The following is a 57,671-nucleotide window of genomic DNA, read 5'->3' on the forward strand; positions in this document are numbered from 1 at the left end:
TGGTGGAGGGGGACGGATTCGAACCATCGAAGGCAGTGCCGGCAGATTTACAGTCTGCTCCCTTTGGCCACTCGGGAACCCCTCCAGGGTATTTTTATACTTAGATGTTAGTTTCCCAACCTACCTTCCAAGTTGTTCTCATGTTCAAAGGATAAACACAAGAAAGAATATGGTGGAGGGGGACGGATTCGAACCATCGAAGGCAGTGCCGGCAGATTTACAGTCTGCTCCCTTTGGCCACTCGGGAACCCCTCCAGGGTATTTTTATACTTAAGATTTCTTTTCCCAACACATCTCTCAAGTGCGGAGCGCATCATAGCAAACTCGCTCCGGCTGTAAAGCGTTTTTCTTACGTTTTTACGTTGAATGCTGCCTTTTTGGGCAAAGATGGCAGAAAGTCAGCGTTTTGTATGTCCTTTAAACAAAAAGGAAACTTACTATTTACCGGAATTTACACTACTTGACGTTATACAACGTATCTACTGATAAACTGTATGCAGTCAAGTAATATCCATTTATTCTTTAGTAGTTACGATTATGAGCATGAAAGCCACTTTATCCATTTTGACGCTTTCTATATTGATGGCCTCACCCGCAGCTTTCGCAGCAAAGCGTGGACCGTCAGCAGTAACAGTTGTTACTGAACAAGTAGAAACGCATGAAATCAATCAGTCTTTATCGTTAATCGGCAAGCTTGAAGCTGCGGAATCAGTCATTGTTGCTTCAGAGGTTGCTGGCAAGGTGAAACAGATCGCCGTTAAAGCCAATCAAAACGTTCAGCAAGACCAATTGCTTATTCTATTAAATGACGATAAAGCACAAGCGGCTTTAGTAGAAGCAAAAGCTTACTTAAAGGATGAGCAACGTAAGTTAAAAGAATTTCAGCGTTTGGTGAAACGTAATGCGATCACTCAAACAGAAATTGATGCACAAAAAGCCAGTGTAGAGATTGCAGAAGCGCGCCTTGATGCTGCAAAAGCCAACTTAGCGGATCTTCATATTGCAGCTCCTTTTGCCGGTACGGTTGGCTTTATTGATTTCAGTCGAGGAAAAATGGTCAGTGCAGGTTCTGAGTTACTGACTTTGGATGACCTATCGGTAATGGAGTTGGATCTGCAAGTTCCAGAGCGCTACCTTTCTATGCTGTCGGTTGGTATGGAGGTCGGTGCGACCACCAGCGCGTGGAGCGGTATGGGCTTTGTCGGTAAAGTAACAGGCATTGATACTCGTATCAGTGCTGAAACTTTGAACCTTCGTATTCGTATTGAATTCGACAATCCTGAAAACCACCTTAAACCAGGTATGTTGATGAATGCGTCTTTGGCATTCCCTGCTATTGAAGCGCCAATTATCCCTGTTCAAGCACTGGAATACTCAGGTACTAAGCGTTTCGTGTACGTTATTGATGAAGACAACAAAGCGAAGCGTCAAGAAGTACTCTTGGGTGCACGTGTCGACAACGAAGTTGTGATTGAATCTGGTGTTGAGATCGGTGACAAGATCGTCGTGCAAGGTATTGTGAACATGCGCGATGGCGTAGAAGTAAAAGAGATCGTTGCACCTGGCAAAGTGAAAACCGCTGATGCAAGCGGTGAGCAAGGTGTGAAAGGCTCGCAAGGCAAAGCGGCTAAGGAAGCAAATTAATGTTACTTTCTGACGTTTCCGTAAAACGCCCCGTTGCCGCGCTGGTATTGAGCATGCTGCTATGTGTATTCGGCTTTGTGTCGTTTACCAAGCTTGCAGTACGTGAAATGCCAGACATCGAAAGCCCAGTGGTCTCGATCAGTACACGTTACGAAGGTGCTTCAGCAACCATTATCGAGAGTCAAATTACCTCAGTGTTGGAAGACCAACTTTCGGGTATCAGTGGTATAGACGAAATCAGTTCGACGACGCGTAACAGTATGTCGCGTATCACTATTACTTTTGAGTTAGGTTATGACCTCAATACGGGGGTAAGTGACGTTCGTGATGCGGTTGCTCGTGCTCAGCGCTCGTTGCCAGATGAAGCTGACGACCCTGTGGTGTACAAAAACAATGGCTCTAGTGAAGCTTCCCTCTATATTAACCTTAGTTCTTCTGAGATGGACCGTACACAGCTAACGGATTATGCCGAGCGCGTACTCATGGATCGGTTTAGTCTTATCTCGGGCGTAAGTTCTATCGATCTTTCTGGTGGTTTGTACAAAGTCATGTACGTGAAACTAAAACCAGATTTGATGGCGGGGCGCTCGGTGATCGCCTCAGATATTACGTCAGCACTTCGTAGTGAGAACTTGGAAAGTCCAGGTGGTGAAGTACGTAACGATTCCACTGTTATGTCAGTGCGAACCGCTCGTACTTACAACACGCCAGAAGATTTTCAATATCTGGTCGTAAAACGTGCAAGCGACAACACGCCAATTTACTTAAAAGATGTAGCAGATGTCTTCATCGGTGCAGAGAACGAGAACTCGACCTTTAAAAGTGATGGTGTCGTAAACATCAGTTTGGGCGTTGTCCCTCAATCAGATGCGAACCCATTAGAAGTGGCGAAAGCTGTTCGCTCAGAAGTCGATAAGATTCAGAAGTTCTTGCCGGATGGTACTCGTCTTGCGATTGACTATGACGCAACGGTATTTATCGAGCGTTCTATTGCAGAGGTATACAGTACGCTCTTTATTACCGGTGGCCTGGTTATTCTGGTGCTGTACATCTTTATCGGTCAGGCTCGTGCGACGTTGATCCCTGCTGTAACGGTACCAGTCTCGCTTATTTCTTCCTTTATAGCCGCTTATTACTTTGGTTTCTCTATCAACCTGATTACCTTAATGGCGCTTATCCTGTCTATCGGTCTGGTAGTGGATGATGCGATCGTTGTCGTAGAGAACATCTTCCACCATATTGAGCGTGGTGAATCTCCTCTATTGGCAGCGTATAAAGGTACCCGAGAAGTAGGTTTTGCGGTTATCGCAACTACGCTAGTTCTGGTGATGGTGTTCCTACCGATTTCCTTTATGGATGGCATGGTTGGTTTGCTATTTACCGAGTTTTCAGTATTGCTGGCAATGTCGGTGATCTTCTCTTCGTTGATTGCACTAACACTGACACCAGTGCTGGGCAGTCAAATTCTAAAAGCGAACGTAAAACCAAACCGATTCAATCAAGTGGTTGATAAGTTGTTTGCTAAGCTAGAGGCCGGCTATCGTGCTGCTCTTAAAGGAGCGTTAAAGATTCGTTGGGCAGCTCCTTTGGTTATCCTTGCTTGTATGGGCGGCAGTTACTTCTTAATGAATCAAGTACCAGCACAGTTAACCCCACAAGAAGATCGTGGTGTTATCTTTGCTTTTGTTCGTGGCGCGGATGCGACTTCTTACAACCGTATGTCGGCTAACATGGACATTGTAGAAGATCGTTTGATGCCACTTTTAGGCCAAGGTTTCCTGAAATCATTCAGCATCCAAACGCCGGCATTTGGTGGGCAAGCTGGTGACCAAACGGGTTTCGTGATCATGATTCTGGAAGACTGGAATGAGCGTGATGTCACCGCTCAAGATGCCTTGAATCAAGTACGTAAATCACTGGCGGGCATTCCAGATGTGCGTGTGTTCCCATTCATGCCGGGCTTTCGCGGTGGATCGAGTGAACCTGTGCAGTTTGTATTAGGTGGTTCGGACTACGATGAGCTTTTAGTCTGGGCGGAAATGCTGAAGAACAAGGCCGAAGAATCCCCGCTGATGGAAGGTGCAGAGATCGACTATTCGGAGAAAACGCCTGAGCTCCTTGTATCGGTTGATACGCGCCGTGCCGCAGAATTAGGCGTTAGCGTAAAAGACATTTCAGATACTTTGGAGATTATGCTGGGTGGTAAAAGTGAAACTACCTATGTTGACCGTGGTGAGGAGTATGATGTTTACCTACGTGGTGACGAAAACAGCTTCAACAACGCGGCTGATTTAAGCCAGATCTACTTGCGAACTAACAGTGGTGAACTGGTGACTCTAGATACCGTTACTAAGGTAGAAGAAGTCGCGGCATCAATTCGTTTGTCTCATTACAACAAACAGAAGTCGATCACTATTACTGCAAACTTATCGGAAGGCTACACCTTAGGCGAAGCACTCGACTTCTTAGATCAACAGGCGATTGATAACCTACCAGGTGATATCTCAGTAAGTTACTCGGGAGAGTCAAAAGACTTTAAAGAGAACCAAGCCAGTGTTGCTGTTGTGTTTGCCTTGGCATTGCTGGTGGCATACCTAGTACTGGCAGCGCAGTTCGAAAGCTTCGTTAACCCACTGGTGGTAATGTTCACTGTACCTATGGGGGTATTTGGCGGCTTCCTTGGCTTAGTTGTGATGAGCCAAGGGATGAATATCTACAGCCAGATCGGCATGATCATGTTGATCGGTATGGTAACCAAGAATGGTATTTTGATCGTTGAGTTTGCTAACCAGCTGCGTGACCGTGGCATTGAGTTTGAAAAAGCGATTATTGATGCGGCTGCGCGCCGCCTTCGTCCGATCATGATGACGGCATTCACGACGCTTGCTGGTGCAATCCCTTTGATTATGTCTACAGGAGCTGGCTACGAAAGTCGTGTGGCCGTTGGTACGGTTATCTTCTTCGGCATGGGCTTCGCGACGTTAGTTACCCTGTTCGTTATTCCTGCGATGTACCGATTGATTTCTGCGAAGACTCGATCACCTGGTCATGTCGAGGCTGAATTGAACAAAGCACTGAGTCACGATACAAAAGGGCGTATTGCGCATCCGTAGGTTATTCTCGCTAAGATTTTGAAATTAAAAGCCGAACGTTTTTCGTTCGGCTTTTTTGTGTTTTTCGTCTGACTATTTATAGATCTGATGATAATTGTTGGTTATTCTTTCGTCACTTCTTCGAGGGGCACTGGATTCGCTCATCGTGTTTGGCTGAGCGTTTGGTCTTTTTTGGGTGCTGCATGCGCAAGGAATGATGCTGTACTAATGATGGTATGAGGTGTTTCTTGAAAAAGTGTCGTGGTAGTTATTTGATTGAAATGGTTGCGGTAATGGGGATGGTTGTATTGTTTGCGACAACCGTTTTACCTCAGTTTGCCAACGTTCTAAAAGCAAAAAGTGAGAAAACGTTGCAATCTGTTGAGCATCGTGTCCATGTCGATCAAAAGCACGATGAGATAGTTCTTTAGAATAAAGAAAGCCGAGGTCATATGCCTCGGCTTTGGTTTTCTTTGCAGAATTTTAAATCAGAAGTTCTTGCCAATACTGATTTGAAAACCGTCATACTTGTCGTAAAAATCATCCAGTTCCACATCAGCAAAGCCGTATATGTATTCTGCTTTTAGCCAAAAGTTTTGGTCAATATCCCATTGTAAACCACCGCCTACGTTGAACATCACGCCGGAATTATCATCAACGTTATCGAGTGATTCGATATACATCTCAGCTTGAGTTAGTAGTGCGCTAGCACGACCGAATAGTTTAAATGGAGTATCGCCAAGGTAAGGTGAAGTAGCTAAACCTGACACACCAAATTGGTAGTAGTGTAGATTGATTTTTTCACTGGTTGGTTGGAATTTCAGTTCACTTTGTGTGTAACGTACGACACCTTCTACTGAAAAGTACTCATTGATATTCTTACCCCAACCGATAGTGATATGCGGGTTTGCAAGTTCGCTTTCGGTATTGCTGCCAAATTTAGGCGTTTCGTAACCAATATTACCGCTACCTAAGTAGAAGTACATGTCTTGATCTTTTGGTTGAGCTGCATAAGCAGAAGCGCTTAATGCGATTGTAGACAGCAAGAAGATGGCATTTTTCATAATATGACTATAACCTTTGGTGGTACTAGCAGTTGAGTTTAATCAATGAGATAGAGGTTGGGTATATTAACAGCCTGAATAGACGGTTAGTCAACTAGCAGTGATCTCAATTCTAAAAATAAAGGAAAGTAAAGTGGCTGAATTCAAATACAAAAATCTGACCCAAGAAGAGCAAGACAAACTGGACGCAGCGACGTTTCGCCGTCTATTAGCGCATTTGGATGCAAACAAAGACGTGCAAAACATCGATCTAATGATCCTTGCTGGTTTCTGTCGTAACTGTTTCAGCAAATGGTACAAGGCAGAAGCGGAAGACCTTGGTGTGGATATCGACATCGATGATGCTCGTGAGCGTGTTTACGGCATGACTTACGATGAGTGGAAACAAAACCACCAACCTAAAGCAACACCAGAGCAGTTGGCTGCATTTGAGGCACGTCAGAAAAAGTAACGCTTCTTAGTGCAAAGATAATAAAAAAACAGCCCGCTGAATGAGCGGGCTGTTTTAGTATGTGAAGTCTGATTTTATTCAGTGATTGGACCGCAGCATGCTGGCTCAACGCAGCCTTTCGACTGAATAATTTCAAGCTGTGCAAGGTAAGGTTGAATGTCACCGATGTTTTCTTTTACCCACTCAGTGTTGTAGTAAGTGTCTAGGTAACGTTCACCTGAATCACAAAGTAGTGTCACGATAGAACCAGTCTCACCACGTTGCTTCATTTCACACGCTAGCTGAAGTACGCCATATAGGTTAGTACCTGTCGATGCACCCACTTTACGACCGATCAAGCCAGATAGCCAATGCGCCGTTGCAACACTTGCTGCATCAGGGATTTTGCGCATTTCGTCTACAACGCCAGCGATAAAGCTCGGCTCAACACGTGGACGACCGATACCTTCGATCTTGCTGCCGTTTTCGCCCTTGATGTCCGCGTTGCCAGATTGGAAGTAGTCGTAGAACACAGAGTTATCAGGATCAACTACACACAGTTTTGTGTCGTATTTTTGGTAACGAATGAATCGACCAATCGTTGCAGACGTACCACCTGTACCTGGGCTCATCACAACCCAGCTTGGGATTGGATGATCTTCTAATTGCATTTGGCTAAAGATAGAGTTCGCGATGTTGTTGTTACCACGCCAGTCTGTTGCACGCTCAGCGTAAGTAAATTGGTCCATGTAGTGACCGTTTAGCTCTTTCGCTAGACGACGAGACTCATCATAAATTTGGTCTGAACGGTCAACCAAGTGTGCTTTACCACCGTAGAATTCAATTTGTTCAATTTTCTTACGTGCAGTGGTTTTTGGCATCACCGCAATAAATGGTAAGCCTAGAAGACGCGCGAAGTACGCTTCAGAAACTGCTGTACTGCCTGATGACGCTTCAATCACCGTGGTTTCTGGACCGACCCAACCATTACAAATCGCATAAAGGAATAGTGAACGAGCCAAACGGTGCTTCAATGAACCGGTTGGGTGCGTGCTTTCATCTTTTAGATAGATGTCGATACCTTCCAAAGAAGGTAGATCTAATTTGAATAGGTGAGTATCTGCTGAGCGTTGAAAGTCTGCTTCGATTTTGCGTACAGCATTGTTGATCCAGTTGTGGTCAGTACACATAACGTGACTCCTCGAAATTCTGTAGGGTAGTTGTTTTTGTCTATAGGGATAATCTACCTATAACCCTAGAGAAAAACTTTGCTATTATTGTTTTGTTATTCACCTTTGGTAGAAAAGTTTTCTCTAAATCAGGAAATAGCTAGGAATGAGCTTAGACAAAATCGACAAACAGTTACTTTCTTTACTCCAAAACGACGGAACCTTGTCTTTAAATGACTTGGCTGAGCGAGTGAACCTGACCACCACTCCTTGTTGGAAGCGTTTGAAAAAGCTGGAAGACGAAGGTTATATCGAGAAGCGCGTTGCATTGCTTAGTGCAGAGAAGCTGGATTTATCTTTTATTGCATTTGTGCAACTTAAGACTAGCGACCATTCAGAAGGGTGGTATCACCACTTTGTAACCACCGTAAGTGATTTCCCTGAAGTCATGGAGTTCTATCGGATGGCTGGGGAATACGACTATATGATGAAAGTTGTCGTAAAAGACATGAAGCGCTTTGATGAGTTCTACAAGCGATTGGTCAACAGCGTGAAAGGTTTATCCAATGTCACCTCAACCTTTGCAATGGAGCCGATTAAGTACACTACGGAACTGCCGATAAGTATTAGCTTGTAACCTTCTGCAAGTTTTGGGAAATGGCTTTACCTACCACAAGTTGAGACTACTGATATTTACTCTCCGTATCATTGGTAATGAAAGTCCATTTAAACAGATGAAAAATCCACAAAAAATCGACATATCACGACTGTTTTTGTCTTATTTTTGAGAGATCATAAGAAAAGTCTCTGAGTACTTAACTAGTATTTTGTATGTTTGGTTTTTCTAATGCAGCTAGGCAAGCGTTTGCTTTGTGAAAAACTCTGTATTTTGGGCGACGTTATTGATCTTTGTGGGATATTTCATCGGTTTTTCAATTATTTGTGCATCGAATAAAAGGCTGTTGATGAATAAAACATCGTATTATTATCGCCGCACCTTGGGATGTAACTAATTATTACAAAAAATGAAAAATTACTTTTTAACTGCTTGCTTTATTGCTGCTTTATCGGGGTGCGGTGGTGGAGATACTTCACCACCATCAGTACCGCCTGTTGCTAGTGTCACCAAACAGGTTCGCCCAGCATTGGAAAGCGAAGATTCCTCGCTGACTTTCAATGGTCCTGGAACCGTAACTCATGCCATTTTACGTAATGTTCATGGGACGATTACATATCAAATTTTAGATTCGACTCCTCCTAATGTAATCGTGATTGATGAATACGATCAGCTTCAAGTGCTGCGCCCAGGAACAGCTACTGTAAAAGCAGTGGATTCCAGCTCTTATTATGAGCAATCTGAGTCGGTGTTTACGTTGACAGTAGAAAGAGGTGCGAACACCGAGCTTATGGTAAATGATTTACACATAAACCCGACAGAAAGAGGTGATAACTCGCTAACTGTGCGAGGTCAGAAAGGTGACCTTACATTCTCGGTAGCTTCCGGAGATGAGTACCTTATTCGTGTAGATCAAAAAGGTTCAGTTCAGCCAGTCGGTCCAGCAGGTATTGCTACTGTAATTGTTGCTGATAGTGGTAATGATTTTTACCAACCTAAAACCATTCACGCACGCGTGATTGTTCATGAAATCAGCGCAGATCAACTTCAGTATGCTAGATTAGAAACTGAGTATCGTGAAGGGGTTACATTAGAGCCAAAGCGATTAGACACAACAGACCTTGATAGTGTCTCATTTCGAATTGTAGATAGCTATCCTGATGATAATGTAGCAAAAATTTTGAACTCTGAAACTGGTTTGATTCTGGCGCGTAATACCGGGCGTGTGACTATTGAAGCTGTTGCCAACTATTCAGATTCCTACGATCATAAACAACAGACTGCTTACTTTACCGTAGATGTGCTTCAAGGTAAGCGTGAACCACTTCAGGTGAGCAACATTGCAGTAACTTATGCGGAAAATGGTTTTGTATATCCGAATGTCTCTCATGCGCGAGGAGCCCTTTCTTACCGTGTGCTGAGTGGTGAAGATGCAATCACAGTCAGCGAAGATGGTAAGAAACTCAAAATCCTTGGTGTAGGTCAGGCTCAAGTGGAAGTGCGTGAGAGTAGTCTAAGAAACTATCCAAGCAGCAAAACTACATTTGATGTAGAAGTTAAACGAGCATTAAATTCTCGTATCGAAAACGTCGAATTGAAACTCATTTATCATCCAGACCTGAGAATTCCATTGGAGTTTCCGGGGCAGAAAGGCCAGATTAGTTTGGTTGAACAGTTACCTAGTGGCTTACGCTTGGTTAATGATGAAATTGCAGTTGATCAGGCCGGGCATTATTTGCTCACTCTTGAAGATAACGGTGGAAGTGAATATCAGCCAGCTAGGTTTAGTGTTGATATAGATGTTGCTAAGGCTGTGGGCGAGAAGTTGTCTGTTCACAACTATGAAGAAGTTTACAGCAAGGATTTACAACTAACCTTAGAGCGTGACTTTGAGGCTTACAAAACATTTGATCACGTTGAAGTGTTGAGTAACTCGAACCCAGAGGTAGCAAATGAGATTGCTCGAGGACTGATCCATGTATACCGTTCGGGCAGAACAACTCTTGTTTTAAGGAGAGCTGAGAGTACAAACTATACGGCAGGTCCAGAGCAAGAGGTGAAGATCAACATTTTAAATGCGCCTAGCCGAATCCATGTAGATTCAAAAATCGATGCTGTGTGGAGGCCGAACAAACCATATTTGTCTCTACCAAAGATCACAGGAACAGTCGGCGAAGTATCTTATAAGATTGCCGAAGGTGAAGATGAAGATGTCGTATCAGTCGACGTTCATTCGGGAGAAATGCGAATCTTAAACGCTGGCAGCACAATGGTAGTAGTCTCCGATACTGGTAGCGCCCAATATGACCCAGGTCATGGTAGCTTTGCGGTGAATATTACTCAAGCAGACAACCCTGTTGATATCAAATACCCAACGGTAGATTTCCAACACGGTAAGAAAGTGGTACCAGAAGTATCAGCTGTAGATATTGAGACGAGCTATAGGTTGCTTAGCCAGACTAGGCCTGTCGTTACTCTGGAGTCAAAAAACACGGGTGAAGTATCAGTTCTTCATGCGGGTAGCTATAAACTCGAAGCGACTCTTTCTGCGAGAAACTACAAAACCAAAACGCTATCTGTTAATGGCTCTATTACGAAAGCCGATCACCCTGGGTTATCGAGTACATCGCAGCCTGTTAATTTTGAGCCGTTTAAGGCTATTACTCTTGAGCTAGGTCCTGCTATTGGGGTGCGTAGTTATGCGTTTGAGAATACGATCAGCCAAGAACTGGCTACATTGAATGCTCAAACCGGCGTTGTCACTTTGAACGAATATTCACCCGCTCATTCTATCAAATTGAAGGTCTCTGAAGCAGAGTCTGAAGACTATAAGGCTATGAGCGACAAAACTATCTCCATACCAGTTACTCTTGACAAGTCTGATGCTGATCGTGAATACACGTTAACTGGTGGTCAAACGGTAGTCGTTAGTACTTTAAGTGCGCCAGAGTTTGCGAATCTGCAAGATTCCGAATTTGGTCTCATGGGTGTGCGTGGAGTAAGAGAACCTACGGATGGTGAGATAGCTTCCTACGGCAAAGGAAAGGTCGTTTTGCTGCAAATGAAATCAATCGATAACCCTGAAGCATCACCAAAAGGTATGTGGATGCATATTGCTCGTATTGATGACTGCTTGTCATTACTAGACGAAGATAATGTTAAACCGTTTCAAGCGATCAGTTATCTAGATGATGGTTATTGCAAAACCGGTAGAACCCTGCGTCTGACAAGGTTTTTGGTGATTGATGATAGCCAATTGAACGATGGAGAAACCTATAAAATCGATAGCCCATTAGTTTATTACCGTAAGGGCGCTCGTAAGTTTCGAGCGGATGATTTTGGGGGGGGCTTATGAGGATCCTGACGTTGTTTATGGGATCTCCAAGTACGGATGGCATAAATCACTCTATGAGTGGGGTGTTATTCAAATGAATTATAAAGTGAATTAAAAAAGGGGAGTGCAGCGCACTCCCCTTTTTTAATTTACGTATTCGTTATTTAGTAAAGCGCATTACGCCTTCTTGTACTGCTGTTGCAACTAGGTGACCTTGTTGGTTGTATATCTCGCCACGAACTAAACCGCGAGTGTTGCTCGCTGTTGGACTTTCAATTACATACAACAACCAATCGTCCATCTTAAATGGACGGTGGAACCAGATTGAATGGTCAATTGTAGCGACTTGGAAGTTGGGGGTCATCAGTGACACTTCGTGTGGGTGAAGTGCAGTGGTCAAGAAGCCCCAATCCGATGCGTACGCCAACAGATATTGGTGGATCAATTGATTGTCAGGCATCTCACCATTGGCTCGAATCCACAGATACTGTTTCGGCTCTATTTTTTTGGGTTTTAGTGGGTTAACTATGTTAACTGGGCGGGTTTCAATGGGTTTCTCGCCACAGAACGTTTTACGTAGCCGCTCTGGTAAGAACTCGGCAATGTGGCTTGCTAGCTCCGTTTCGGAAGGGAAATTTTCCGGCCCAGGAATGTCGGGCATGGTGTTTTGGTGATCAAACCCAGGTGCGTCACCATGGTAAGACGCAGTCAGGTAGAAAATCGGGCGACCATTTTGAATGGCTTTAACTCGACGAGTACTAAAGCTACGACCATCACGAAGGTTCTCGACGTCATAGATGATCGGCTTTTCTGGATCTCCAGGATAAAGGAAGTAGCTATGGAATGAGTGTACCGTGCGAGCTTCTTCAACGGTATAGCGGGCTGCTGATAAGGCTTGTCCGATAACTTGTCCACCATAGACTTGCGGTAGTCCTAAGTTTTCACTTTGACCGCGGAATAAACCCTCTTCTAACTTTTCGAGCTGTAATAGACTCAGCAACTCTTTTAGTGGTTTACTCATGCTCTCTCCTCAACTTAAGATTTTTGATTGCTTCAATTATGAAACAAAATCAATTGTTTGGTAATTTCTAACTTAGTCAAACTATTGTCAAATAATGCTCGGTATAGCAGACAGTTTAATAGTCTAAGATTATACTTGCTTCGAATTTATACACCTATTGAGGAATATATGAAAAAATCACTACTACTTGTTACTTCTTTACTATTTGGTGCAGCTCTAGTGGGTTGCCAAAGTTCTCAAACGACAGAATCTGTAACGGCTGAGGCATCAATGAAGACAATTACGGGTACAGTGGCTTATCGTGAGCGTATCGCGCTTCCTCCTCATGCAGTAGTAACCGTAGCCCTAGAGGATGTGTCTTTGGCCGATGCACCAGCGAAAGTTCTTGCGAAACAGACATTCGAGACTGAGGGTAAACAAGTACCTTTATCGTTTGAACTAAGCTACAACAGCAACGATATCAAACCAAACCACCGTTACAGCCTACGTGCACGTATTGAAGTGGACGGTAAGCTACGTTTTATCAATGACACAAGCATTCCAGTTATTACTGATGCAGAGCAAACGCACGAAGCAAATATTCGTCTAGTGGGTACACGTTAATCGTTAGTCCAATTGATTGTAAAATGGCAGCCTAAGGCTGCCATTTGTATTTTTTGAGTGAGACTTTTCCGATCTCAGACACTTCAATGCCTTCCGCTTCAAGCTTCTGCTTTTGCCTCTCCAGATCACGACCTTTTAACGAAATCTTTCCTTGGCTATTAACTACTCGAAACCATGGAAGTTTGCTGCCTTCTGGTAGATTCCCTAATGCTTTACCTACGTGTCTTGCATAACCAGAATAGCCTGCCATTTTTGCGATCTCGCCGTAAGTTGAAACTCGTCCAATAGGAATTTGGTGAATTACAGCAAAGATTTGCATTAGAAATTGGTCCATACTGAAAGTGTCCACTGTTGTTTACCAAGGAATGGTAATACACAAGACTTGTACTTCGCTATCAGTTCTTGCTCCTTAACATCATTTGCCGCTCATGTTCCTTCACCGTGTTTTGTTGTTTCTTTTGTGAGCCGCAGCTGATCTCTAAGAGTAAGTTGGAAATACAAAAACAAGCTCAGTCTTAGTTTATATAGACCCGCTCAACGACGTTGAAGGCCCAGTTTGATATGCCGTTGAGTTACCAGGTTGGTTGGGGAAGCCAGGAGGCGCTATGATTTTTTCAACACTTCAATTTCTCGTTACGACTCTTCTTGCCGTGGTGTGCGCTCGTGCCATCAGTTTGAGCGAAGGAGACATTCCCGTTCTTGCTTTGATGATTCCTGCGTTGTGGATACTACCGCAAGGTGGTATCGCAGGATTAATACTTCTAGGAGCAATGACCGTTTATGGCTTGACGCTATCAATGCAGCCAATTGCTTTGTCGATTGGAGTGTTGATTCTATTCCCATTACTCATGGTCGTGTTTTCGCGGCGTAGTTCACTGGGCGTTTTGCTTACCGCAGGTCTCATTGTGCTCACGTTACAAGTTGGCATCATGGTAACGCAGCAAGCTGGCAAATTAGATGGGACTCCTTGGATTACCGTTGTTCAAACGATGGCCGTTATCGTGATGTGGTGGGCGGCCAACCATTGGAAACCCTCAGAGAAACATAGCTGGTGGTCACTGTTGTTATTGTTGCCATTATGGTTGGCGGATTTGCCTTATGCTGTATTAGTTGCGCTAAGTGTCACCGGGATCCTCGCTTCTATGGAAGCGCTGACTAAGATTAAAAACTCAATGCGCTGGGGAAAGTTACTTTGTTGGACGTTACCAACCGTAGGCTTTGCTGCGTTGGTTGTTAACCCGAATATTGATGTTCCTAATCCGGTGTTTGTAGTCTGGATTTGCTTATTGGGAACGGCTTGGATGACAGACTATATCTTGAGAAGCAGCGACGAGCAGGCAGAATTGTAACGTACAGAAATTTAAAGAGAAAGAGTGATACTCTCTACAGTCTCTCCATCAATCGATGAAAAATGAAGCCGAATAGTATATGTTCGGCTTTTCATATTTACAGGGTATGTCAAGTACATGTTGTTGGGTGAATGGCCCAACTAACCGTATACATAATTAGTTGGTCATGGTTAAGATTTTTAAAGGGCTGGTATTTGCTTATTTGTTGCAGTGCAGTCCATTCTTGTTTGCTCAGTCAGTGCATCAGAAAGAATATAAAGTTGCTACAGAAGCGGATGATATTGTTACACGCGCTTTGTTTGATGCGATTTCAGCAGAGTTTGATGTATCGATACAATACGTCAATTTCTCTAGCTTTGATGCCATTCTAGATTCTGTAGCAGAAGGTAAGAGTGACTTTGCCGCCAATATAACCTTCACCGAAAAGCGGGCTAAACGCTTTAGTTATTCCCGCCCAACGAATATCGAATACACCTACCTATTCGGTCACACAGATAAAACCTTGGATGACATTCATAACGTTGGCGTGCCTCAGGATACAATATACTCAGAGCTTATCAGGCACTATTATCCGGATATCGAGCAGGTGTTTTATCAAGGCCACGATGAAGCCGTTGAACTACTGAATAGTGGTAGGGTTGATGGTGTTGTCGATGCCATCAACCAACTCAAACCCATGTTGGTAGATGGGTTTGATGCGCAGTTACTTAATGATCAAATCTCTATTAAGCCTGTTTCCATTGTTAGCCCCAAAGGTCTGCATTTACATGAGCTAGAGGCTTTTTCTGAATATATCCACAGTGAAGAAGTACAAAAATTACTTAGGGAAAGGGTCGCAAAATATCAGTTTGAGCTTCGTCAGAGCGCTTTACGGGAAGGGTTAAGTACTTTACCTATTGATTTGAAGCAGCCAATAATCATTAAGCTTGAGCCTATCTTCCCTTACGTGGTTTACAACGACGATGGAACCATAGAGGGAATGACAGCAGAGGTGGTCTACAAAAGCTGCGATATCTTGAACTTAAATTGTGAGATTGTGAGTCAAAAGGATGAAAGCTGGGAAAGCATGTATAGCCAGTTCATTCAAGGTGACATAGACATGATAGCACCGCTAACGATAAGCCGTGACCGCCGTGCATTTAGTTACTTCACCCAGCCGCATTATTCGCCAAGTTCGGTCATGGTAAGGCGCCTAGGATACAAACCTAATGTCTATTCTCATGTCTCCCAGCTAATCTCTGAACGTATTGGTGTGGTGAAAGAAGACTTTTTTGATCATCTTTTGAGCCAGATGTTGCCGCTAAAAAGTTTGAAAAGATATGAAAACCAACAAGCTCTCATCGATGCACTACTTGAGCGAGAGGTGGACTATATCGCGATGGATACTGCGATGCTCAACCATTTTCTTCGTCTAAGTGAGTTATTGCCCATAGAGCAGGACAATGCGATTGGTGAGTTTTATCAATCACAGCTTTCAGTTGGCTTAGCCAAGTCCACTAAAGGTGAATTGTTGGCGCCATATTTTTCGAGAGCCATATCTATGTTGAATTTGGACAATATTGTCGCTCGATACGATTTACGGCCAGATTGGCGTACGGCATTAGAATATGAGGTAAGGTTGGCAACCCAAACTCAAGCTGTATTCCTATTTGTACTGATATTTGCAATCTGTGTATCGATTTACCTTTATCGTCAATCCAATACCGATAATTTAACAGGGTTACGCAATCGCAGGTCATTGCAATTGCGTTTTCGCCAGGGAGTCTCACCAGAGTTAGCAATCCTCTACCTAGATATTAATCGTTTCAAGCAAATCAACGATACATATGGTCACAGAGCGGGAGATATGGTTTTGCAACAGCTCTCAAATGACATCAAAGCCTTGTGGGATGACAGAAGCTATCGTCTTGGAGGAGATGAGTTCATTCTTATTGGTAACCCGACTCAAGCACAGCTAGAGCTGGCGATAGAAAAGCTGGCAACTATTACTCTACAAGGTGGAACGTTAGATGAAGCTCACCCTATCTCTGTTTCTGTTGGTTGCTCGGTGAATCGTCAAAAGACATTGAGTCTAGAGAGCGCTCTCCATCTTGCCGATGAAGATATGTATCAAAGAAAGCAAGCATCACGACAAGAGACGAGACCGAAGCCTGCCGATGAGATTCGTGTTTAATTGTTGAATTGACCGACTTTTGTTCAAACAGTAGGGGAAAGGGAAAAATCGTTACTTTAGCCCTTGCAATCTGAAAGGCGATACTTAATAATCCTCCCATCATTTGAGACACGCTCTCAAAACAGAATTATGGGGCTCTGGTCCTCTCGCAACAATAGCTCGTGAACTCGGTCAGGTCCGGAAGGAAGCAGCCGCAGCGTGTGACTTGTGTGCCGGGATGTGGCTGGGGTCCCACCCTTTAAAAGCCTCGCTTAAACAGCGAGGCTTTTTCGTTTCCGGTGTCTCTTTTTGTTCATTTCACTTTATTCTATAATCTGGCGCTCTAGTTCATGCCATTTTCACCTGGGATATTTTCATGATTTCAAAAAACCAACTAAAACTGCTTCGTGCTTTGGGTCAAAAGAAGCAGCGTAAAGCGCACGGCTTATTTCTGGTTCAAGGTGAAAAGAACGTACTGGAATTGGCAAACAGTTCGCTTACGGTAAAGCAAATCTTTGCTACGGCTGAGTTTCTAGAGCTGCATCGCCAAGAACTAAACGACTTCGAGTGTATTGAAGCGTCGCTTGATGATCTAACCAAAGCAAGCACGCTGGTGAGCAACAACGCGGCCATTGCTGTAGTTGAAATTCCAAATGTAAAAGTGCCACAGGCTAAAGGCTTGATGATCGCATTGGATGGCGTTTCGGATCCGGGCAACTTAGGCACGATCATTCGCGTAGCAGACTGGTATGGTATCAAGCACATTATCGCGAGTACAGATTGTGCCGATCCTTACAACCCAAAAACCATCAGTGCAACCATGGGCAGCTTTGGTCGTGTGCAAGTGAGCCTAGTGGATTTACCAAGCTACCTAGAAGGTGCAAGCTTGCCTGTTTATGGTGCTTTCCTTGAAGGTGAAAGCGTGCACAAGACGGAATTCTCAGCAGAAGGCATTTTGTTGATGGGCAGCGAATCTCACGGTGTGCGTGAAGCGGCGTCTAAATTTGTGACCGACAAGATTACTATTCCAGCATTTGGCGGTGCAGAGTCTCTGAACGTGGCAATGGCGACAGGTATTATTCTGGATAACATGCGTCGTCAACACAGCTAGAAGAAACATTCGATCAGAAAAACGAGATTCCCGACTGCGCTCCTTCGTCGCTATCGGGAATGACGAGCCTATTTTTAATCGGGGTCAAATTGGAAGCTAGGTGCTGCTGCTAAACGTATCCTAGGTAAATCATCGAAGGATTTTGATGGTGCTTGTGTTTACCCATCGAAAAGATCACCCCGCCTTTGAATGTCATCCTCGAGAGGGAGGGACGACCGAGTCGGGGATCTCTTGCTTGTGGCTTATTTTTCTAGCATGTCCAACTTGTTTGGCACACCATTCCACTTTTCTGCTTCATCCATTGCTGGCTTTACTTCAGTTTGTACTGGCCAGATTTCCGCAAGCTCTGCGTTGAGCTCTTTGTAGATCACTTGATCTTCTGGTAGCTCGTCTTCTTGGAAGATGGCGGCAGCGGCACATTCATCCACGCATAAGCCACAATCGATGCATTCAATCGGGTTGATTACCATAAAGTTCGGACCTTCGTGGAAGGCATCAGCAGGGCATACCGCGACACAGTCAGTGTATTTACATTGGATACAGTTATCGGTTACGACAAACGCCATGATAATCAGCTCTTAAGTTAGTCAAAATTGAAGAATGGGGATAATACTCATCCCAAGGCAAAATTCAACATTCGCTACGTTAATTCCGCCGCTCAACTTGGATTTAGTATGACAGACAATTCAATTTCTCGTAAAATGCGCGCCATTGTGAGCTGACCATTGTAGAACTCCTCAAAAATATGAAGAGAAATGCATGGTTTTGGCTAAGACACCTACCATAACGAGACATCATATGATTCGTATTAATGAAATTAAACTTCCTCTTGATCATGAGGAAGACGCGCTATTGGACGCGATTACTAAAAAGCTTGGCATTGCTGCTGAGAAAGTTATCTCTTTTAATGTCTTTAGACGCGGCTACGATGCTCGTAAGAAAACCAATATTCATCTTATCTACACGCTAGACATCATCGTTGAAGGTGATGAAGAAGCGTTGTTAGCGAAATTTGAAAAAGATCCGCACGTTCGCCAAACGCCAGATATGGAATACAAGTTTGTTGCGAAAGCACCAGAGAACCTAACAGAGCGCCCAGTGGTGATCGGTTTCGGTCCTTGTGGTCTTTTTGCGGGTTTGGTTTTGGCTCAAATGGGCTTTAACCCAATCATCGTTGAGCGTGGTAAAGAGGTACGTGAACGTACCAAAGACACGTTCGGCTTTTGGCGTAAGCGCACACTAAACCCAGAATCAAACGTACAGTTTGGTGAGGGCGGCGCGGGTACTTTCTCTGATGGTAAGCTTTACAGCCAAGTGAAAGATCCAAACTTCTACGGTCGTAAAGTGATCACTGAGTTTGTAGCAGCTGGCGCACCAGAAGAAATTCTATACGTAAGTAAACCGCACATCGGTACCTTTAAACTGGTTACCATGATCGAAAAGATGCGTGCGAAAATCATCGAGCTAGGTGGTGAGATCCGCTTTAGCACTCGTGTTGACGATCTGCATATGGAAGATGGTCAAATCACAGGCGTAACGCTATCAAATGGTGAAGAGATTAAATCTCGTCACGTGGTACTAGCGGTGGGTCATAGTGCTCGTGATACGTTTGAAATGCTGCACGACCGTGGCGTTTACATGGAAGCAAAACCGTTCTCTGTTGGTTTCCGTATCGAGCACAAACAGTCGATGATCGATGAAGCGCGTTTTGGTCCAAACGCAGGTCACCCAATTCTTGGCGCGGCAGACTACAAACTGGTTCACCACTGTAAGAATGGCCGTACGGTTTACAGTTTCTGTATGTGTCCTGGTGGTACGGTTGTTGCGGCAACGTCTGAAGAAGGTCGCGTAGTAACCAACGGTATGAGCCAATACTCTCGTGCAGAGCGTAACGCGAACAGCGCAATCGTTGTGGGCATCTCTCCAGAAGTCGATTACCCGGGTGATCCGCTAGCGGGTATCCGTTTCCAGCGTGAACTAGAATCGGGTGCTTACGCACTAGGCGGCGAGAACTACGACGCACCAGCACAGAAAATTGGTGACTTCCTGAAAGGTCGAGATCCAAGTGCGCTGGGCGATGTAGAGCCATCATTCACTCCAGGCATCAAACTGACTGACCTATCAAAAGCGCTACCTGCGTTTGCTATTGAAGCGATTCGTGAAGCAATCCCAGCGTTCGATCGTAAGATCAAAGGCTTTGCTTCTGAAGACGGTCTACTGACTGGTGTTGAGACGCGTACGTCTTCTCCAGTTTGTATTAAGCGTGGTAAAGACTTCCAGAGCATCAACCTGAAAGGCTTCTTCCCTGCAGGTGAAGGTGCTGGCTATGCTGGTGGTATCCTTTCTGCGGGTATCGATGGCATTAAAGTGGCTGAAGCGGTGGCGCGTGATATCGTTGAAGCGATGGAAAATGCTTAATTTATTCGAGTAATAATACTTCGAAAGCCAGCCTCATTTGAGGTTGGCTTTTTTGTTTGCACTGCATAGCTAATTATTTCTAACTTGAGTTTTTATTAATTCGATTTAGCTCGACCTCTGCGCACGCTATATATTTTCACTGTTCATCACCAGACGGAGTTTTGCACCCGAGGTAAATAAATATGCAACTGTGTATTTATTGTTTTGTCTTATGTATCAGTTCGGATAGAGATCAATAGACTAAATCTATAGATAAAATTGCTAATTTCCATTTAGTAAAATCAAGAAATTAGACGACACTTATCTTAAAGGCAGCAAAAACGTGCCGCTAAGGAGATAAGAATGCACTCACTAAAAGTTAAAGATTACATGACATTGCAAGCGGTGACGTTCACCAAAAACATGTCGCTAACAGCGGCTTTGGATAAGGTGATGCAAAGTGTTACTCTAGGTGGACCAGTTATTGACGAAAACGAGAAAGTCGTAGGATTCCTTTCTGAGCAAGACCTTTTAGACAAACTCGTTAAAGCCAGTTACCACTGTCAGGATACACATACTGTTGAAGAGTGTATGCATGACGATGTACTTTCTGTGTCACCGGAAATGTCGATCATTGAGTTGGCCGATATGATGAAAATAGGCAAGCCCAAAATGTATCCGGTAGTGGATGACAAAGAAAAATTGGTCGGCGTGATTACAAGACGTGATGTACTTCGAGCGATAGGTAAGTCTCTAAACGAGTGCTTCCAGCATCCTGTTTAAAATCCAAATTAGATCCCCAGTTACCTCAAGATGCTCACTTCAGCTCTTGGTGTTACTTGAAGGGTAAAACTAAGACGAAAGGCGCCTCGGCGTCTTTTTGTCGTTGAGGAAGAATATGTCTACCCAAGACGCGAAGTTTGTCCAAGGTTCCACTATGCGTCACATCTTAGTGATGTCAGGGGCGGGATCTGTAGGATTGATGGCCCTGTTTGTTGTCGACTTGCTTGATATGCTATTCATCAGTATGTTGGGGCAGGTTGAGTTGGCGGCTGCCGTTGGTTTCGCAGGAACACTGATTTTCTTCTCAACTTCTGCGTCTATCGGCACGTCGATTGCGATGGGGGCTTTGGTCTCTAAGTCTATTGGTGCAAAGGACTTCGATCGTGCGAGGTTGATGAGCGGTAGTATTATGCTGACCGCCTTTATGATCAGTTTAGTGATCACTATTGGCATGTACATCCATATCCCTGAACTCTTAGCTGCAATCGGTGCAGAGGGAGTGGCTGCGGAACGTGCCGAGGCGTATCTTAACATTCTATTGCCAAGTGCGCCGATACTGGCGTTGGGTATGTCAGCAGGCGCAGGTTTACGTGCTGCGGGGGATGCTAAACGCTCTATGTGGGCGACCTTATCAGGTGGTATTGTTAATGCGATTCTTGACCCATTGTTCATCTTCGTTTTTAAATGGAATGTGGAAGGGGCTGCTGCGGCTTCAGTTATTGCTCGTTTCACCGTATTAGCATTCTCTCTTTATCCGTTAGTCAAAGTGCACAAACTGGTTTCTCTTCCAAACTTCGATATCTTTAAAAACAACCTCAAGCCAATTTTAGCGATTGCTGTGCCTGCGATTATTACCAATACTGCAACGCCTACTGGTAATGCAATTGTGACCACTCATATCGCTCAATTTGGCGAAGACTTCGTCGCAGGGTTTGCGGTGATTGGGCGCTTAACGCCAGTTTGTTTCGCGGTGATTTTTGCGCTTTCTGGTGCGGTTGGTCCTATCATTGGGCAGAACTTTGGTGCGGAGCGTATGGATCGTGTTAAGCGTACTCTGACCGATTCTTTACTGGTGACCACGATTTACACCCTAGGTGTCTGTGCTTTGCTTTATTTGCTGCAAGATTACATCGTAGCAATGTTTAGCCTGACGGGTGATGCTGCGATTATTGTTATCGCATTTTGTACCTATATTGCCATTACGTTTGTCTTCAATGGGACTTTGTTTGTCGCTAACACTTCTTTCAATAATCTCGGTAAACCGCTTTATTCCACGGCATTGAACTTAGGTAAAGCAACAATTGGCACTCTGCCTTTCGTTTACTTTGGATCGCAATGGTACGGAGCACTTGGCGTGTTATATGGACAAGCGGTGGGTACGATAGTGTTTGGGTTGCTGGCGTTAGTTGTGCTGAACAAACACATTAAAGACCTGATGCAAAACTTCGGAGAAGAAGATATAGAAGACGATCCAGCGATCACTTGCGTCAATACTCAACCTTTTTGCTCTCACGATGCGGTATTGATTGATGAAGTGGCAACCGCTTTGGAAGAAGAAAAAGCATAAATTTCGTCAATTAAACATAAATACACTTGACCTTGGAGTTGGCTCCAAGGTTTATTCTTAGCAGTAGATAAAGGTTTATCACCAATAAGGAAAGTGAATTATGTGTACGAAACATCAAGGTTGCCAACCAGGCAAAATCAAATCTGCGGTGGCAGTAGGTGCAAGTGACTCATGCTGCGCACCGGCAAAGCCAACGCTAAACATTACCCAAGCAACCGTTGCTGTCTCAGAAGAATCTTGTTGTAGCGGCGGAAGCTGTAGCTCGGATTCTGTTGACGACGAAGGCCCTGCCGAACCCCTCGAGTCCACCATTCGTCATAGTTGGCTAGTGTCAGGCATGGATTGTCCGGCCTGTGCGCAAAAGCTAGAGAAGGCCATCTCTTCTGTTGAGGGGGTCACAAATGCCAAAGTCTTGTTCGCGACAGAAAAGCTAGTGGTCGATTTTGATAACCGAGCACTTGCGCCTGTTATCGAGCAAGTTTCTCAGCAAACCGGCTTCCCACTGACTTCGACAGATGCGCCAAAACCAAAAGCTGAGAAAAAGGGTTGGCTGGGCGTTATCAAAGACAATGTTCAGATCCTCTCTATTGCAGGTGCGATGGCGTTTGCTGGCATCATTTCCGATTTCAATCCAACGCTAAGTACTTGGTTGTTTACTTTGACCTGTTTGCTTGGCTTGTATCCGGTTGCGATGAAAGCCATTAAGTTGGCCCGAACAGGTACGCCATTTGCGATTGAAACATTAATGAGTGTAGCGGCGTTAGGTGCGCTCTACCTTGGTGAAACCGCGGAAGCGGCGATGGTGCTATTGCTTTTCCTTATTGGTGAAAAGTTAGAAGCATATGCATCATCTCGCGCTCGCAGCGGTGTTCAAGCATTAATGGATCTCGTACCAGAGAATACAACCCTGATTGTTGATGGTGAACGTCAAGAAGTGCCAGCGTCACAGCTACAGCCGGATGATGTGATTGAAGTTGCGCCTGGCGGTCGTATGCCTGCGGACGGCCTGCTGATGACTCATGCGGCAAGCTTTGATGAAAGTGCGTTAACGGGCGAGTCTGTTCCGGTAGAGCATAACGAAGGCGGTAAAATCATGGCGGGCGCTGTGGTTGTCGATAAAGTCGTTCAAGTGAAAGTGACCTCACGCCAAGGTGAGAACGCGATTGACCGTATCCTGCATTTGATTGAAGAAGCGGAATCACGTAAAGCGCCACTTGAACGCTTCCTCGATAAGTTCAGCCGTTGGTACACACCGTTGATGATGCTTGTTTCTCTATTAGTCATCATTACACCACCATTGTTGTTTGCTCAACCTTGGGAAACGTGGGTATACCGTGGTTTAGCATTGCTGTTGATTGCATGTCCATGTGCGTTAGTCATCTCTACGCCAGCGGCGATCACTTCTGGCTTGGCAGCGGCAGCAAAACGAGGCGCACTGATCAAAGGTGGTGCAGCGCTTGAGCTATTGGGTCGTGTTGAATCAGTCGCATTCGATAAAACGGGTACGTTGACACAAGGTAAACCACAAGTGACTGATGTGGTGCCGTTTGATGTGACGGAAGAACAACTGCTTCGCTTAACGGCATCGATTGAGATTGGCTCAAGCCACCCACTGGCCATTTCGTTGGTGAACAAAGCGCAAGAACAAGGCATCAACATTCCTGAAGCTGCAGACAAAACCGCGCAGGTTGGTTCTGGTGTGACAGGGCTTGTTGAAGGAAAATTGGTTCAGGTCATTGCACCTTCGAAAGCCGACTTCCCAATCTCACAACAAGTAGAACAGCAAGTCTTGGCGTTGGAAGGGCAAGGTAAAACTGTGGTTATCGCACGCCACGATCAGGAAGTGATAGGTTTGATTGCCTGGCAAGATACGCTTCGTCAAGACGCTCAACAAGCCGTTGCTGCATTGAAGAAACTGGGTATTTCATCTGTGATGCTAACAGGTGACAACCCTCGCAGCGCCGAAGCAATTGCGAACCAAATTGGTCTTGATTACAAAGCGAGTTTGTTACCAGCAGACAAAGTGCACTACGTAGAAGAGATTTCAGCGCAGCACACCGTTGCGATGGTGGGCGATGGTATTAATGACGCCCCAGCGATGAAAGCTTCCAGCATTGGTATTGCCATGGGTGGTGGTACTGACGTTGCACTCGAAACGGCTGATGCCGCGCTTACTCATAACCGTTTGATTGAGCTAGCAGGCATGATCGAACTATCACGTGCGACGCTCAATAATATCCGTCAGAACGTTGCGTTGGCTCTAGGACTGAAAGGCGTGTTCTTGGTAACGAGCTTGCTAGGTATAACAGGCTTGTGGGTAGCTGTGTTGGCCGACAGTGGAGCAACAGCTCTTGTTACTTTGAACGCTCTGAGATTACTTCGTTTTGAATCAAAGCAAGTAAAATAACCATTCAAGTGAAATGAAAACTGACCTGAGGCAGAAGTGTCTCAGGTTTTTTTATGCCTGTTAAATCGAAACAACTTTGTTGTGTGTTTCGTTTGGCAAATCACTTATTCCTATGCAACGAAATGATCTTTAGTCCCTTAAAGTGTGATCTAAACCGTTTTTATTTGAAAGTGTGGTTTTATTACATTGTTTCATTGTGATTGCGATCACTCTATGTTGGTGAAAGGTTCGCTACAGTGCATCTGTACCCAACAACTTATTAATGAGCTTATTGTTTACAAAATAAGCCACAACAAGGAGCGACTTATGTCTCAAGCTGTATTCCATTTAGGTATTACTGAAGCTGATCTTAATGGTGCAACTCTAGCAATTATTCCTGGTGACCCAGCACGCGTACAAAAAATCGCTGAAGAAATGGAAAACCCTGTATTTCTAGCAAGTCACCGTGAATACACGCTATACCGTGCAGAGCTAGACGGTAAACCTGTTGTGGTTTGTTCTACAGGTATCGGTGGCCCATCTACTTCTATTGCAGTAGAAGAGCTAGCGCAACTTGGTGTTCGTACTTTCCTACGTGTAGGTACTACAGGCGCGATCCAACCGCACGTAAACGTAGGTGATATGATCGTTACTACAGGTTCTGTTCGCCTAGACGGTGCGAGCCTACACTTTGCTCCAATGGAGTTCCCAGCGGTAGCTGATTTTGACATTGCTACAGCAATGAAAGCGGCAGTAGAAGAATCTGGTGCTGCAGTACACATGGGTGTGACAGCTTCAAGTGATACTTTCTACCCAGGTCAAGAACGTTACGACACTTTCTCTGGTCGTGTTGTTAAGCGTTTCCAAGGTTCTATGCAAGAGTGGCAGGACATGGGCGTTCTGAACTTCGAAATGGAGTCAGCAACACTGCTAACTATGTGTGCAAGCTCAGGCCTAAAAGCAGGTTGTGTGGCGGGTGTAATTATCAACCGTACACAAAAAGAGATTCCAGATCATTCAACTCTGAAAGAAACGGAAGCTCGCTCAATTAAGGTTGTAGTTGAAGCGGCTCGTAAGATGCTTTAATAACAACGGTTAGTTGGCATTTAAACAAACGGGAAAAGCCAGAGGTTCGCCTCTGGCTTTTTCTATCTGTCGGTTTTGTGTTGAGTGTTAAAGGCAGTGAATCTGACGCAATAAAAAAGCAGCTCGAGGCTGCTTTTTTTGATTGGTATCGACGATTAGATTTCGTCAGAACCGCCGGCGGCTTCAAACCATGCACTAAGATGTGTCTTCAGATCTTTCAGCTCATCTGGGCCGATAAGTGCCAACCCTAAGTCTTCAGCACGTGTGATGTCATTATGGCGTAGCGGACGGAAGCTAACCAACATAGCACGTGCTTGTAGGCCACCTAGAAGGTCACGCAGTGATTCAAGCTTGTACAAGGTATCGTCACCATCATCACGCATACCTTTAGTCTTACATTCGATAATGTGCAGCTTGTTGTTTACTACGGTCGCAACATCCAGTTCATTACGAACCTCACTTTCACCTAGCTTGCGATAGACTTGAACATTTAATGAACGATCTTGGATAGTCGGCATCGTATCTTGAATCTGCTTAACCGTGCTATGAACTAAGGTCTCTAGCCATTCACCATTTGAAAAGCGGCGGGCGTCTTCATCAGCGAATGTCAAAATGCCATTTTCATACGTAGCTATCTGAGCTTCAACCAAGTCGGTTAGCAGCATGTTCAGTTCACGGTAGCCTTGTTGCTTCTCAGAGAGCTCAACATCCAATTTTTGCTCTTTACGGCAGGTGGTTGCAAGATAGTTTAGAGTCGCAAGGCCAGGGCCAAGTTCAAGGGCATTGGAAGCCCAACGTTCGCCTAGTTCATACAGTTTTTGATCTAACTGAGGAGGAAGGTCAACGTGGTGGAATTCGCCTCGAGCACCAAAGATCGTCAGGTAGTCAGAAATCGTAATGTGGTCTTCTACTTGGCTGTCTTCTTTGCCATCAGGATATAGCCAGCAAAGCTTGTCACTATTTGGCTCTACCACAAAGATTGGCCAACGGTATGTACGGAACACTTCATACACAGAAAGCAATCGGTGACGAAGGCCACAGCTTGCGTTCAGCTTTACTTCTTCGCCTCGGTCATGGAGGTCTTTTGCCAATTTATGAATCGATTGTTTAATCAGAGAAGTGTTTACAACAGAAGGAATTTCAAAAAACTCGGACGTAATTTCTCGCTGCTCCAACACGGCACTCAGTCGCTCATAGATGTCAGCTTGACTCTTATCACCGATAAAGACGATATGGGTACTGACAGTGCGATTATCCAATAGAGGAGTGACCAATCTAACAGGGTCTTGGTCAATAATACCAACATGAACAGCCATAGGTTTTCCTTCTTATTTGGCTTGCTCGAAAAGAGAAAGTAAAAGGGATGAGCAAGCCATAATAACCATATGTAGACAAGGTCAATAAAAAACAAGGGCGACCTTATAAAAAGTCGCCCTTGTAGAGTCAGTTGGTATCTAAAATCGTTACAAATTATATCTTAATCTATAGCTTGAAGCGGTGTACCAATTCATTTTGCTGATGAGCTAAATGCGTTAGTGATTCACTCGTCGCGGCAATGCTTGCCATCGCATGGTAGCTCTTATCTGCAATGTTATTGATGTCTTCGATATTTCGAGCAATGTCAGCAGAGGTTTCACTCTGCTCTACAGCTGCTTGCGATATATGTGTGCTCATCTGACTGATTTCGATGATTAACGCTTGAATTTCTTCCATTGAGCTGTTGGCTTTGGATGCTTGTTCAACCGACATCTCCATGTCACTCATACAACTCTCAATGACTTGGCTTGCTGATTGTGAGCTCGTTTGAAGATTGCTAATCATGGATTCTATCTCAGTCGTCGACTGAGTGGTCTTAGAGGCCAAAACACGTACTTCATCAGCAACGACTGCAAATCCACGCCCTTGTTCACCTGCTCGCGCCGCTTCTATAGCTGCGTTTAATGCAAGTAGGTTTGTTTGTTCAGCAATGTTACGAATCACATCCAAGATCGAGCCAATTTGACCGCTCATTTTTTGCAATTCTGCAACAGCCGATACAGACTCGTTTAGTCTCGTCTCAAGTTGATTGATAGTAGAAATATTGCTGTTCATGATATTTCTACCTTGATCAGAAGCCGTTTCTACTCGCTGCACCATTTCTAGTGAACCTTGCGCACTTTGAGCGACTTCCTGAACAGAATGAGACATCTCAGTCATTGCGGTTGCTACGTTCGCAGTTTGCTCACGTTGATTATTCAACTGCATTTGCGCCTCTGATGAAGTTTGTTCATTTTCAGAGGCAGTATTGGAAAGGTTGTCAGAAGCGTCGTTTAGCTTCACAAGAATGTTGTGCAAGCTGTCCGCTAGGGTATTGATATGCCCACTGACACGACTGAATTCGTTGTTGTAACGATTATCAATGCGTTGAGTCATATCACCTTCAGTGAGGCCTTCTAGCACCTTAAGAATACGAGTCAATGGTTCACGTACGCTATGTGCAATGTGGTAACCAATGGCGGTTGCAAACAGAACGACAACAACAGCGATAACAATGGCTTTAGTAACACCATTCGAGTAGATACTTCCAGCCTCTGTCAGTGACTCTTCCAATTTATCCGTCGCTGTTGTGGTAAATTGCTCGAGGATACCCATTGTTGTATCCACTTTAGTGGCTAGGTTGGCGATGTTGTCGTACAGAGCTGAGCGAGCGGTTAGGTAGCTATTATGTTGGTCGAGTACCCCGCCTCGTTGGCCCACATCACGAGTAAATTGTTCAACGGATTCACCAAACGCATCTTTTATAGCTGGTAATTGCGTAGCGAGGCCACGAAATGCATAGTTTAAGTGTGTTACCGCTTTGCGGTTTTTCGCTACTGCTTTAGTTACGAACTCGGGGTTATTGCTGGCTAAGGCATCTGAAGTGATCACTTCGGCGTCTTTTAGCTTAATGAAATAGCTCTTGGCCATGACTTTAACTGAAATACTCGATTGATCAGCAACATACTCCTTCATACCAACCGACAGTTCAGTGTTTAGCTTTTGAAAGCGACGAGAGGACTTCTGCACTTCTTCTTGTGCAGCAAACATCGCCTCATAGTTGTCCATGGCTTCTTTAGCTTCCGAGAAGTAGCTCTGCTCAATTTCTTTAAGCTGGGAGAAAGGTTGTGCCAAAGAAGGGTAGATACGGCTGGCTGTCTCAAGTTTCCCTAACGTAGAGGTAAACTGTTCTTGAGATTTAGCAAACTCCTGACGCATCTCATCCATTCGTTGCTTATTCTCTGTTGTGAGAAAGTCTTTAAAAGACTTATCGGCTGACAGAAGCTCAACACTGGTTTGGTTTGATAACGAAACCAGCGGTAATGAATTCTTTGATACGGTTTCAAACTTGTTATGAATATCACTCATGCCACTCATCATAATGGCAATTGTGATGGCAAACAGAATTATGATCAGTGCAAAGCCTGCATACATCCGTTTAATTACTGACCCACGCATAATTAGCGTCCTCTCCCAGAAACAAGACAAAAAAATAGTTATGTCTTAAAAAATTAACAAAATTCCTTGAATTGTATTGAGTTTGAGACGCACGTTTTATGACGCACACGACAAAAAAAACTTCTATGTAACAACTTATATTGATAATGTTAAGTGAACACTGTTTTTTATTGAGCTAAGCCTAGGGTTGGCGCATACTAAAGCGGTTACACACCTTATAAATGGAGTACCCATGGCGGAAGAAACCATCTTTAGCAAAATTATCCGTAAAGAAATCCCTGCAGATGTTCTTTATCAAGACGATTTAGTAACGGCATTTCGAGATATTAACCCGCGTGCGCCGAGCCACATCCTAATCATTCCGAACAAGCTTATTCCAACAACGAATGACGTAGAAGCAGAAGATGAAGCGATGATGGGGCGTATGTTCACTGTCGCGAAAAAACTGGCTAAAGAGGAAGGCATTGCAGAAGACGGTTACCGTTTGATTGTTAACTGTAACTCACATGGCGGCCAAGAAGTTTACCATATCCATATGCACCTAGTGGGCGGGCGCCCTTTAGGCCCAATGGTTCTGAGCTAATTGGGTAAAAGTGGGTGGGCAACCCCACCCATAATTTCTCGTCTATACACATTTGCGGAGATGAATGTGAAACATGGTGTGAAGCTATTTGGATTGATGAGCTGGGTCCTGGTTGCTACAGGATGTGCAAACCTATCCGCTGGCAATCTGTTCAGCCACTATAGCGACCAAAATAAACAAGTTTATCAAGCGGTGGTTGCTGGTGAATATGCCAAAGCTGAGCAACTGCAATCTAGTGATGTTGGTGGCGATATACTTGGTAATTTTGAGCAAGGCCGAATCTCATTTCTTGCACAAGATTATCCAACAAGCTTGAGTGCACTCGAAGACAGCGATCGTGCGGTACGCAAACAACAAGATCGCGCAACCATCTCTGTTACGGAAACAGCGACCAGTGTGGGTTCTCTGGCTGTTAACGACAATTTAAACGAATACCAACCCGCCGACTACGAGCTCGGTTTCTTGCATTTGTATCTAGGTTTGAATTATCTACAAAAGAACGATCTAGAGGGGGCGTTGGTTGAAATGCGCCGTGCAAACCAAGTCCAAGAGGCGGCAAAGAAAGCGCGTGAAAGGGAACTAAAGCGAGCTGAGAAGGATCTTAAGAAGCAAGGTATGTCAGCAAACTTAGGTAGCGTATTAGCAAACTACCCAGACGCAGGCAAAAAGCTCAGTTCAGTACAAAATGGCTACTTGTTCTACCTTTCAGGGCTGCTTTATGAAGCATCAAGAGATTTGAATAGTGCGTACGTAGACTATCGTCGCGCACTCGCCGTGATGCCTGATAACAAGCAAGTCATTGACAGTACGATGTATGCGGCGAAGAAACTTGGCATGCGTCAAGACCTGCGTATGTTGGAAAAGCGCTATGGTAAAGCGCCTTCGGGGCTAAGCAAGTCACAAGGCCGCGTGATTGTGATTGATGAGCAAGGTGTGGTGGAAGCACTGCAAGGTTGGCGTATTGATTTACCTATTTATGACAGCCGAGGCGATGGTGCAATTTATTCTCTTGCACTGCCATACTATCCGAAACGCGGAACGCAACGTTTTGGTGATGTTGCGCTGAATGGTAACAAGCTACCTTCAAGTACATTAGCAGACGTGAATGCGATGGCACAGAATGATTTGCAAGAGCGTCTAACCACGATTGTGATTCGCCAAGCGATTCGTGTTTGGGCAAAAGACAGAATTCGAAAAGAAGCCGCCAAAGGTGATGATGTAGGCAATCTTCTTTTCAACGTATGGAACACATTAACTGAACAACCTGATACCAGAAGTTGGCAGACCCTACCAGGAACGGTGAAAACCGCGTCAAAGGTTGTGAGTCCGGGTAAGCAGAGCTTAAATGTCGGAGATCAGGTGTATCAATTTGAAGTGCCAGCACAGCAGACAACATTGGTATGGGTTTCCCGCCAGGGATTGCATTCCACGGTTTGGCATAAACAACTAGGGAGGTTGTAATGAGAGCATGGCTTATAGGTTTGGTTGTGATCATTGGTTTAGCGGGATGTGCGGATAACACCGCCGGTATCCGAATTGATGGTCAAACACAGAAGGTTTTCTTTAACGACAATGTTTTGGGTAGTCGTTTATTGGTAGACAACATTACCACGACTTATGTCGATGACCGTCCGCGCGGTGTTGTGCAGTTGAGCAGTAACTACAAAGGTGACCAGCACATTCTTTACCGATTCTACTGGTATGACAATACTGGTTTGGAAGTAAACACGAAAGCTGGCCCTTGGCGAAAAATGATCGTTCGTGGTTTTGAGCAAGTCTCTTTGTCCGAAGTGACAGTAAATCCGAACGGGACTCAGTTCCGCGTACAAATTCGCGAAGCACAAGATAACTAACTCGGTTCGAGTGACACATTTTCGGCAGCTATGCTGCTTTACTAAGGTAGAGATACCTTGGTAAGAAATACAAATTAAGGAACTCTCATGAAAAAAAGTATTATCGCTCTTTTAGGTCTTGCCGTCATTTTGGGTGGTTGTTCAAATAAAGTTTCATATGGCGATGCTCAGGCGACAGAAACAACGACGATTGACTTTGGTTCTACGGATTTACAAAAAATAGCTGGTGAAATGGTTGATAGCATGATGATGTCAGGATCTGTTGCTGCGATTACTCGTGACCAACGTCCAATCGTATTTGTAGAGCGTATTAAAAATAAAACGAGTGAGCACATTGATACTGAGTCTATCACCGATACTATCTCTACTAAGATGCTAAACTCTGGTAAGTTTCGTTTCGTAGATATGGACCGTGTTGAGTCTGTCCGTGAGCAACTTAACTTCCAAAATAATGATGAGCTTGTGAACCAGAGTACCGCGATTCAGTTCGGTAAAATGGTGGGTGCGCAATACATGCTTTACGGTAACCTTTCTAGCATCGTGAAAAACGCGGGTAGTGACAAAGACGTGTACTACAAAATGACAATGCGCTTGATGGATCTAGAAACCGGTCTGATTGAATGGGCGGACGAAACAGAGATTCGTAAAGAGCAATCTAAGAGCTTATTTGGCCTTTAATCTTTCCCAATACCTGACTATTTACTGAGTAAGGTAGTAGGAACTAGAGTGGAGAAGTTATGAATGGCATGGTTTTCTTGGCAACAAGCAAAGCAACTTGATCCGAGTTTAAGTGTATTAGACGGCTTCTTCGCTGTCCCTCCAGTAAAGGTTCAAACGGTTACTGGGGGGGGCTAACTAATCGTTGTTGGCGATTGGAAACTTCAGAGGGTCTTGCATATGTCTGGCGACCAGCCAGTGTAGTGTGCAAGGCCTTTTCTATTTCTCGCCATAATGAGTATCAAGTTCTCAATACTATAGAGCCTTTGCAACTGGGTCCAAAGCCTGTTTTTGTCCATGAGCTTGGCTTGTTGGTTGAGTGGGTAGAAGGAGAGACGCTCACTCGGAAGGGGATAGAACTCAAAGAGCTGTTACCTATTGCTGCATGCATTCACCAATATCCTGCTGGCGCAATTCCTTTGGTGCCGTTTTCATATATCTCACGAGTTGACCATTATTGGATACAGTTGGAAGGTGTTTATGAGAACACTGAGTTTGAGCAGCTATACCAAAAGTGGCGCTCTGAACCGTCTGTTGCGCCTGTGCCTGTCTCTTTATGTCACTTTGACCTTGGTTGCTACAATCTTGTTCGAGGTCAGGAAGGGGTAAAAGTGATTGACTGGGAGTATGCTGGATTAGCCGATCCGCGTTTAGACCTGACATTGGTTCTCCAATTGGCAGAGGCTCCAATTGTTCAAGGTGTTGAGAGCTACTGTGCTATTCGAGAGATAGAAGATGTTCAGCTTTGGATTGATGGCGTAAAAGCATGGCAACCAAGAACACTCATGATGGCTATGTTGTGGTATTTATTGGCTTATAAGTTATGGGGTGATGAACAATACTTAAACAGTGCGAATGAATTTAAAGACTCATTATGTATTGAAGATCACTGTTTTGAGACATAATGACATTTGTCGCTTTCACCACATGGAAATAGTGGTAGTTTAAAGTGAAGTACCAGATATACACAGGGAGAGGTACAAATGATTATTTACTTGCATGGCTTTGATAGTACAAGCCCAGGTAACCACGAAAAAGTTCTTCAACTTCAGTTTATCGATGATGATGTTCGTTTCATCAACTACAGTACACTTCATCCTAAGCATGATATGCAGCATTTACTCAAAGAAGTATCTAAAGTAATCGACCAGTCTGATGATCCAAAGCCTCTAATTTGTGGTGTAGGTCTAGGTGCATATTGGTCAGAGCGAATCGGTTTTCTTTGCGGCATTAAGCAAGTGATGTTCAACCCGAACTTGCATCCAGAAAATACGATGGCAGGGCGTATTGACCGTCCTGAAGAGTACGAAGACATTGCGACCAAATGTGTCGAGCAGTTTCGTACGAAAAACAAGGATCGCTGTTTGGTGATTTTGTCGAAAGAGGATGAAATCCACGACAACTCAAAAACCGCGGCAGAACTGGATAAACACTACGAAATCATTTGGGATGAAACCCAAACCCATAAGTTCAAGAAGATCTCACATCACCTGCAAGCGATGAAGGCATTCAAAAACGCCTAACTTGCCCTAGAGAGAACAAACTTATCTTGTTTAAACAGCACTTTTCGAAGTGCTGTTTTTGTTTCTATTCGTGCTCAAACGAACGACACCGATTCTGCAAGATTTTACATTTTGTATCGATTTATCATCTTGATTTATTGATTTAACCTTTTGTGGCACGAAAACGATACCGTAAAGCAGACGAAAATTAGCCAATCCGTATCTCTAGTAAGGATTTTTGTTGCCATCAAAGTATTGCTCTATATAATGAACTTGGTAAAAATAATTTGATAAATATCAAAAAAAATTGAGAGCGAGTAAAAAACTTGCCCATTTGTTGTCTGAGATCGTGTGTATCAGGCAAGTAAACCGATAACCGTTAATCCGTAATTAAGCATAAATAATATGGTATCGGCATTTATCCAAAAGTGAGCTCACCTCTAGAGACCAAAGAATTCATCGGTTGGATGTATGACCGCAATGTGATTGTGAGTCAGCATCGAGCTGAACCCATATATTCATTTTTGTAGAGGATAACATTGTGACACGCATTATCGTTGTAGGCGGCGGTGCTGGTGGCCTTGAGTTGGCAACCAAACTGGGCCGCACTCTGGGTCGTAAGAACCGAGCGCAAATTACACTGGTAGACCGTAAAGCGAGCCACTTGTGGAAACCATTGTTGCACGAAGTAGCAACAGGTTCTTTGGACGAAGGCGTGGATGCATTGAGCTATCGTGCTCATGCGAAGAACCACAGCTTTGACTTCCAAATGGGCAGTCTTCAAGACATTGACCGCGAACGTAAAGTGATCATTCTAAGTGAGCTTAAAGACGATCACGGCGAACTTCTAATGCCAAGCCGTGAGCTAGAATACGACATTCTAGTGATGGCTATCGGCTCGACATCAAATGACTTCAACACACCTGGTGTCCGTGATAACTGTATCTTCCTAGATAGCCCAGAACAGGCACACCGTTTCCGTAGCGAGATGAACAATGAGTTCCTAAAGCTGCACGCAAAAAATGGTAACGGTACTGTAGATATTGCCATTGTAGGCGCAGGTGCAACAGGTGTTGAACTTTCAGCAGAGCTACACAATGCGGTGAAAGAATTGCGTACTTACGGCTTTGGCGACTTAGATTCTAGCAAGCTAAACGTGAACTTAGTTGAAGCAGGTGAGCGCATTCTTCCTGCACTTCCACCACGTATTTCTTCTGCGGCGCATCAAGAGTTGGTTAAGCTTGGCGTAAACGTGCGTACAGCTACGATGGTGACGCAAGCGGATAAAGACGGTCTGACGACGAAAGACGGTGAGAAAATCCCAGCACAGATCATGGTATGGGCTGCGGGCATCAAGGCCCCTGATTTCATCAAAGACATCGCTGGTCTAGAAACTAACCGTATCAACCAGCTTGTGGTGAAAAACACGCTACAAACTACGCGTGACGATGACATCTTCGTTATTGGTGACTTGGCACAATGTACTCAGCCTGATGGCTCTTTTGTACCGCCACGTGCTCAAGCGGCGCACCAAATGGCCAGCCAAGCGTTCACTAACATCGTTGCTAAGCTAAATGGCCGTGAACTGAAAGCTTACGAATACAAAGACCACGGCTCTTTGGTTTCTTTAAGCCGCTTTTCTACGGTTGGTAGCTTGATGGGTAACCTAACCAAAGGTTCGATGATGGTTGAAGGTCGTATCGCGCGCGTGGTTTATATTTCGCTATATCGCATGCACCAAATGGCGCTGCATGGCGTGATTAAGACAGGCCTGATGATGTTGGTTGGCCGCATCAACCGCGTACTTCGTCCAAACTTGAAGCTACATTAATACTTTATGATTTGGCTCTTTACTCTGATTTGGTAAAGGGCGAAATAAAGGTCAAAACAAAAGCCACCGTATATCGGTGGCTTTTTTATTCTAAATCGCTAGGAAGCAGTGAATACACTACGCCATCTTTCGGCTTGCCATGGAAGATAAAACGGTTTCTGGCAACCGCTTCTTTCTGTGCTCCAATGGATTCAATTAACGCCTGACTAGCGGTGTTATCTAAATCGCAGACGATTTCTACGCGAGTCAAATTGAGCTTGGCGAAACAGAATTCCGCGAGTGCGCGAATGGATTCTTGCGCATAGCCTTTGCGTTGATAGCGGTCCGCTACCCAATAACCAATACTCGCCATATTGAAGGTATGGTAAAGCTCATTCACAGCGGCCATGCCAACGAGGTTGCCACTTTCACGTTCATAAACACCAAAACCGAAAGCCTCTGTCTTAACCCAGTTTAATCGTGTTGCCAGCAAAAAGTCTTGGGCTTCTTTGAGTGTGATATCTTGATTACACCAATCGAGCCAATGGTGCAGAGAAGGGGACTCAGCCAGTATACGTTGTAGGATGTGTGCTTCTTCTGAAGGAATAAGCCTGAGTGCTAAACGAGGGGTGATGATTTCAAAATCAGGCTCATGAACCAATACAACTTCCATGCTAGATTCTAGATAAAATAAAGCGCAGCAAATGCTACGCTTTAATTTTTTAATGATTATTGAACGCGACGCACTTGGATGATCATGCCCATTAATGGGTTGTCTAGGTAGTGAGTCTCACTACTGCGCATACGACGCTTCTGATCCATACGGTAGCTCTTCAAGAACGTTTCTTCAGTCACTGTAGGTGAAATTTCAGCTAGGTTTCCTACTTGAACATTCCCTTCAACTTCACCAAACTCTTGTGATTGCTCTTCTAGAGGCTGTGCCTCGAAACGAACTTCACGAACACTTGGCTCTCTAATGTCCATCGTAGTTTCTGCAAATAGATAGTGCTGAACGTAAATTTGTAGCTTTCCATCCAACTCGTATAGTGGTCCTGTAATACTTTCTTCAGTGTAACCATCAGATTGTAAAGACAGAGCGTTACCGTTTCTTTGGCTGCCATCAGAGTTGTATACTCCTGAAAAGTCTTTGCCGCCTACGATACGAAATACGGGAGCGCTTGCCTTACCACGGTCGCCTTGTCTCCAAGCTACGTGCTTAAGCACTTTAAAGCCAGCGTGGTTACGTAGAGCGGCTTCCTGAGAGTTTAATTGATAAGCTGAACGAGGTAGGAGAGTAACGCCTTTAGCTTGGCGATATGAATCACTCTCTAAACTGCCAACATTATCCATCTCAATTTTTGGAAGTTGATTTGGCCAAGACTCAGTGGTGCTTTCTGCGTCTACTGCTCGCTTGAAAATAATTACTTCAATATCAAACTGACGCGCAGCCCAAGATGGCATTGAAACGCATAGAAGTAACAATGGGATCAGTATTCTCATTCGACTATTAGCTCGTTGGTAATAAATTCTGTTTAAAATCATTCAGTAAGTCTTGAACAAACTGAATGCGTTTACGTCGGTCCGTCAATGGTACGCTAAACTTGAACTTAGTTGGACCTTCCATTGCAAATTTTTGCGGCTGTGATTGCAGGAGTTTAACTAAATACGCTGGGTTTATGTCAGCATCAGGGTAAAACTCAATGAATCCCCCTTATCATGCGCCTCAATCTTCTTCGCCTTGAGACTTCCTGCCCCAATTTTCAGTTCTGAGACAGATAGAAGGTTCTTCGCAGCATCTGGTAACAAACCGAACCGGTCAATCAATTCTACTTTTAGCTCAGACAGAGCCTCGTTATCAGTAACACTTGCAATGCGCTTGTACATGGATAGACGAGTGTTCACGTCAGGAATGTAATCATCCGGCAGTAGAGCGGGGATACGCATTTCTATCTCTGTCTGCTCGCGAAGCAGGTCATCCAGTGATGGTTCTTTACCTTCTTTCAATGCTTCAACCGCTTGTTCAAGCATCTCCATATACAGTGTAAAGCCAACTGATTGAATTTGACCACTTTGTTCGTCACCTAAAAGCTCACCAGCACCACGGATCTCAAGATCGTGTGTTGCTAGAGTGAAGCCTGCACCAAGATCCTCCAGTGAAGCAATTGCATCAAGACGTTTGATGGCATCTTTGGTGATCGCTTTCGGATGCGGTGTCAGCAGGTAAGCATATGCTTGGTGGTGTGAACGACCAACGCGACCACGAAGTTGGTGCAATTGCGCCAAGCCTAGGTTGTCAGCACGATCCATGATGATCGTGTTGGCTGTCGGAACGTCGATACCCGTTTCGATGATGGTGGTACAGACAAGCAAGTTGAATCGCTGATGATAGAAGTCATTCATGATGCGTTCTAACTCGCGCTCACGCATCTGACCATGGGCGACGGTCACTCGCGCTTCTGGAATCAGCTTTTGCAGATCTTCTGCTGTCTTTTCGATGGTTTCGACTTGGTTGTGGAGGAAGTAAACCTGGCCACCACGCATGATTTCACGTAATGCCGCTTCACGAACGACGGAATCCTCGCGTTGACGTACAAAGGTCTTGATTGCCAAACGACGGGCTGGTGGTGTCGCGATGATAGACAAGTCGCGCATACCACTCATTGCCATGTTTAATGTTCGCGGAATCGGAGTTGCGGTAAGCGTAAGGATATCCACATCGGCACGCATCGCTTTTACTTTTTCTTTCTGGCGCACGCCAAAGCGGTGTTCTTCGTCAACAATCAATAGCCCAAGGTCTTTAAACTTGATGTCGCTAGAAAGTAGCTTGTGAGTACCTACCACGATATCAACTTTGCCGTCAGCAACATCTTGGAGGATGACTTTCTGTTCTTTTGCCGATTTAAAGCGCGATAGTACTTCAACGCGAATTGGCAAGTTGGCAAAGCGGTCACGGAAGTTTTCAAAGTGTTGCTGTGCCAGCAGGGTGGTTGGCACCAATACGGCGACTTGTTTGCTGTTGTCAGTAGCAACAAATGCAGCGCGCATTGCGACTTCTGTTTTACCAAAGCCTACGTCACCACACACTAGGCGGTCCATGGCTTTCGCTTGGCACATGTCAGACAGAACAGCATTGATTGCCATCGACTGATCATCAGTTTCTTCAAACGGGAAAGTCGCTTTGAAGGTCGCGTATTGACCACGGTCGAGAGCAAACTTGTAACCCGGTTTCAACTCGCGCTTAGCGTAAACGTCGAGAAGCTCGGCAGCCACGTCACGGACTTTTTCAGCGGCCTTACGACGAGCCTTCGCCCATGCTTCACCACCGAGTTTATGCAGCGGCGCGCTCTCTTCAGCACCACCTGAGTAACGGCTGATTAGGTTTAATGAAGACACAGGAACGTAAAGCTTGGCATCGTTTTGATACTCAAGGGTCACGTACTCTGTTTTCATTCCACCGGCTTCAAGTGTTTGCAGGCCAATGTAGCGGCCGATACCGTGGTCGATGTGTACAACTGGCTGACCTGGTTTTAGCTCGGCGAGGTGGCGAATGACGGTGTCACTGTTGACGGTCTTTTTGTCTTTACGACGACGCTGAATTACGCGATCGCCCAGTAGATCACTTTCACAGATAAGTGCGAAGTTCAGCTCTTCGTGAATAAAGCCATGTTCTGCTGCGCCTAAGATCAAGCTGAATCGATCTTTGGAATCCAAGGCTTGGTAAATTGATTCATGTACCACAGGGCGAATTTTGATGCCTTGTAGTAATTCAGTCAGTGCTTCTCGGCGGCCTTCGGATTCTACCGAAAAGACGATTTTTCCTGTGAATTGCTCACTAAACTGGCGTAGACGAGAAAGTGGTTCTTTGTTCTGCTGTTGTACACCCAGTTCAGCCAGAGACTGTACTGCGAGGTTTTGGCGACCAGTACGTTTTACAACTTTATCTAGACTTAACAGGGCTTGAGGCAGTTGCTTAATTTGCTTGAATAGCTCGTCCTTTTTTAGCCACAGTTCATGAGGGGCTAATAACGGGCGAAGTGGATCGATTTTCTTTTGGTCGTAACGATAGTCGACGTCATTCAAGAACGTGTCCACAGCGGCTTCGATGTCGCCATAAACGATCAGTTGTGAATCATCTGGTAAGTAATCAAACAGGGTTTCTGTGTGCTCAAAGAACAGTGGCTGCCAGTATTCGATACCTGCAGGCCATGTCCCTTTGGTTACTTGCATGTAGATGGACTCAGGCTCGCGACGAGCTTCGAATTGCGTACGCCAACGAGTTCGGAAATCTTCGATTGCTTCTTTTGTGGTTGGAAACTCGTGCGCTGGCAGCAATTGGATTTGCTGAATGTCGTCGATCGAACGTTGATTTTCTGGATCAAAGGTACGGATGGTATCGATCTCATCATCGAAGAAGTCAATACGATATGGATCGGAACTGCCCATCGGGAACAAATCAAGGATTGACCCACGGCTAGCGTATTCCCCCGGCCCAAATACTTGATCCACATGACGGTAGCCAGAATTATCTAACTGAGTACGCAGTTTTTCTAGTGAGAATTGATCGCCTGTTTTCACCATCAAAGTATGTTGCAGCAAGAAGTCGCGAGGAGACTGGCGTTGTAAGATGGTACTTACAGGTACGATAGTTACACCATTGCGTTGGTTTGGCAGTTGGTATAAGCGTGCAATTCGATCAGAAATGATTTCTTGGTGCGGAGAAAAGTTATCGTAAGGCAGCGTTTCCCAATCAGGGAATAGACTGACTGGCTGATCGGTGAACTGTTCAATTTCTGCTTGAAGCTTCAACGCAATTTGCGGATCTGGTACAACAAGTAGAGAGTGGCTAGCATGCTGTTTTGCCAGCTCTGCGATTGCCATAGGTAATGCTGCGCCGGGTAGGTTGCCCAGCTGTTTTTTATCGCCACGCTCAGACGGATTCGTGACGGAGAGAATCGTTGCTTTTGTCATGGTACTTATTTGTTATCTCGCTCTAGTGAGCGCTGACGGAGTAATTTTTGCTGCTGGTATAGCGCGGCCTTAATCAATAGATCTTGGTCTGCTTCTCTAAGTAATTTGTACTTGAGAGTGATCAGATGCCCATGCTCTGATGATTCGCATTCTATTACCTGAGCGTAGCAGTAAATCGCAGCGGCTGGGTGGTCTAAGAAGAGCTTCACCCGAACCAATTGCCCTACCTCTACCAAAAGGTTGGAGCGGTAGCTTAATTGACTGGCACCAAATTGCGTGGTTTGAGAGCGCTGGGCGGGGTCGTCTTGCTGAGAAAGCATAAAGCTTAGCAAAAGATTAAGCTTTGAATTTTGCGTATCCAACAAGCTGATTACGTGTTTAAGATCTTTGTTCTGTAGCTCTAACCGAGCACTATCAGCGAGCATATCCAGTTGACTAAACTCGCTAGCCACAATGAATGGTGCAGGGATTTCTGCGAGAAATGATTCTTCACTTGGCAAAAGGTAATCTTCACTCATCACCTCAACATTAATAGTTAGGTTGTGGTGTACGGTGAAGTATTCTTGCTCAGTCATATTTAGTGTCCTTTTGCCAAACGAGCACTTCTCTTTCCTATAGTGAAAGAGGAAGGTAAGGCATTGATTATCGCTAACTGACTTAACTTATCAAGTTTCCTTGCTCTGTCAGGCTGAACTTTCTTAGAGAAAAATGGACTTATTGCATGTCGTTGACAAATTTAGCGATTATCTTGTCTTCTTCATAGTAAGAGTAAGGTAAGATAACCTGTATTAATTAGCTAAGTATTGGCTCCATTATTAGAAAACCAGTTGGTTTGTCCTATATGTATCATCCTATCTCTTTGTTTATTGGCATAAGGTATCTTCGGGGACGCTCCGGGGATAGATTCAGTCGATTCGTTTCTTACATGTCGACCGCAGGTATCACCATTGGTGTGATGGCGTTGGTAACGGTACTTTCGGTCATGAATGGCTTTGAGGCTCAGCTAAAGGAACGCATCTTAGGTGTTCTTCCTCATGCGGTGATTTCCCAGCACGATGGTAAAACGCCCGTTAGCGAGACTGCACCCCAATTTATCCAAAACATGTCGACAATCGCTGCGCCTGAACCGATTGTTCGCGGTGAGGCTGTGATCCAAAGTTCAGCGCAGCTAACCGCTGGTTACTTGATTGGTATCGAGCCTAAACTTGGTGACCCCATTTCTAATCATTTGATTGCTGGCCGTTTATCCTCCCTTAACGCGGGTGAGTATAAGGTTTTCCTTGGTCACAGCTTGGCGCGCTCTCTTAAAGTGTCGATGGGTGACAAAGTCCGCTTAATGGTGACCAATGCGACGCAATTTACCCCATTAGGTCGAATCCCAAGTCAACGTAACTTTACGGTGGCGGGCATCTTCAATACTGGCTCTGATGTTGATGGCCAGCTCATGATCGTCAATATGACCGATGCTTCTAAGTTGATGCGTTTGCCAAAAGGTACGGTGTCGGGTTGGCGCGTATTCTTCTCTGACCCATTTATGGTGACTGAGTTTGCAGATAAACCAATGCCTGACGGTTGGCAGTGGAGCGATTGGCGAGCGCAGCGCGGCGAGCTTTTCCAAGCGGTGAAAATGGAAAAGAACATGATGGGCTTAATGCTAGGCCTGATTGTTGGCGTTGCGGCATTTAATATTATCTCTGCGTTGATCATGGTGGTGATGGAGAAGCAATCGGAAGTCGCGATTCTCAAAACCCAGGGTATGAAGCAATCTCAAGTGATGGCGATTTTCATGGTGCAGGGCGCGAGTAGTGGTGTGATTGGTGCGATTGTTGGTGGCGCGGTCGGCGTTGCTTTATCGCTCAATCTCAATGCCATTCTGGAAGCGGCAGGTGTTGCTTTGTTTAGCTTCGGTGGTCACTTGCCAATCGTGATTGATTCATTCCAAATTTTATTAGTGGTAGTGCTGGCGATTGCTCTGAGTCTAGCTGCCACTGTTTACCCGTCTTACCGAGCATCTTCTGTTAAACCTGCTGAGGCACTTCGCTATGAATAAGCTATTAGAATGTCGTGATATTCGTAAAGTCTACCGAGAAGGCTCGTTAGATACGGAAGTGTTGAAAGGCGTGAGTTTTGATATCGACAAAGGGGAATTGGTCTCTATTGTTGGCTCATCTGGCTCAGGTAAGAGTACGTTGCTGCATATCCTTGGCGCTTTAGATGATGCATCTCAAGGTGAGGTGGATTTTCTGGGACAGAACTTGTCTGCGCTAAGTTCAAACAAGCAAGCGGCACTGCGAAACAAACACCTTGGTTTTGTCTATCAGTTCCATCACCTATTGGCTGATTTCACAGCAGTAGAAAACGTTGCTATGCCATTGCTGATTGGTGGCGCAAAAGTCGCGGATGCAAAAGCGGAAGCAAAAGCTCTGCTTGAAAAAGTTGGCTTAGGACACCGCATGGACCACCGTCCTTCGGAGCTGTCTGGTGGCGAACGCCAACGTGTTGCGATTGCCCGTGCTTTGGTCAACAAGCCTGATTTAGTATTGGCGGATGAGCCGACGGGCAACCTAGACCACAATACCGCATTGGCGATTTACGATTTGATGCGTGAGCTAAACCAGGAATCGAACATCGCTTTCTTGGTGGTTACCCACGATAACGAGTTAGCCGCGAAAATGGACCGTCAAATGCACATGCAAGATGGGTTGCTGGTGGATCGCTTTACTATTCAAACAGCGACTGCGGAGGGCTAATTTTGTTTTCATCTTTAGCATTGATGATCGGTGGCCGTTTTAGTCGCGCGAAAAAGCGCAACAAGATGGTGTCGTTCATTTCCCTCTCTTCCACCATTGGTATTGCGGTTGGTGTTGCGGTGATCATTATAGGTCTATCCGCTATGAACGGTTTTGAGCGTGAGCTACAGTCACGTGTTTTATCGGTAATCCCACATGGGGAGTTAGAAGGGGTAAACGGTCCGCTACATAACTACACCAAGACCATGAACCAAGCCTTGAAGCATGAACACGTTGTCGCAGCGGCGCCTTATGTTCGATTTACTGGCTTGGCAGAGAAGGGCAGTAAGCTTAAGGCGATTGAAGTGCGCGGTGTGGATCCTGCTTTTGAACAAGCGGTGTCGAGCATGTCGGAGTTCATTGACCCAGAAGCATGGCAAAACTTTTATGCGGGCCAACAGCAAGTGATCTTAGGCCGTGGTGTGGCGAATGAGCTTAAAGTAGATGTAGGTGATTACATTACTTTGATGATTCCCCAGACTAGCAGCACTAATAAGGTTCAAGCACCAAAACGAGTTCGCGTTAAGGTGGCTGGATTTTTGACTCTTAATGGTCAAATCGATCACTCATTGGCTTTAGTGCCTCTGGAGGATGCACAAGCTTATGCGCGCTTGGGTGATGGTGTCACGGGTATTTCGCTTAAAACCGATGATGTACTTAACGCGCCTTCCATTGTGCGTGAAGTGGGTAGCCTGATTGATGTGTATGTTTACCTGAAAAGTTGGCAACAACAGTTCGGCTTCTTGTATCGCGATATTCAGCTCGTTCGTACCATCATGTACTTGGTGATGGTATTGGTCATAGGTGTGGCGTGTTTCAACATCGTATCGACACTAATGATGGCGGTGAAAGATCGCGCTGCCGAGATTGCGATTCTTCGTACTATGGGCGCAAAGGATGGTTTGATTAAGCGTATCTTTGTGTGGCAAGGCGTGTTCTCGGGTGTATTTGGCAGTCTTGCTGGCAGTGTGGTTGGTGTTCTTGTTGCGTTAAATCTCACTCCAATCATCAAAGGGCTAGAAGCTTTGATTGGTCACCAATTCCTTTCGGGAGATATCTACTTTGTCGACTTCTTACCATCACAATTGCATTGGCCTGATGTTGCTTTGGTTTCAATTACGGCGATTGTGCTTAGCTTGCTAGCGACATGGTACCCTGCATCCCGCGCGGCGAAACTTAATCCAGCTGCGGTATTGAGTTCAAAGTAGTTGATAGAACTTAGCGAAGCGCTGGTAACTAACTGACACAAAAAAGGACCGAATCTCGGTCCTTTCTTTTATCTGCAATCTAACTATCATCTCTGCTGTGGCTCGGTAGCTTTCATACTTGAGTTACAACACCTTTCACGCCGAACGTTAAGCGTTTTCCATTCGATGCTTTGCAACCTGCCAATTGAAGAATAAGTACTTATCGTATCTTACGTTTTTGCCAGCTTCTTACTACTGAGTAACGCCAAAGTCCGCGAATACCAAAGTAGCCAATAATGGCAGAACCAACACCACAAATGGCACAACCAAGTAAAAATGGAGGCCCAATGGTGTTCATTTGCTCCATGATGAATTCCCACGACAGTTCAAAGTGGAAAGGCTGTGGTGGTACGTGCATGACCAATGCACCAAGCTTATAAGCAAAGTAGAACAGTACTGGCATAGTAATTGGGTTACTGATCCAGACAAGTGCTACGGATAGAGGCAAGTTGACACCAAGCATGATGGCAAGACCTGCAGCCATGATCATCTGACTCGGAAGCGGAACAAACGCCATAAACAGACCAACAGCAAAAGCACCTGATGCAGAGCGACGATTTAGACACCATAAGTTTGGATTGTATAAAACGTTGCCGAAGACTTTCAGTGCTTTTTGGCGCTTGATCATTTCATGATCTGGCATGAAGCGTTTTATCAGCTTTCTAGGCATAGGACGACATGACTCTCTCAGAAAAAAGTTTGGCCTTGGCGTTATTTGTAGCAAGCGTTTTTTCATCTGCGTGGTGGCCGATGATGCCGAGTTGGCATTGGTTGCTGCTGGGTATTTTTGCCGTTGGCTCAATAATCAAACTACGTCGAGGCTTAATGTGCATTGGCGTAATTTGGGGCTGTATGGTGGTTATTGCCCATGGCAATGTCATGGAACAACAAAAACAAGCCCTGTTTAAAGCAGGGGTGAATATTACCATAAATGGCAAAGTTGACAGCCCTTTTACGCAAATAAGTCACGGATATGAAGGAATTGTCGTTGTTAGCCACGTAAATTCTCAATCTCTCTTACCATTTTTTAAACCAAAAGTTCGGTTGATAACCTCAATTCCACTTGGTGTTAACAGTGAAATTAAGGCGGAAGTAGAGTTAAAGCCGATTACGGGCTTAAAAAACGAGGTTGGTTTTGATTCAGAAAACTTTTCTTTAAGTCAGGGGGTTGTGGCAAGAGCGACTTCGATGAAAGACAGTCGCTGGATTGTTCGCTCAAAAAGCGCTCTCAGACAAACACTCATCGCGCGTATTAACGCCAGTATTGCAGGTTTATATAATGAACCTTTAATAAGAGCTCTGAGTTACAGCGATCGCTCATTACTTACTCCCGACTTATGGAAAAGCTTGCGAGACAGTGGACTTATTCATCTAGTATCCATTTCTGGTTTACACATTGGCATGGCGCTCTCATTTGGCTGTTTTCTTGGCTTTTTGTTTCGTCTTGCAATTCCGTGGGCTAATCATTTGCCCTACATCTTTGGGCTAGTTTTCGCTGTTGCTTATTCTTGGCTTGCTGATTTTTCGTTGCCAACTGTGCGCGCCCTAAGTGTATGCGCGATCTATTTGTTTCTTAAGTACCATAAACTGCATTGGCCAAGTTGGAGGATTTTACTGCTCGCCATTAGTGGGCAACTTTTAGTCGAGCCGTTTTCTTTCCTAGGTAGCAGTTTTTGGTTGTCTTACTTATCGGTAGTTGCGGTGCTTGTTGTACTTAATATTGTTTGGATGAACCAATATAGTTGGCTTAACATTTTAAAGCATATCATCGCAGTTCAACTTGCTCTGTCGCTGTTCATTTTGCCAATTAGCGGCTACTTTTTTTCAGGTTTTAGCGCAGTATCTCCCCTTTTTAATCTGATTTTTATCCCTTGGTTTAGCCTGGTTGTGGTTCCTATGATATTTATAGCGCTACTTTTCACCTGCTTGACCGCAGATGTTTTTAGTTGGGTATGGATATTCGTCGATGGGGTACTTTGGCCTCTAAATTGGGCGTTAGGATTGGCTGAGGAAACTTGGTTTGCTGTTAGTGATGACTCACTTATTCTTATAACGTTGATATTGTTTTGCTCATTTGGGCTTCGTTTTCTTACTGTAAATAGCATCCTACTCATCATCGGTATTGCCACGCTCTATCTCGTCTTTCCCTTTAAACAGTACTATTGGCGTGTTGATGTTTTAGATGTGGGCCACGGGCTATCAGTGTTGCTTGAGAAAGACGGTAAGGCATTGCTCTATGATACGGGGAAATCATGGAGTGGGGGGGAGCATTGCTGAAAGAGTTATCTCGCCTATCCTACATTCAAAAGGGCATTCTCAAATTGACGCTTTGATCCTAAGTCATTTGGATGATGACCACGCAGGAGGAAGGAGGTTCTTAGAAGAGAATTTTGAACCTAATGATAAGTTCAGTAGTCAGCTTCTGCCGGATTATCTTCCTTGTATCGAGGGCGAAGCCTGGTATTGGCAAGGGGTGAAGTTTGAAGCAATCTGGCCACCTAAATTAGTAAGGCGTGCTTTTAACCCTCACTCGTGCGTCATTAGGGTCGTTGATCCTGTTTCTAACTTTCGAATTTTACTAACCGGAGATATTGAGGCCATTAGTGAATGGATTTTAATCAGACGACCAGAACTGTTAGATAGTGATATCGTGATTGTCCCCCACCATGGCAGTAAAAGCTCTTCTAATCCCAAGTTTATTGAAGCAATAAACCCTCAAATAGCCATCGCTTCTTTGGCTAGAAATAATAGGTGGGGGATGCCATCCCCATCTGTACAGCAGGCCTACACGTCTTTGGGCACATCATGGTTTGATACTGGAGAATCTGGGCAGGTGAGTATTTATGTATGGCGGGATTTTTGGCGATTAAAAACTCAACGTAACAAGATGTTTGAGCCTTGGTATAGGCAGATGCTGCGTAAGGGAGTAGAATAAGAGTCTTAATCTAAGAAAATAAAGCACTTCTATGTCGATAAATACTGATGAAACGACCTGGCAGACGTTTAAGCGTCTGTGGCAATTTATTCGCCTTTACAAATCAGGACTTGCCGTAGCCGTTGTTGCATTGGTCATCAATGCCGTTTCTGATACCTATATGATTTCATTGCTTAAGCCTCTATTAGACGAAGGTTTTGGCAGCGCAGAGTCTGACTTCTTACGCACACTTCCACTTATCGTTTTTGCGATGATGTTTATTCGTGGTGTGAGTGGGTTTGTTTCCACATATTGCTTAAGCTGGGTGTCGTCGAATGTTGTGATGCATATTCGTAGAATGGTTTTTAACCATTTTATGCATATGCCGGTCTCATATTTCGACAAAGAAAAAACGGGTAACTTGTTGTCACGCATTACTTATGATTCTGAACAAGTGTCTGCAGCAACCAGCCAAGCATTGGTGAGCATCGTACGTGAAGGTGCGAGCATCATCGGTCTTCTTGTGTTGATGTTCTACAACAGCTGGCAGCTATCATTGGTGCTGTTTGCTGTTGCTCCCGTAGTTGCTTGGGGCATTGGTGTTGTTTCTAAGCGATTCAGAAAAATTTCAAAAAACATGCAGACCATGATGGGGCACGTGACGGCTTCCGCAGAGCAAATGCTGAAAGGCCACAAAGTCGTACTTAGCTACGGTGGCCAAGATATTGAACGTCAACGTTTTGATATTGTAAGTAATCAAATGCGACAGCAAAACATGAAGTTGGTAACGGCCCAAGCGGCGGCAAACCCAATCATTCAGATGATCGCGTCTATTGCAATAGTCGTGGTGCTATACCTAGCAAGTATTGATTCAATCAAAGAGCAACTGACTCCGGGTACGTTTACTGTTGTATTCTCAGCAATGTTTGGTCTAATGCGTCCACTTAAAGCGCTAACAAACGTAACCTCACAGTTCCAACGCGGTATGGCAGCGAGCCAAACCTTGTTTGCCCTGGTAGACCTAGAGCCTGAGAAGAACGAAGGTAAGTTCACTGTAGAACGTGCGAAAGGTGATGTTGCAGTGAAAGACGTCAGTTTTACATACGAAGGTGCGGAAAAACCAGCGCTTGACAACGTGAGCTTTGATATTCCCCGTGGTAAGACGGTGGCTTTGGTTGGTCGTTCTGGCTCAGGTAAGAGTACCATTGCGAATTTGTTCAATCGTTTCTACGACGTTAGCGGTGGTTCTATAACACTTGATGACCATGACATTCGTGACTATGAACTAAAAAATTTACGTGAGCAGTTTGCTCTGGTTTCTCAAAACGTGCATTTGTTCAACGATACGATTGCAAACAACATCGCGTATGCGACGGAAGAGCAATACACTCGTGAAGATATTGAAAAAGCAGCCAAGCTTGCCCATGCAATGGAATTTATCAGCAAAATGGAAAACGGCTTGGACACCATGATTGGTGAGAACGGTGCAAGCCTTTCCGGTGGTCAGCGTCAACGTGTAGCCATTGCTCGAGCTTTATTACGTGACGCGCCAGTTCTGATTCTTGATGAGGCAACGTCTGCTCTAGATACCGAGTCTGAACGTGCAATCCAATCTGCTCTGGATGAACTACAGAAAGACAAAACTGTATTGGTGATTGCACACCGACTGTCAACGATTGAGAATGCTGATGAAATCCTAGTGGTGGATGAAGGTGCGATCGTTGAACGTGGTAACCATGCTGATTTGATTGCTAAAGACGGAGCATACGCTCAACTTCATCGAATCCAATTTGGTGCCTAAGAGCTGTGGTTGAAAAAATCTGGTTCGAAAACCATCCTCTCAAATACCTGCTGTGGCCGCTTTTGTGGCCACTGAGCTTGTTGTTTGGTGCGTTCAGTAAATCTAAGCGTCAACAATATCAATCAGGTAAAAAACAAGCTTACAAAGCGCCAGTGCCTGTAGTAGTGGTTGGTAACATCACAGCTGGGGGCAATGGAAAAACACCAGTTGTTGTGTGGCTGGTGGAGCAATTACAACAGCTTGGTTACAAACCGGGCGTTGTGTCTCGTGGTTATGGGGCGAAAGCGCCGCAGTACCCGCTTGTTTTGGATGACAATACACCAGCGAAACACTGTGGTGACGAGCCGAAGCTGATTTACCGTCGCACTGGTGCGCCTGTCGCTGTAGACCCGGTTCGTGCCAATGCGGTGAAAGCATTGCTTGAAACTGGCGTTGATATCATTATTACTGACGATGGCCTCCAGCATTACGCTCTAGAGCGAGATATCGAGCTCGTTATCGTTGATGGTAATCGCCGCTTTGGCAATGAAAGCCTTATTCCACTAGGTCCACTTCGTGAAGGGGTAGAGCGTCTTGCTGAAGTCGACTTTATCATCACGAATGGCGGTCAAGCTCAGCAAGGCGAAATGCCAATGTCTTTAGCGCCATCAAAGGCGATAAACCTGAAGACAAAACAACAAGTCGAGGTGAGCGAGTTAAACGATCTTGTTGCGTTTGCGGGGATAGGGCATCCACCACGATTTTTTAATACACTTAATGCAATGAATGCAGACGTCAAAGTGACGAAAGGCTTTGCCGATCATCAAGACTTTGACCAGCAAGAATTACAAGCATTGGCTCAACAAGGAGCTAATGTGATTATGACAGAAAAAGATGCCGTCAAATGCGACAGTTATGCGCAAGACAATTGGTGGTATCTGCCCGTTTCTGCACAGTTTGAATCAAACGATGCAGAACGAATTTTAAATCGAATAAAAGAGGTTAAAGCGACTTATGGATCACCGTCTGCTTGAGATTGTAGCTTGCCCTGTGTGCAAAGGTAAGCTGACGTACGATAAAGATAATCAAGAGTTGATCTGCAAACTGGATCGCCTTGCTTACCCAATCAAAGAAGGTATTCCTGTTCTGCTTGAGCCAGAAGCACGAACCATGAGCATGGATGAGGGACGCTAATGTCTTTTACGGTTGTCATTCCTGCGCGCTACGCGTCGAGCCGGTTACCCGGTAAGCCATTGGCAGACATTGGTGGTAAGCCAATGATCCAGTGGGTCTATGAGCAAGCGCTACAGGCGGGTGCTGAAGATGTGATTATCGCGACGGATGATGAGCGCGTATCTGTAGCGGTAGAGCAGTTTGGTGGTAAAGTTTGCATGACTTCTCCAAATCATGAATCTGGAACCGAGCGTTTAGCAGAAGTGGTAGAAAAGATGGCTATCCCGGCAGATCATATCGTGGTCAATGTTCAGGGTGATGAGCCATTGATTCCACCGTCTATTATTCGTCAAGTGGCTGACAACTTAGCGGGTTGTGATGCGCCAATGGCAACGCTTGCGGTTGAGATCGAATCGGAAGAAGAAGTCTTCAACCCGAATGCGGTAAAAGTAGTGGCGGATGAGCGTGGCTATGCTATGTACTTTAGCCGAGCAACGATTCCGTGGGATCGTGACAACTTTGCCAAGCAAGAAAAAACGATCGCGAACCCATTGATGCGCCACATCGGTATCTACGCTTACCGAGCGGGTTTCATTAATACTTACGTGAATTGGCAGCCAAGTGCACTTGAGCAAATTGAGTGTCTGGAGCAGCTTCGCGTGCTTTGGTATGGCGAAAAGATTCACGTTGAAGTCGCAAAAGAAGCACCAGCAGCCGGTGTGGATACTCCAGAAGATTTAGAAGCGGTACGCGCCATTGTTGCTAAGCAAGCACAATAAGCTCGGTATTGTTTTCCAAATTAGAAAGGCTCCTCATCGAGGAGCCTTTTTTGTCGGTATGTTAGCTTAGATGTCGTATAGGTTAGATATTGGTATCGTACTGATTCCGTTTTGGACAAGTTGAGAGGATCTCTCTGTGTCCGGTGTCTTTCACTTCCTCGAGAATTACGTCAAAGCCCCATAAGCGATAAACATGCTTTAATACCTCGTCATAACTGCTATCAAGAGGAATTCGGTTGTGAGGAATATATTGCAGTGTTAAAGAGCGATCACCACGAACGTCAACGTTGAAGACTTGAATATTGGGCTCCAGATTTGCCAAGTTATATTGCGCAGCGAGGGTTTCCCTAATGCGTTTGTAACCCATTTCATCATGAATAGCGGCAACTTCGATGAAGTTTTTCCGGTCATCATCATTAATCGCAAAGAGCTTAAAGTCGCGCATGAGCTTCGGTGACAAGTATTGGCTAATAAAGCTCTCGTCCTTAAAGTTATGCATGGCAAAGTGAACCGCATCTAACCAGTCTGTTCCTGCCAATTCTGGGAACCACTCTTTGTCCTCGTCTGTCGGCTCTTCACAGATGCGTTTGATATCTCGAAACATCGCAAAACCAAGTGCATAAGGTTGATACCGTTGAAGTAAGGGCTATTGTATGGCGGTTGTGCGACCACGCTTGTATGGCTGTGTAGAAACTCGAGAATGAACCTCTCAGAAACCAAACCTTCATCATAGAGATGATTGAGAATGGTATAGTGCCAGAACGTTGCCCAGCCTTCGTTCATTACTTGAGTTTGTTTCTGTGGATAAAAGTATTGGCTTACCTTACGCACGATACGAACAATCTCACGTTGCCAAGGCTCAAGCAATGGAGCGTGTTTTTCAAAGAAGTAGAGCAGGTTCTCTTGGGGTTCACTAGGGAAGCGGACCTTCATGTCTTCTTCTTTGGTTTTGGATTGTGGCACTGTACGCCAAAGTTCGTTAACCTGAGATTGCAGGTAAGCTTCACGCTCTTCCTGGCGAGCTTTCTCCTCATTGATCGAAATCTTTTCCGGACGTTTGTAGCGGTCTACACCAAAGTTCATGAGTGCATGGCAAGAATCGAGCAATTGTTCGACTTCGTGCACGCCATATCGCTCTTCACATTCCGCAATATAATTCTTTGCGAACAGAAGATAATCAATGATCGAACTTGCATCGGTCCAAGTTTGGAACAGGTAATTGCCTTTAAAGAACGAGTTGTGCCCATAACATGCGTGAGCGATAACAAGCGCCTGCATGGTGATGGTGTTCTCTTCCATCAAGTAGGCAATACATGGGTTGGAGTTAATGACGATCTCGTAAGCCAACCCCATCTGACCGTGCTTATAGTTCTGCTCTGTTTGTATGAACTTTTTACCAAACGACCAGTGATTGTAGTTGATGGGCATACCGATACTTGAGTACGCGTCCATCATTTGCTCTGAGGTAATCACCTCAATTTGGTTAGGGTAGGTATCGAGACGGTAATGCTCCGCGACACGCTTGATTTCTTTGTGGTAACGCTCAAGCAGCTCAAAGGTCCAGTCTGGACCATCTGGCAGCATATTCTCTCTGCGCTTCTTCGAGGCTTTTCCCGAAAGGTTTGTTGTTGCAGTGTTCATTGCCCACCTCCTTACGCCGTTTCTTTTTTGAATAGTTCACGAAAGACTGGGAAGATATCCTCCACAGAGCGGATATTTTTCATGGCGAAGTTTGGAAATTCTTCTGAAAGTTTTTCATATTCATGCCACAGCGTTTGGTGTGAGCGTCGTGTGATTTCAATGTATGAGTAATACTGACAATTCGGAAGCAATTTATTCACAAGTAAATCACGGCAACGAGGCGAGTCATCAGCCAGTTATCACCGTCAGATGCCTGGGCAGCATAGATGTTCCATTGGCCCACGGGATAGCGGTCTTGGACGATCTCGTTCATCAACTTGAGCGCACTTGATACAATTGTCCCGCCAGTTTCTTGCGAATAGAAAAACTCATGTTCATCGACTTCTTTCGCTTGGGTGTGGTGACGAATGAAGACGACTTCAACGTTCTCGTAGGTACGTGTTAAGAACAGGTACAGAAGCACGTAGAAGCGCTTTGCAATATCTTTGGTGGCTTGGTCCATAGAACCGGACACATCCATCAGACAGAACATCACTGCTTGGCTCGACGGAACAGGGCGTTTCTCATAGTTCTTAAAACGTAAGTCGAAAGTGTCAATGAAGGGTACGCTTTCTATTTTCTTACGCAGATCCTCAATTTCTTTCTTAAGACGATTTTCTTCAAGCTGTTGAGCTGGCTCGATGTTTTTGATTCGGACAAGCTCTTCTTCTAATTCATGAAGAAGGCGTTTCTTACCTGCTGTCATGGCGGTGCGACGTGCCAACGACTGTTGCAGTGAACGAACAACGGCAATGTTGGATGGAATACCTGCCGTTTGATAACCTGCTCGGTGTGTTTTCCATTCTGTGATTTTGGCAATTTGGTTTTTCTCAAGATTCGGTAGCTCTAAATCTTCAAACAAGATATCGAGGTATTCATCTTTTGAAATTTGAAAAACGAACTCATCTTGGCCTTCGCCGTCGGGGCTGGCATTGCCTTCACCAGCACCGCCGCCTTGGCCACCGCCTTTCGGGCGTTCGATCTTGTCACCAGTGATAAATTGGTCGTTACCAGGGTGCACGCGGTCGCGCACGCCTCCTTTACCCTGATGAAACATAGGTTCATTGATGTCTTTGTGCGGTATAGAGACGTCTTCGCCCGTTTCCGTGTTCGTGATCGAGCGTCGATTCACTGCGTCAGCTACCGACTCTTTAATCTGCTCTCTATGGCGCTTCAAGAAGCGCTGTCGATTAACAGCGCTCTTGTTTTTGCCATTGAGCCTTCGGTCTATAAATTGCGCCATGAAATAGCCCTCTTCATGTTTCACAAGCGACCTAACTCAAACTAGTTAGGATGACTTACGTACTCGTAGGTACCACTCAGAAAGTAGGCGAACCTGTTTCTCGGTATAGCCTTTTTCCATCATGCGAGCGACAAAGTCGTCGTGCTTCTTCTGATCTTCAGAAGAGGTTTTCGCATTGAACGAGATAACCGGAAGTAGCTCTTCAGTATTGGAGAACATTTTTTTCTCGATTACCGTGCGCAGTTTTTCGTAGCTGGTCCAAACTGGGTTTTGACCATTGTTATTGGCTTTCGCACGAAGCACAAAGTTGACGATTTCATTTCGGAAATCTTTAGGGTTAGAGATGCCAGCCGTTTTCTCGATCTTCTCTAGTTCTGCGTTTAAAGATGCTCGGTCGAATAGCTGACCAGTTTCTGGGTCACGGTACTCTTGGTCTTGAATCCAAAAGTCGGCATAAGTGACGTAGCGGTCGAAGATATTTTGACCATACTCAGAGTAGGATTCGAGGTATGCAGTCTGAACTTCTTTACCAATGAACTCTACATAACGAGGTACTAGATAGCCCTTCAAGAATTCAAGGTATTTCTCAGCAATTTCAGAAGGGAATTGCTCACGCTCTACTTGCTGTTCAATTACATAGAATAGGTGAACAGGGTTCGCTGCTACTTCTGTTTGGTCGAAGTTGAATACGCGAGACAAGATCTTAAATGCAAAACGGGTTGATAGACCGTTCATTCCTTCATCAACACCTGCATAGTCACGGTATTCTTGATAACTCTTCGCTTTTGGATCGGTGTCTTTCAGCGTTTCGCCATCGTATACACGCATTTTCGAGAAGATGGATGAGTTTTCAGGGTCTTTCAGTCGTGAAAGAATACTGAATTGAGCAAGAGTTTCGAGTGTGCTTGGTGAACAAGGTGCTTTAGACAGTTCACTGTTTTCAAGCAGTTTCTGGTAGATCTTCACTTCTTCCGACACTCGTAGACAGTAAGGCACTTTCACAATGTAAACACGGTCCAAGAACGCTTCGTTGTTCTTGTTATTGCGGAAGGTTTGCCACTCAGATTCATTTGAGTGCGCCAGAATCATACCGTCGAATGGAATCGCCGATAGACCTTCAGTTCCGTTGAAGTTGCCTTCCTGAGTCGCAGTCAAGAGTGGGTGTAGCACCTTGATTGGCGCTTTGAACATCTCAACGAATTCCATCAAGCCTTGGTTCGCTTTACACAGCGCGCCAGAGTAGCTGTAGGCATCTGGATCGTCTTGTGAGTAATGCTCTAACTGACGAATATCGACCTTACCAACTAGGGACGAAATGTCTTGGTTGTTTTCATCACCCGGTTCGGTTTTTGCGATACCAACTTGATCCAAGATGGATGGACGCACCTTGAGTACTTTAAACTTGGTGATGTCCCCGCCAAAGTCGTGTAAACGCTTTGCAGCCCAAGGAGACATGATTGACCGCAAGTACCGATGTTCAATACCATATTCTTTTTTAAGAATCTCCCCATCTTCAACTGGATTAAATAGACAGAATGGATGGTCGTTTACTGGGCTTCGTTCGCCATTTGCGCTCAAAACATAAATAGGCATGTTTTCCATCAATGCTTTCAGTTTTTCGGCAAGAGATGACTTACCACCACCGACAGGGCCGAGTAGGTATAGGATTTGTTTGCGTTCTTCCAGACCTTGTGCAGCATGCTTGAGATAAGAAACAATCTGCTCAATCGCATCTTCCATACCATAGAAGTCTTTGAAGGTTTCATAACGCGAGATGACACGGTTAGAGAAGATACGGCTCAATCTTGGATCTTGGGCAGTATCAATGACTTCTGGCTCTCCGATAGCCAAAAGTAGGCGTTCTGCAGCATTCGCGTAAGCGCTTTTGTCGTCTTTACACAGGGCTAAGAAATCCTGTAACGACATCTCTTCATCTTTTGCAGCTTCATATCTTGATTGATAGTGGTCGAAAATACTCATGTCGCTTTCCCCTTTAACTAGTCAGTCTACCGACGAACGTTGACGCAGGCTTACCCACCTTCAATATGCTCTTCGTTGTATGAGCTTATACGTCCTATTATCACGTTTGGTTTGTACTCTAGGTCAGCTAAACAACACCAAAGACTTTGCTTTATGGACAAATTTCACAACAACTGAGAACGATGGATAAGTACCTTTCAATCACTCCCTTTCTCCTTCTAAGCCTAGTCGGGGATTTCCAATTTTGCTTAACAATTATGAATTTATTGCAAAAGTGACATTTGAATCACTGTTTAGAGAATTAACAATTTGAGCTGTGAATAGGAGCGATAGAAATCAGATACGTGGCTTTGAATCACTGAGATTAGTGATTTGTGTGCAAGTTACAGAGAATGAAAGACTTAAGCGTGCTTAACGCATGAGGCTGAATTGTGATAGGGGAAAAGAAAAAGGAGAGCCTTTGCTCTCCTTTTCAGATACTTGCTGGATTATGCACTAAAGATTTGCGCCAGTTCGTTTGCACACAAGTGGTATTGACGAGGGCAGTTGCGCCAAGTTTTTAGCATGCGACGGTATTTGTCTAGCATTGGCATTTGGCTATTGAAGTGATGGTCCGCTTTATCAAATTGAGGGTAAAGACCTTCTGAATCCACTAGGAAGCGTACGTAATGCACTTGTTGTGCTTCCGTTGCGATATCAAAGCCAAGAAATTGAAGACGACGTTGATCTACATTACTACGCTCTTCATCATCCAGCATTTTGTGCGACTCTTGCATTGCATGGTACATCTCCATGATGTCGATGATTTCACGACATTCAGTTTCAGTTATGCAGCCAAAATCTTTGTTCAACTCGCGCATCTGTAGCTCGTAACCACGCTCCACAATCGTTTGTAGACGCTCGTATTTAGCCGCGTTGTTAGGGTCAAGCTGAGACATTAGGTTGTACTGGTTTGATAGGATCAAACGTTGAGCGTTTGACATTTCCATGGTGACCTCACTAAATAATCTAATACATTTTTAATGTGCTTAGGTTAACGTTTCGGACGAAGGTGAAACATGATCTCAACACATATTTAATATGAAAAATGGCAAGAATTATCGAATCTAGCCAGTTTACAAACACCGTATTAACGAGTGATTACAGCTTATTTATGGTAATGGTTGTATATGTAATCTCGGTCTGAGAATACCCTAAGCCATTCAGGTTTGAAAACCGTCAAAACAGCCAGTGACATTCCGTTGAGAAGCCCTTCAGGGAAGGCAAGCAGTGGGACAAAAATGAAATAATTGTGCTGGATAGTTTGCCACTCGTAATGACCCATAGAAAGATGATAAAAAGAGTTTATCAGTAGGTGGAGACTGCCAGTAAGAGC

General features: G+C 44.8%; 44 protein-coding genes, 2 tRNA genes, 1 other RNA gene and 4 pseudogenes (1 of these 51 running past the window's edge). 31 read left to right on the plus strand and 20 right to left on the minus strand.

Annotation, left to right across the window (positions count from 1 at the left end; all coding sequences use genetic code 11):
* Positions 1-85, minus strand: a tRNA-Tyr gene (locus B853_RS04570).
* A gap of 85 nt (positions 86-170) precedes the next feature.
* Positions 171-255: transfer RNA gene (locus tag B853_RS04575), tRNA-Tyr, on the minus strand.
* Between the two features lie 282 nt (positions 256-537).
* Here B853_RS04575 and B853_RS04585 point away from each other — a divergent pair.
* From B853_RS04585 to B853_RS04595, 3 genes are all read left to right on the plus strand, one after another.
* A complete protein-coding gene (locus B853_RS04585; protein ID WP_038882740.1) occupies positions 538-1,644 on the plus strand; it encodes an efflux RND transporter periplasmic adaptor subunit in 1,107 nt (368 codons plus the stop codon).
* Positions 1,644-4,757: a multidrug efflux RND transporter permease subunit VmeF gene (gene vmeF, locus B853_RS04590; RefSeq protein WP_038882742.1), complete on the plus strand. Its 3,114-nt coding sequence runs from the start codon at positions 1,644-1,646 to the stop codon at positions 4,755-4,757. Before B853_RS04585 ends, vmeF begins: the two co-directional genes overlap by 1 nt.
* A gap of 227 nt (positions 4,758-4,984) precedes the next feature.
* Positions 4,985-5,167, plus strand: a complete 183-nt coding sequence (locus tag B853_RS04595) for a type II secretion system protein (protein WP_128826809.1) — start codon at positions 4,985-4,987, stop codon at positions 5,165-5,167.
* A 57-nt stretch (positions 5,168-5,224) separates the two neighbouring features.
* Here B853_RS04595 and B853_RS04600 read toward each other — a convergent pair whose 3' ends face one another.
* A complete protein-coding gene (locus tag B853_RS04600) occupies positions 5,225-5,800 on the minus strand; it encodes a porin family protein (protein WP_038882746.1) in 576 nt (191 codons plus the stop codon).
* 133 nt (positions 5,801-5,933) lie between these two features.
* Between B853_RS04600 and B853_RS04605 the strand changes: the two genes are divergently transcribed.
* Positions 5,934-6,251: a DUF1244 domain-containing protein gene (locus tag B853_RS04605; protein ID WP_005431642.1), complete on the plus strand. Its 318-nt coding sequence runs from the start codon at positions 5,934-5,936 to the stop codon at positions 6,249-6,251.
* A gap of 74 nt (positions 6,252-6,325) precedes the next feature.
* Here the strand turns inward: B853_RS04605 and B853_RS04610 are convergent, their stop codons facing one another.
* Positions 6,326-7,420, minus strand: coding sequence for a PLP-dependent cysteine synthase family protein (locus B853_RS04610; RefSeq protein ID WP_038882747.1), 1,095 nt, complete (start codon positions 7,418-7,420; stop codon positions 6,326-6,328).
* Between the two features lie 145 nt (positions 7,421-7,565).
* Here B853_RS04610 and B853_RS04615 point away from each other — a divergent pair, with 145 nt between their 5' ends.
* Together B853_RS04615 and B853_RS04620 are read left to right on the plus strand one after the other, a co-directional pair.
* Positions 7,566-8,036 (plus strand): Lrp/AsnC family transcriptional regulator, encoded by a 471-nt coding sequence (locus B853_RS04615; RefSeq protein ID WP_038882749.1) that lies wholly within the window; start codon positions 7,566-7,568, stop codon positions 8,034-8,036.
* A 388-nt stretch (positions 8,037-8,424) separates the two neighbouring features.
* The gene (locus B853_RS04620; RefSeq protein ID WP_249027393.1) at positions 8,425-11,370 is read left to right on the plus strand and encodes a cadherin repeat domain-containing protein; all 2,946 of its coding nucleotides are present in this window, start codon (positions 8,425-8,427) and stop codon (positions 11,368-11,370) included.
* A gap of 139 nt (positions 11,371-11,509) precedes the next feature.
* On the opposite strand, the gene tesB is transcribed toward B853_RS04620, so the two are convergent.
* Positions 11,510-12,370: an acyl-CoA thioesterase II gene (gene tesB / locus B853_RS04625; RefSeq protein WP_038882751.1), complete on the minus strand. Its 861-nt coding sequence runs from the start codon at positions 12,368-12,370 to the stop codon at positions 11,510-11,512.
* A 168-nt stretch (positions 12,371-12,538) separates the two neighbouring features.
* Here tesB and B853_RS04630 point away from each other — a divergent pair, with 168 nt between their 5' ends.
* On the plus strand, positions 12,539-12,973 hold the full coding sequence (locus B853_RS04630; RefSeq protein WP_010447084.1) for a YbaY family lipoprotein: 435 nt from the start codon (positions 12,539-12,541) through the stop codon (positions 12,971-12,973).
* Positions 12,974-13,004: 31 nt separating this feature from the next.
* Here the strand turns inward: B853_RS04630 and B853_RS04635 are convergent, their stop codons facing one another.
* Positions 13,005-13,307 (minus strand): DNA base-flipping protein, encoded by a 303-nt coding sequence (locus B853_RS04635; RefSeq protein WP_038882752.1) that lies wholly within the window; start codon positions 13,305-13,307, stop codon positions 13,005-13,007.
* 271 nt (positions 13,308-13,578) lie between these two features.
* Here B853_RS04635 and B853_RS04640 point away from each other — a divergent pair, with 271 nt between their 5' ends.
* From B853_RS04640 to B853_RS04655, 4 genes are all read left to right on the plus strand, one after another.
* Entirely contained in the window at positions 13,579-14,322 is a 744-nt protein-coding gene (locus B853_RS04640) for a VP0952 family biofilm-associated protein (protein ID WP_010447088.1), read from the plus strand.
* Positions 14,323-14,488: 166 nt separating this feature from the next.
* A complete protein-coding gene (locus B853_RS04645; RefSeq protein ID WP_038882753.1) occupies positions 14,489-16,495 on the plus strand; it encodes a GGDEF domain-containing protein in 2,007 nt (668 codons plus the stop codon).
* 135 nt (positions 16,496-16,630) lie between these two features.
* Positions 16,631-16,727: signal recognition particle sRNA small type (gene ffs, locus B853_RS04650), an RNA gene on the plus strand.
* Between the two features lie 123 nt (positions 16,728-16,850).
* Positions 16,851-17,585: an RNA methyltransferase gene (locus tag B853_RS04655; protein WP_038882754.1), complete on the plus strand. Its 735-nt coding sequence runs from the start codon at positions 16,851-16,853 to the stop codon at positions 17,583-17,585.
* Positions 17,586-17,827: 242 nt separating this feature from the next.
* Here the strand turns inward: B853_RS04655 and fdxA are convergent, their stop codons facing one another.
* Positions 17,828-18,151 (minus strand): ferredoxin FdxA, encoded by a 324-nt coding sequence (fdxA, locus tag B853_RS04660; RefSeq protein WP_005431654.1) that lies wholly within the window; start codon positions 18,149-18,151, stop codon positions 17,828-17,830.
* Positions 18,152-18,383: 232 nt separating this feature from the next.
* Here fdxA and B853_RS04665 point away from each other — a divergent pair, with 232 nt between their 5' ends.
* The 5 genes from B853_RS04665 (at position 18,384) to udp (ending at position 25,804) form a co-directional block, all read left to right on the plus strand.
* Positions 18,384-20,003 carry an NAD(P)/FAD-dependent oxidoreductase gene (locus tag B853_RS04665; protein WP_038882755.1) on the plus strand — a complete coding sequence of 540 codons (1,620 nt, stop codon included), beginning with the start codon at positions 18,384-18,386 and terminating at the stop codon, positions 20,001-20,003.
* A gap of 342 nt (positions 20,004-20,345) precedes the next feature.
* Positions 20,346-20,765: a CBS domain-containing protein gene (locus B853_RS04670; RefSeq protein WP_010447101.1), complete on the plus strand. Its 420-nt coding sequence runs from the start codon at positions 20,346-20,348 to the stop codon at positions 20,763-20,765.
* A gap of 115 nt (positions 20,766-20,880) precedes the next feature.
* Complete coding sequence (locus B853_RS04675; protein WP_038882756.1) at positions 20,881-22,332, plus strand: MATE family efflux transporter; 1,452 nt, start codon at positions 20,881-20,883, stop codon at positions 22,330-22,332.
* Positions 22,333-22,432: 100 nt separating this feature from the next.
* On the plus strand, positions 22,433-24,739 hold the full coding sequence (locus B853_RS04680; protein ID WP_038882757.1) for a zinc/cadmium/mercury/lead-transporting ATPase: 2,307 nt from the start codon (positions 22,433-22,435) through the stop codon (positions 24,737-24,739).
* Positions 24,740-25,045: 306 nt separating this feature from the next.
* Positions 25,046-25,804 (plus strand): uridine phosphorylase, encoded by a 759-nt coding sequence (gene udp / locus B853_RS04685; protein ID WP_038882758.1) that lies wholly within the window; start codon positions 25,046-25,048, stop codon positions 25,802-25,804.
* Positions 25,805-25,959: 155 nt separating this feature from the next.
* Here udp and B853_RS04690 read toward each other — a convergent pair whose 3' ends face one another.
* Together B853_RS04690 and B853_RS04695 are read right to left on the minus strand one after the other, a co-directional pair.
* On the minus strand, positions 25,960-27,120 hold the full coding sequence (locus tag B853_RS04690; RefSeq protein ID WP_010447109.1) for a DUF1887 family protein: 1,161 nt from the start codon (positions 27,118-27,120) through the stop codon (positions 25,960-25,962).
* A gap of 166 nt (positions 27,121-27,286) precedes the next feature.
* Positions 27,287-29,278: a methyl-accepting chemotaxis protein gene (locus tag B853_RS04695; RefSeq protein ID WP_038882759.1), complete on the minus strand. Its 1,992-nt coding sequence runs from the start codon at positions 29,276-29,278 to the stop codon at positions 27,287-27,289.
* Between the two features lie 232 nt (positions 29,279-29,510).
* On the opposite strand from B853_RS04695, the gene hinT reads away from it, so the two are divergent.
* The 7 genes and pseudogenes from hinT (at position 29,511) to B853_RS04730 (ending at position 35,764) form a co-directional block, all read left to right on the plus strand.
* Positions 29,511-29,861 (plus strand): purine nucleoside phosphoramidase, encoded by a 351-nt coding sequence (gene hinT, locus B853_RS04700; protein ID WP_005446662.1) that lies wholly within the window; start codon positions 29,511-29,513, stop codon positions 29,859-29,861.
* A gap of 66 nt (positions 29,862-29,927) precedes the next feature.
* Positions 29,928-31,322, plus strand: a complete 1,395-nt coding sequence (locus B853_RS04705; RefSeq protein WP_038882763.1) for a COG3014 family protein — start codon at positions 29,928-29,930, stop codon at positions 31,320-31,322.
* On the plus strand, positions 31,322-31,714 hold the full coding sequence (locus B853_RS04710) for a YcfL family putative periplasmic lipoprotein (RefSeq protein ID WP_010447119.1): 393 nt from the start codon (positions 31,322-31,324) through the stop codon (positions 31,712-31,714). The genes B853_RS04705 and B853_RS04710 overlap by 1 nt, the downstream gene beginning before the upstream one ends.
* Positions 31,715-31,801: 87 nt before the next feature.
* On the plus strand, positions 31,802-32,392 hold the full coding sequence (gene lpoB / locus B853_RS04715) for a penicillin-binding protein activator LpoB (protein WP_038882760.1): 591 nt from the start codon (positions 31,802-31,804) through the stop codon (positions 32,390-32,392).
* Positions 32,393-32,455: 63 nt separating this feature from the next.
* Positions 32,456-33,336: pseudogene (gene thiK, locus B853_RS04720) on the plus strand (thiamine kinase).
* A gap of 78 nt (positions 33,337-33,414) precedes the next feature.
* Positions 33,415-33,954 carry an alpha/beta hydrolase YcfP gene (gene ycfP, locus B853_RS04725; RefSeq protein WP_038882762.1) on the plus strand — a complete coding sequence of 180 codons (540 nt, stop codon included), beginning with the start codon at positions 33,415-33,417 and terminating at the stop codon, positions 33,952-33,954.
* Positions 33,955-34,474: 520 nt separating this feature from the next.
* The gene (locus B853_RS04730; protein WP_038883813.1) at positions 34,475-35,764 is read left to right on the plus strand and encodes an NAD(P)/FAD-dependent oxidoreductase; all 1,290 of its coding nucleotides are present in this window, start codon (positions 34,475-34,477) and stop codon (positions 35,762-35,764) included.
* Positions 35,765-35,849: 85 nt separating this feature from the next.
* Here the strand turns inward: B853_RS04730 and B853_RS04735 are convergent, their stop codons facing one another.
* The 4 genes and pseudogenes from B853_RS04735 to B853_RS04750 form a co-directional block, all read right to left on the minus strand.
* Entirely contained in the window at positions 35,850-36,416 is a 567-nt protein-coding gene (locus B853_RS04735; RefSeq protein ID WP_128826810.1) for a GNAT family N-acetyltransferase, read from the minus strand.
* Positions 36,417-36,472: 56 nt separating this feature from the next.
* Positions 36,473-37,243 carry a peptidoglycan binding protein CsiV gene (locus B853_RS04740; protein ID WP_081641160.1) on the minus strand — a complete coding sequence of 257 codons (771 nt, stop codon included), beginning with the start codon at positions 37,241-37,243 and terminating at the stop codon, positions 36,473-36,475.
* A gap of 7 nt (positions 37,244-37,250) precedes the next feature.
* Positions 37,251-40,711 (minus strand): annotated as a pseudogene (mfd, locus tag B853_RS04745) (transcription-repair coupling factor).
* Between the two features lie 5 nt (positions 40,712-40,716).
* Positions 40,717-41,286, minus strand: a complete 570-nt coding sequence (locus tag B853_RS04750; RefSeq protein ID WP_038883822.1) for a PilZ domain-containing protein — start codon at positions 41,284-41,286, stop codon at positions 40,717-40,719.
* 266 nt (positions 41,287-41,552) lie between these two features.
* On the opposite strand from B853_RS04750, the gene lolC reads away from it, so the two are divergent.
* The 3 genes from lolC to lolE are packed head-to-tail and all read left to right on the plus strand — an operon-like array spanning position 41,553 to position 44,708.
* A complete protein-coding gene (gene lolC / locus B853_RS04755; protein ID WP_038883824.1) occupies positions 41,553-42,761 on the plus strand; it encodes a lipoprotein-releasing ABC transporter permease subunit LolC in 1,209 nt (402 codons plus the stop codon).
* Entirely contained in the window at positions 42,754-43,461 is a 708-nt protein-coding gene (gene lolD, locus B853_RS04760; RefSeq protein ID WP_010447138.1) for a lipoprotein-releasing ABC transporter ATP-binding protein LolD, read from the plus strand. Before lolC ends, lolD begins: the two co-directional genes overlap by 8 nt.
* A gap of 2 nt (positions 43,462-43,463) precedes the next feature.
* Positions 43,464-44,708 carry a lipoprotein-releasing ABC transporter permease subunit LolE gene (gene lolE / locus B853_RS04765; protein ID WP_038883826.1) on the plus strand — a complete coding sequence of 415 codons (1,245 nt, stop codon included), beginning with the start codon at positions 43,464-43,466 and terminating at the stop codon, positions 44,706-44,708.
* Positions 44,709-44,907: 199 nt separating this feature from the next.
* On the opposite strand, the gene B853_RS04770 is transcribed toward lolE, so the two are convergent.
* Positions 44,908-45,417 carry a DUF2062 domain-containing protein gene (locus tag B853_RS04770; RefSeq protein WP_010447143.1) on the minus strand — a complete coding sequence of 170 codons (510 nt, stop codon included), beginning with the start codon at positions 45,415-45,417 and terminating at the stop codon, positions 44,908-44,910.
* 8 nt (positions 45,418-45,425) lie between these two features.
* Here B853_RS04770 and B853_RS04775 point away from each other — a divergent pair.
* The 5 genes and pseudogenes from B853_RS04775 to kdsB all read left to right on the plus strand — a co-directional run bounded on the left by B853_RS04775 (position 45,426) and on the right by kdsB (position 51,393).
* Positions 45,426-47,682, plus strand: a pseudogene (locus tag B853_RS04775) (DNA internalization-related competence protein ComEC/Rec2).
* Positions 47,683-47,713: 31 nt separating this feature from the next.
* Positions 47,714-49,462 (plus strand): lipid A ABC transporter ATP-binding protein/permease MsbA, encoded by a 1,749-nt coding sequence (gene msbA / locus B853_RS04780; protein WP_010447147.1) that lies wholly within the window; start codon positions 47,714-47,716, stop codon positions 49,460-49,462.
* Positions 49,463-49,467: 5 nt separating this feature from the next.
* Entirely contained in the window at positions 49,468-50,475 is a 1,008-nt protein-coding gene (gene lpxK / locus B853_RS04785) for a tetraacyldisaccharide 4'-kinase (RefSeq protein ID WP_038883828.1), read from the plus strand.
* Positions 50,456-50,635, plus strand: a complete 180-nt coding sequence (locus B853_RS04790; RefSeq protein ID WP_005378451.1) for a Trm112 family protein — start codon at positions 50,456-50,458, stop codon at positions 50,633-50,635. Before lpxK ends, B853_RS04790 begins: the two co-directional genes overlap by 20 nt.
* Positions 50,635-51,393: a 3-deoxy-manno-octulosonate cytidylyltransferase gene (gene kdsB, locus B853_RS04795; RefSeq protein WP_038883829.1), complete on the plus strand. Its 759-nt coding sequence runs from the start codon at positions 50,635-50,637 to the stop codon at positions 51,391-51,393. The genes B853_RS04790 and kdsB overlap by 1 nt, the downstream gene beginning before the upstream one ends.
* Positions 51,394-51,475: 82 nt before the next feature.
* Here kdsB and B853_RS26335 read toward each other — a convergent pair whose 3' ends face one another.
* From B853_RS26335 to B853_RS04825, 6 genes and pseudogenes are all read right to left on the minus strand, one after another.
* The gene (locus B853_RS26335) at positions 51,476-51,997 is read right to left on the minus strand and encodes a SpoVR family protein (RefSeq protein ID WP_249027394.1); all 522 of its coding nucleotides are present in this window, start codon (positions 51,995-51,997) and stop codon (positions 51,476-51,478) included.
* On the minus strand, positions 51,910-53,034 hold the full coding sequence (locus tag B853_RS04800) for a SpoVR family protein (protein WP_249027395.1): 1,125 nt from the start codon (positions 53,032-53,034) through the stop codon (positions 51,910-51,912). The genes B853_RS26335 and B853_RS04800 overlap by 88 nt, the downstream gene beginning before the upstream one ends.
* Positions 53,035-53,045: 11 nt before the next feature.
* Positions 53,046-54,316: pseudogene (locus B853_RS04805) on the minus strand (YeaH/YhbH family protein).
* A 45-nt stretch (positions 54,317-54,361) separates the two neighbouring features.
* Complete coding sequence (locus B853_RS04810) at positions 54,362-56,296, minus strand: PrkA family serine protein kinase (RefSeq protein WP_038883832.1); 1,935 nt, start codon at positions 56,294-56,296, stop codon at positions 54,362-54,364.
* Positions 56,297-56,784: 488 nt separating this feature from the next.
* On the minus strand, positions 56,785-57,285 hold the full coding sequence (locus tag B853_RS04820; protein WP_038883833.1) for a YfbU family protein: 501 nt from the start codon (positions 57,283-57,285) through the stop codon (positions 56,785-56,787).
* 158 nt (positions 57,286-57,443) lie between these two features.
* Positions 57,444-57,671: the end of an energy-coupling factor ABC transporter permease gene (locus tag B853_RS04825; RefSeq protein ID WP_010447174.1), read on the minus strand. The gene runs 438 nt beyond the window's last position; 228 of the gene's 666 nt are visible here — the last part of the coding sequence; the start codon falls outside the window, past its right edge — the gene reads right to left on this strand; the stop codon is at positions 57,444-57,446.

The organism is Vibrio rotiferianus CAIM 577 = LMG 21460, from assembly GCF_002741985.1.
GTDB classification, from domain to species: domain Bacteria; phylum Pseudomonadota; class Gammaproteobacteria; order Enterobacterales; family Vibrionaceae; genus Vibrio; species Vibrio rotiferianus.

Excerpts from the sequence above, each read along its gene's own strand:
- B853_RS04585 (WP_038882740.1), top strand. The coding sequence starts at position 538 with ATGAGCATGAAAGCCACTTTATCCATTTTGACGCTTTCTATATTGATG.
- vmeF (WP_038882742.1), top strand. The coding sequence starts at position 1,644 with ATGTTACTTTCTGACGTTTCCGTAAAACGCCCCGTTGCCGCGCTGGTA.
- B853_RS04600 (WP_038882746.1), bottom strand. The coding sequence starts at position 5,800 with ATGAAAAATGCCATCTTCTTGCTGTCTACAATCGCATTAAGCGCTTCT.
- B853_RS04610 (WP_038882747.1), bottom strand. The coding sequence starts at position 7,420 with ATGTGTACTGACCACAACTGGATCAACAATGCTGTACGCAAAATCGAA.
- B853_RS04615 (WP_038882749.1), top strand. The coding sequence starts at position 7,566 with ATGAGCTTAGACAAAATCGACAAACAGTTACTTTCTTTACTCCAAAAC.
- B853_RS04620 (WP_249027393.1), top strand. The coding sequence starts at position 8,425 with ATGAAAAATTACTTTTTAACTGCTTGCTTTATTGCTGCTTTATCGGGG.
- tesB (WP_038882751.1), bottom strand. The coding sequence starts at position 12,370 with ATGAGTAAACCACTAAAAGAGTTGCTGAGTCTATTACAGCTCGAAAAG.
- B853_RS04630 (WP_010447084.1), top strand. The coding sequence starts at position 12,539 with ATGAAAAAATCACTACTACTTGTTACTTCTTTACTATTTGGTGCAGCT.
- B853_RS04635 (WP_038882752.1), bottom strand. The coding sequence starts at position 13,307 with ATGGACCAATTTCTAATGCAAATCTTTGCTGTAATTCACCAAATTCCT.
- B853_RS04640 (WP_010447088.1), top strand. The coding sequence starts at position 13,579 with ATGATTTTTTCAACACTTCAATTTCTCGTTACGACTCTTCTTGCCGTG.
- B853_RS04645 (WP_038882753.1), top strand. The coding sequence starts at position 14,489 with ATGGTTAAGATTTTTAAAGGGCTGGTATTTGCTTATTTGTTGCAGTGC.
- B853_RS04655 (WP_038882754.1), top strand. The coding sequence starts at position 16,851 with ATGATTTCAAAAAACCAACTAAAACTGCTTCGTGCTTTGGGTCAAAAG.
- fdxA (WP_005431654.1), bottom strand. The coding sequence starts at position 18,151 with ATGGCGTTTGTCGTAACCGATAACTGTATCCAATGTAAATACACTGAC.
- B853_RS04665 (WP_038882755.1), top strand. The coding sequence starts at position 18,384 with ATGATTCGTATTAATGAAATTAAACTTCCTCTTGATCATGAGGAAGAC.
- B853_RS04670 (WP_010447101.1), top strand. The coding sequence starts at position 20,346 with ATGCACTCACTAAAAGTTAAAGATTACATGACATTGCAAGCGGTGACG.
- B853_RS04675 (WP_038882756.1), top strand. The coding sequence starts at position 20,881 with ATGTCTACCCAAGACGCGAAGTTTGTCCAAGGTTCCACTATGCGTCAC.
- B853_RS04680 (WP_038882757.1), top strand. The coding sequence starts at position 22,433 with ATGTGTACGAAACATCAAGGTTGCCAACCAGGCAAAATCAAATCTGCG.
- udp (WP_038882758.1), top strand. The coding sequence starts at position 25,046 with ATGTCTCAAGCTGTATTCCATTTAGGTATTACTGAAGCTGATCTTAAT.
- B853_RS04690 (WP_010447109.1), bottom strand. The coding sequence starts at position 27,120 with ATGGCTGTTCATGTTGGTATTATTGACCAAGACCCTGTTAGATTGGTC.
- B853_RS04695 (WP_038882759.1), bottom strand. The coding sequence starts at position 29,278 with ATGCGTGGGTCAGTAATTAAACGGATGTATGCAGGCTTTGCACTGATC.
- hinT (WP_005446662.1), top strand. The coding sequence starts at position 29,511 with ATGGCGGAAGAAACCATCTTTAGCAAAATTATCCGTAAAGAAATCCCT.
- B853_RS04710 (WP_010447119.1), top strand. The coding sequence starts at position 31,322 with ATGAGAGCATGGCTTATAGGTTTGGTTGTGATCATTGGTTTAGCGGGA.
- lpoB (WP_038882760.1), top strand. The coding sequence starts at position 31,802 with ATGAAAAAAAGTATTATCGCTCTTTTAGGTCTTGCCGTCATTTTGGGT.
- ycfP (WP_038882762.1), top strand. The coding sequence starts at position 33,415 with ATGATTATTTACTTGCATGGCTTTGATAGTACAAGCCCAGGTAACCAC.
- B853_RS04735 (WP_128826810.1), bottom strand. The coding sequence starts at position 36,416 with ATGGAAGTTGTATTGGTTCATGAGCCTGATTTTGAAATCATCACCCCT.
- B853_RS04740 (WP_081641160.1), bottom strand. The coding sequence starts at position 37,243 with ATGAGAATACTGATCCCATTGTTACTTCTATGCGTTTCAATGCCATCT.
- B853_RS04750 (WP_038883822.1), bottom strand. The coding sequence starts at position 41,286 with ATGACTGAGCAAGAATACTTCACCGTACACCACAACCTAACTATTAAT.
- lolC (WP_038883824.1), top strand. The coding sequence starts at position 41,553 with ATGTATCATCCTATCTCTTTGTTTATTGGCATAAGGTATCTTCGGGGA.
- lolD (WP_010447138.1), top strand. The coding sequence starts at position 42,754 with ATGAATAAGCTATTAGAATGTCGTGATATTCGTAAAGTCTACCGAGAA.
- B853_RS04770 (WP_010447143.1), bottom strand. The coding sequence starts at position 45,417 with ATGCCTAGAAAGCTGATAAAACGCTTCATGCCAGATCATGAAATGATC.
- msbA (WP_010447147.1), top strand. The coding sequence starts at position 47,714 with ATGTCGATAAATACTGATGAAACGACCTGGCAGACGTTTAAGCGTCTG.
- B853_RS04790 (WP_005378451.1), top strand. The coding sequence starts at position 50,456 with ATGGATCACCGTCTGCTTGAGATTGTAGCTTGCCCTGTGTGCAAAGGT.
- kdsB (WP_038883829.1), top strand. The coding sequence starts at position 50,635 with ATGTCTTTTACGGTTGTCATTCCTGCGCGCTACGCGTCGAGCCGGTTA.
- B853_RS26335 (WP_249027394.1), bottom strand. The coding sequence starts at position 51,997 with ATGTTTCGAGATATCAAACGCATCTGTGAAGAGCCGACAGACGAGGAC.
- B853_RS04800 (WP_249027395.1), bottom strand. The coding sequence starts at position 53,034 with ATGAACACTGCAACAACAAACCTTTCGGGAAAAGCCTCGAAGAAGCGC.
- B853_RS04810 (WP_038883832.1), bottom strand. The coding sequence starts at position 56,296 with ATGAGTATTTTCGACCACTATCAATCAAGATATGAAGCTGCAAAAGAT.
- B853_RS04820 (WP_038883833.1), bottom strand. The coding sequence starts at position 57,285 with ATGGAAATGTCAAACGCTCAACGTTTGATCCTATCAAACCAGTACAAC.